Annotated in this window: 50 protein-coding genes and 1 riboswitch (1 of these 51 running past the window's edge); of the genes, 31 read left to right on the plus strand and 19 right to left on the minus strand. The window is 31.6% G+C overall.

The window, feature by feature from the left end; genetic code table 11:
* Positions 1-123: dodecin family protein (locus tag ACVC5O_RS05205; RefSeq protein WP_452220531.1), on the plus strand; the 123-nt coding region annotated here is incomplete at its 5' end.
* A gap of 147 nt (positions 124-270) precedes the next feature.
* Positions 271-1,554 carry a hypothetical protein gene (locus ACVC5O_RS05210; RefSeq protein ID WP_452220412.1) on the plus strand — a complete coding sequence of 428 codons (1,284 nt, stop codon included), beginning with the start codon at positions 271-273 and terminating at the stop codon, positions 1,552-1,554.
* A gap of 181 nt (positions 1,555-1,735) precedes the next feature.
* Here the strand turns inward: ACVC5O_RS05210 and ACVC5O_RS05215 are convergent, their stop codons facing one another.
* Positions 1,736-2,263 (minus strand): hypothetical protein, encoded by a 528-nt coding sequence (locus ACVC5O_RS05215; protein WP_452220413.1) that lies wholly within the window; start codon positions 2,261-2,263, stop codon positions 1,736-1,738.
* A 226-nt stretch (positions 2,264-2,489) separates the two neighbouring features.
* Between ACVC5O_RS05215 and uvrA the strand changes: the two genes are divergently transcribed.
* The 13 genes from uvrA (at position 2,490) to ACVC5O_RS05280 (ending at position 22,498) form a co-directional block, all read left to right on the plus strand.
* On the plus strand, positions 2,490-5,321 hold the full coding sequence (gene uvrA / locus ACVC5O_RS05220) for an excinuclease ABC subunit UvrA (protein WP_452220414.1): 2,832 nt from the start codon (positions 2,490-2,492) through the stop codon (positions 5,319-5,321).
* Between the two features lie 90 nt (positions 5,322-5,411).
* Complete coding sequence (locus tag ACVC5O_RS05225; RefSeq protein ID WP_452220415.1) at positions 5,412-6,101, plus strand: LOG family protein; 690 nt, start codon at positions 5,412-5,414, stop codon at positions 6,099-6,101.
* Between the two features lie 13 nt (positions 6,102-6,114).
* Positions 6,115-7,395, plus strand: coding sequence for a T9SS type A sorting domain-containing protein (locus ACVC5O_RS05230; RefSeq protein ID WP_452220416.1), 1,281 nt, complete (start codon positions 6,115-6,117; stop codon positions 7,393-7,395).
* The gene (locus ACVC5O_RS05235; protein WP_452220417.1) at positions 7,392-10,223 is read left to right on the plus strand and encodes a metalloprotease; all 2,832 of its coding nucleotides are present in this window, start codon (positions 7,392-7,394) and stop codon (positions 10,221-10,223) included. Before ACVC5O_RS05230 ends, ACVC5O_RS05235 begins: the two co-directional genes overlap by 4 nt.
* 172 nt (positions 10,224-10,395) lie before the next feature.
* Positions 10,396-12,807, plus strand: coding sequence for an alpha-ketoacid dehydrogenase subunit alpha/beta (locus ACVC5O_RS05240; RefSeq protein ID WP_452220418.1), 2,412 nt, complete (start codon positions 10,396-10,398; stop codon positions 12,805-12,807).
* A 114-nt stretch (positions 12,808-12,921) separates the two neighbouring features.
* Positions 12,922-15,624, plus strand: coding sequence for a T9SS type B sorting domain-containing protein (locus tag ACVC5O_RS05245; protein WP_452220419.1), 2,703 nt, complete (start codon positions 12,922-12,924; stop codon positions 15,622-15,624).
* Positions 15,625-15,627: 3 nt separating this feature from the next.
* A complete protein-coding gene (locus ACVC5O_RS05250; RefSeq protein ID WP_452220420.1) occupies positions 15,628-17,226 on the plus strand; it encodes a class I SAM-dependent methyltransferase in 1,599 nt (532 codons plus the stop codon).
* Between the two features lie 8 nt (positions 17,227-17,234).
* Positions 17,235-17,501, plus strand: coding sequence for a DUF202 domain-containing protein (locus tag ACVC5O_RS05255; protein ID WP_452220421.1), 267 nt, complete (start codon positions 17,235-17,237; stop codon positions 17,499-17,501).
* Between the two features lie 9 nt (positions 17,502-17,510).
* Positions 17,511-17,987 (plus strand): hypothetical protein, encoded by a 477-nt coding sequence (locus ACVC5O_RS05260; RefSeq protein WP_452220422.1) that lies wholly within the window; start codon positions 17,511-17,513, stop codon positions 17,985-17,987.
* Between the two features lie 207 nt (positions 17,988-18,194).
* Positions 18,195-20,024, plus strand: a complete 1,830-nt coding sequence (locus ACVC5O_RS05265) for a DEAD/DEAH box helicase (RefSeq protein ID WP_452220423.1) — start codon at positions 18,195-18,197, stop codon at positions 20,022-20,024.
* A gap of 783 nt (positions 20,025-20,807) precedes the next feature.
* A complete protein-coding gene (locus ACVC5O_RS05270; protein WP_452220424.1) occupies positions 20,808-21,344 on the plus strand; it encodes a DUF6252 family protein in 537 nt (178 codons plus the stop codon).
* Positions 21,345-21,431: 87 nt separating this feature from the next.
* Positions 21,432-21,725 carry a hypothetical protein gene (locus ACVC5O_RS05275; RefSeq protein ID WP_452220425.1) on the plus strand — a complete coding sequence of 98 codons (294 nt, stop codon included), beginning with the start codon at positions 21,432-21,434 and terminating at the stop codon, positions 21,723-21,725.
* A gap of 188 nt (positions 21,726-21,913) precedes the next feature.
* A complete protein-coding gene (locus tag ACVC5O_RS05280) occupies positions 21,914-22,498 on the plus strand; it encodes a T9SS type A sorting domain-containing protein (RefSeq protein WP_452220426.1) in 585 nt (194 codons plus the stop codon).
* Positions 22,499-22,596: 98 nt separating this feature from the next.
* On the opposite strand, the gene ACVC5O_RS05285 is transcribed toward ACVC5O_RS05280, so the two are convergent.
* Positions 22,597-25,533: a T9SS type B sorting domain-containing protein gene (locus ACVC5O_RS05285; RefSeq protein WP_452220427.1), complete on the minus strand. Its 2,937-nt coding sequence runs from the start codon at positions 25,531-25,533 to the stop codon at positions 22,597-22,599.
* A 161-nt stretch (positions 25,534-25,694) separates the two neighbouring features.
* Between ACVC5O_RS05285 and ACVC5O_RS05290 the strand changes: the two genes are divergently transcribed.
* Positions 25,695-26,465 (plus strand): carboxypeptidase-like regulatory domain-containing protein, encoded by a 771-nt coding sequence (locus ACVC5O_RS05290; protein WP_452220428.1) that lies wholly within the window; start codon positions 25,695-25,697, stop codon positions 26,463-26,465.
* Here ACVC5O_RS05290 and ACVC5O_RS05295 read toward each other — a convergent pair whose 3' ends face one another.
* Together ACVC5O_RS05295 and ACVC5O_RS05300 are read right to left on the minus strand one after the other, a co-directional pair.
* Entirely contained in the window at positions 26,466-26,825 is a 360-nt protein-coding gene (locus ACVC5O_RS05295; protein WP_452220429.1) for a VOC family protein, read from the minus strand. It abuts the gene before it with no gap.
* Between the two features lie 38 nt (positions 26,826-26,863).
* Positions 26,864-27,520, minus strand: coding sequence for a TrmH family RNA methyltransferase (locus ACVC5O_RS05300; RefSeq protein ID WP_452220430.1), 657 nt, complete (start codon positions 27,518-27,520; stop codon positions 26,864-26,866).
* Positions 27,521-27,560: 40 nt separating this feature from the next.
* Here ACVC5O_RS05300 and ACVC5O_RS05305 point away from each other — a divergent pair, with 40 nt between their 5' ends.
* Together ACVC5O_RS05305 and ACVC5O_RS05310 are read left to right on the plus strand one after the other, a co-directional pair.
* Complete coding sequence (locus ACVC5O_RS05305) at positions 27,561-28,823, plus strand: hypothetical protein (protein ID WP_452220431.1); 1,263 nt, start codon at positions 27,561-27,563, stop codon at positions 28,821-28,823.
* Positions 28,808-29,509: an SIR2 family NAD-dependent protein deacylase gene (locus ACVC5O_RS05310; protein WP_452220432.1), complete on the plus strand. Its 702-nt coding sequence runs from the start codon at positions 28,808-28,810 to the stop codon at positions 29,507-29,509. Before ACVC5O_RS05305 ends, ACVC5O_RS05310 begins: the two co-directional genes overlap by 16 nt.
* A gap of 44 nt (positions 29,510-29,553) precedes the next feature.
* Here ACVC5O_RS05310 and ACVC5O_RS05315 read toward each other — a convergent pair whose 3' ends face one another.
* Together ACVC5O_RS05315 and ACVC5O_RS05320 are read right to left on the minus strand one after the other, a co-directional pair.
* A complete protein-coding gene (locus ACVC5O_RS05315; protein ID WP_452220433.1) occupies positions 29,554-30,789 on the minus strand; it encodes a glycosyltransferase in 1,236 nt (411 codons plus the stop codon).
* A gap of 3 nt (positions 30,790-30,792) precedes the next feature.
* The gene (locus tag ACVC5O_RS05320) at positions 30,793-31,266 is read right to left on the minus strand and encodes a heme-binding domain-containing protein (protein WP_452220434.1); all 474 of its coding nucleotides are present in this window, start codon (positions 31,264-31,266) and stop codon (positions 30,793-30,795) included.
* A 36-nt stretch (positions 31,267-31,302) separates the two neighbouring features.
* Here ACVC5O_RS05320 and ACVC5O_RS05325 point away from each other — a divergent pair, with 36 nt between their 5' ends.
* The gene (locus ACVC5O_RS05325) at positions 31,303-31,872 is read left to right on the plus strand and encodes an adenylosuccinate lyase (RefSeq protein WP_452220435.1); all 570 of its coding nucleotides are present in this window, start codon (positions 31,303-31,305) and stop codon (positions 31,870-31,872) included.
* Here ACVC5O_RS05325 and ACVC5O_RS05330 read toward each other — a convergent pair.
* A complete protein-coding gene (locus tag ACVC5O_RS05330) occupies positions 31,867-32,847 on the minus strand; it encodes a DUF1028 domain-containing protein (protein WP_452220436.1) in 981 nt (326 codons plus the stop codon). The two genes, ACVC5O_RS05325 and ACVC5O_RS05330, sit on opposite strands and share 6 nt — an antisense overlap.
* Positions 32,848-32,942: 95 nt before the next feature.
* Between ACVC5O_RS05330 and purB the strand changes: the two genes are divergently transcribed.
* Entirely contained in the window at positions 32,943-34,286 is a 1,344-nt protein-coding gene (purB, locus tag ACVC5O_RS05335) for an adenylosuccinate lyase (RefSeq protein WP_452220437.1), read from the plus strand.
* On the plus strand, positions 34,287-34,493 hold the full coding sequence (locus ACVC5O_RS05340) for a hypothetical protein (protein ID WP_452220438.1): 207 nt from the start codon (positions 34,287-34,289) through the stop codon (positions 34,491-34,493). It abuts the gene before it with no gap.
* Positions 34,494-34,542: 49 nt separating this feature from the next.
* Here the strand turns inward: ACVC5O_RS05340 and ACVC5O_RS05345 are convergent, their stop codons facing one another.
* The 4 genes from ACVC5O_RS05345 to ACVC5O_RS05360 are packed head-to-tail and all read right to left on the minus strand — an operon-like array spanning position 34,543 to position 36,676.
* Positions 34,543-35,085 (minus strand): DUF4252 domain-containing protein, encoded by a 543-nt coding sequence (locus ACVC5O_RS05345; protein ID WP_452220439.1) that lies wholly within the window; start codon positions 35,083-35,085, stop codon positions 34,543-34,545.
* Position 35,086: 1 nt separating this feature from the next.
* Complete coding sequence (locus tag ACVC5O_RS05350) at positions 35,087-35,677, minus strand: DUF4252 domain-containing protein (protein ID WP_452220440.1); 591 nt, start codon at positions 35,675-35,677, stop codon at positions 35,087-35,089.
* Between the two features lie 26 nt (positions 35,678-35,703).
* A complete protein-coding gene (locus ACVC5O_RS05355) occupies positions 35,704-36,180 on the minus strand; it encodes a hypothetical protein (RefSeq protein WP_452220441.1) in 477 nt (158 codons plus the stop codon).
* Positions 36,167-36,676, minus strand: a complete 510-nt coding sequence (locus tag ACVC5O_RS05360) for an RNA polymerase sigma factor (protein ID WP_452220442.1) — start codon at positions 36,674-36,676, stop codon at positions 36,167-36,169. Before ACVC5O_RS05360 ends, ACVC5O_RS05355 begins: the two co-directional genes overlap by 14 nt.
* Positions 36,677-36,811: 135 nt before the next feature.
* On the opposite strand from ACVC5O_RS05360, the gene ACVC5O_RS05365 reads away from it, so the two are divergent.
* Positions 36,812-38,248: a S41 family peptidase gene (locus ACVC5O_RS05365; RefSeq protein WP_452220443.1), complete on the plus strand. Its 1,437-nt coding sequence runs from the start codon at positions 36,812-36,814 to the stop codon at positions 38,246-38,248.
* Between the two features lie 73 nt (positions 38,249-38,321).
* Here the strand turns inward: ACVC5O_RS05365 and ACVC5O_RS05370 are convergent, their stop codons facing one another.
* Positions 38,322-40,268 (minus strand): TonB-dependent receptor plug domain-containing protein, encoded by a 1,947-nt coding sequence (locus ACVC5O_RS05370; protein ID WP_452220444.1) that lies wholly within the window; start codon positions 40,266-40,268, stop codon positions 38,322-38,324.
* Between the two features lie 69 nt (positions 40,269-40,337).
* A riboswitch (cobalamin riboswitch) is annotated at positions 40,338-40,520 on the minus strand.
* 229 nt (positions 40,521-40,749) lie between these two features.
* Here ACVC5O_RS05370 and ACVC5O_RS05375 point away from each other — a divergent pair.
* From ACVC5O_RS05375 to ACVC5O_RS05385, 3 genes are all read left to right on the plus strand, one after another.
* Positions 40,750-41,889: an ABC transporter substrate-binding protein gene (locus ACVC5O_RS05375; RefSeq protein ID WP_452220445.1), complete on the plus strand. Its 1,140-nt coding sequence runs from the start codon at positions 40,750-40,752 to the stop codon at positions 41,887-41,889.
* 100 nt (positions 41,890-41,989) lie between these two features.
* On the plus strand, positions 41,990-43,000 hold the full coding sequence (locus tag ACVC5O_RS05380) for a FecCD family ABC transporter permease (RefSeq protein WP_452220446.1): 1,011 nt from the start codon (positions 41,990-41,992) through the stop codon (positions 42,998-43,000).
* Positions 43,000-43,794: an ABC transporter ATP-binding protein gene (locus ACVC5O_RS05385; protein WP_452220447.1), complete on the plus strand. Its 795-nt coding sequence runs from the start codon at positions 43,000-43,002 to the stop codon at positions 43,792-43,794. The genes ACVC5O_RS05380 and ACVC5O_RS05385 overlap by 1 nt, the downstream gene beginning before the upstream one ends.
* A gap of 46 nt (positions 43,795-43,840) precedes the next feature.
* Here ACVC5O_RS05385 and ACVC5O_RS05390 read toward each other — a convergent pair whose 3' ends face one another.
* Positions 43,841-44,593 carry a hypothetical protein gene (locus ACVC5O_RS05390; RefSeq protein WP_452220448.1) on the minus strand — a complete coding sequence of 251 codons (753 nt, stop codon included), beginning with the start codon at positions 44,591-44,593 and terminating at the stop codon, positions 43,841-43,843.
* Positions 44,594-45,060: 467 nt separating this feature from the next.
* On the opposite strand from ACVC5O_RS05390, the gene ACVC5O_RS05395 reads away from it, so the two are divergent.
* Genes ACVC5O_RS05395 through ACVC5O_RS05410 form a run of 4 tightly spaced genes read left to right on the plus strand, consistent with a single transcriptional unit; the run spans position 45,061 to position 48,955 of the window.
* The gene (locus ACVC5O_RS05395; RefSeq protein ID WP_452220449.1) at positions 45,061-46,572 is read left to right on the plus strand and encodes a reverse transcriptase domain-containing protein; all 1,512 of its coding nucleotides are present in this window, start codon (positions 45,061-45,063) and stop codon (positions 46,570-46,572) included.
* Between the two features lie 57 nt (positions 46,573-46,629).
* Entirely contained in the window at positions 46,630-48,015 is a 1,386-nt protein-coding gene (gene rmuC / locus ACVC5O_RS05400) for a DNA recombination protein RmuC (protein WP_452220450.1), read from the plus strand.
* Positions 48,016-48,029: 14 nt separating this feature from the next.
* Positions 48,030-48,395 carry a 6-phosphogluconate dehydrogenase gene (locus tag ACVC5O_RS05405; protein WP_452220451.1) on the plus strand — a complete coding sequence of 122 codons (366 nt, stop codon included), beginning with the start codon at positions 48,030-48,032 and terminating at the stop codon, positions 48,393-48,395.
* 2 nt (positions 48,396-48,397) lie between these two features.
* Positions 48,398-48,955 (plus strand): acyl-CoA thioesterase, encoded by a 558-nt coding sequence (locus tag ACVC5O_RS05410; RefSeq protein WP_452220452.1) that lies wholly within the window; start codon positions 48,398-48,400, stop codon positions 48,953-48,955.
* A gap of 55 nt (positions 48,956-49,010) precedes the next feature.
* Here the strand turns inward: ACVC5O_RS05410 and ACVC5O_RS05415 are convergent, their stop codons facing one another.
* From ACVC5O_RS05415 to rpmH, 4 genes are all read right to left on the minus strand, one after another.
* Positions 49,011-49,643, minus strand: a complete 633-nt coding sequence (locus ACVC5O_RS05415; protein ID WP_452220453.1) for a T9SS type A sorting domain-containing protein — start codon at positions 49,641-49,643, stop codon at positions 49,011-49,013.
* Positions 49,644-49,757: 114 nt separating this feature from the next.
* Complete coding sequence (locus tag ACVC5O_RS05420; RefSeq protein WP_452220454.1) at positions 49,758-50,624, minus strand: T9SS type A sorting domain-containing protein; 867 nt, start codon at positions 50,622-50,624, stop codon at positions 49,758-49,760.
* 52 nt (positions 50,625-50,676) lie between these two features.
* Positions 50,677-53,529, minus strand: coding sequence for a carbamoyl-phosphate synthase large subunit (gene carB, locus ACVC5O_RS05425; RefSeq protein ID WP_452220455.1), 2,853 nt, complete (start codon positions 53,527-53,529; stop codon positions 50,677-50,679).
* 94 nt (positions 53,530-53,623) lie between these two features.
* A complete protein-coding gene (gene rpmH, locus ACVC5O_RS05430) occupies positions 53,624-53,785 on the minus strand; it encodes a 50S ribosomal protein L34 (protein ID WP_028281753.1) in 162 nt (53 codons plus the stop codon).
* Positions 53,786-54,041: 256 nt separating this feature from the next.
* On the opposite strand from rpmH, the gene ACVC5O_RS05435 reads away from it, so the two are divergent.
* Both ACVC5O_RS05435 and ACVC5O_RS05440 read left to right on the plus strand, forming a co-directional pair.
* On the plus strand, positions 54,042-54,941 hold the full coding sequence (locus tag ACVC5O_RS05435) for a DUF6263 family protein (RefSeq protein ID WP_452220456.1): 900 nt from the start codon (positions 54,042-54,044) through the stop codon (positions 54,939-54,941).
* Entirely contained in the window at positions 54,931-55,509 is a 579-nt protein-coding gene (locus tag ACVC5O_RS05440) for a DUF2892 domain-containing protein (protein WP_452220457.1), read from the plus strand. The genes ACVC5O_RS05435 and ACVC5O_RS05440 overlap by 11 nt, the downstream gene beginning before the upstream one ends.
* Positions 55,510-55,519: 10 nt before the next feature.
* Here the strand turns inward: ACVC5O_RS05440 and cls are convergent, their stop codons facing one another.
* Both cls and ACVC5O_RS05450 read right to left on the minus strand, forming a co-directional pair.
* Positions 55,520-56,974 (minus strand): cardiolipin synthase, encoded by a 1,455-nt coding sequence (gene cls / locus ACVC5O_RS05445; protein ID WP_452220458.1) that lies wholly within the window; start codon positions 56,972-56,974, stop codon positions 55,520-55,522.
* Positions 56,974-57,671, minus strand: partial view of a lytic transglycosylase domain-containing protein gene (locus ACVC5O_RS05450; RefSeq protein ID WP_452220459.1) — the 3' portion only. It continues 232 nt past the right edge of the window; the window shows 698 of its 930 coding nt (coding positions 233-930); the start codon falls outside the window, past its right edge — the gene reads right to left on this strand; its stop codon occupies positions 56,974-56,976. Before ACVC5O_RS05450 ends, cls begins: the two co-directional genes overlap by 1 nt.

Genomic DNA, 57,671 nt, shown 5'->3' on the forward strand with positions numbered 1-57,671 from the left:
CACGCCTCTAAAAGCGTTAAGAACATTCGTTCTGTATATGTAAAAGATCAGAGTGCTAGTGTTAAAGATGGTGAAGTTTCTGATTTTAGAGTGAACTTAAAAATCACTTTTGAAGTAGAGTAATTTCCTGCTTATATCTAATAAAACAGCCTGAACAAAATGTTCAGGCTGTTTTATTTACTTTTAGTTGAAACATAAGCTAAAAAGACAGATTATATATTTAATTTAGTAGTCCAAAATAATAGAAGTTATATTATTCTAAAATTAATAATGAGAAAGAAAAAGAAACTAACACTTAAGAGAATCCTGAAAATAGGGTTTGGAATTGTAATATTTTTTACACTTCCTACTCTATTGCTTTTTGGATTTTTATATTTAAAATACAATGAGCCGTTACCAACAGGAATGCAAGGCGAACAAGCAGATGCTTTAGCTACAAAAATGTTAACTGCTTTAGATTATAATAAGTACAAAGCAACAGACTATATAGAGTTTACATTTAAAAAACGACATCATTTTAAATGGTATAAAACCGAGAATACCTGCGAAGTTTATTGGAAAAACTACAAAGTACATTTAGATTTTAATGATCCTACAAAAAATGAAGCCTTTGTAAACAACACTAAAATTAAAGACAAACAAGCGAAAGAAGCTATAGAAAAGGCAATAGACCTTTTTAACAACGATACCTTTTGGCTAGTTGCACCTTACAAAGTATTTGATCCAGGAACTGAACGTAGAATTGTAAAAACTGAAGATAATAATGAGGCATTACTAGTCACTTACACCAATGGAGGCTCTACTCCTGGAGATTCGTATTTATGGCATTTGGACGAGAATGGTAAACCAAAAAGCTTTCAAATGTGGGTTTCTATATTGCCAATACAAGGTTTAGAAGCCACTTGGAATGCTTGGACAACTACAGACACAGGAGCGCAATTACCAACATTCCATAAATTAATGATTTTAGGTATTGAGATTGAAGGGATAAAAACAACTCCAGAAGAAGGAGTGACATACTATTATCCTAATAGAGAACTTTACAACACAGGGAATCGAGAAAGTGTAGAGTTAGATTCTTTAAAAAATTTTAAAGACCTACTTAAACACTTAAACGCACTTTGTCTTGGTGGTAAAAGCTCAATAGTTTCTGTTAAAAATGATTCTATTAATTTTAAACTAAAACCATATTTTGACTGCTCAAACACTTTAAAATGCTATTTCACAAACAATATCATTCAAATTAAAAATAGTACAATAAAACATCCTTCAATTTATGACACATCTATTGATAGCCTTCCAAAATACTTAGATGAAATTGGTGTTTATAGAGGAAAAAACTACAGACCAAATCGAAATAAAATAAGTATTTTTATAAGTCAAGATTCTCTAAATGAAATTTCTTCATTAAAACACATACTTTTAAAGGTAACAACCGATTTTAACGAGCTCAATAAAAAACATGAAGATAGCCTTTCTTTACATATTGAATTTCAGGAGTTTCTTCCTAGCGATGTTCCACCTCCACCTCCACCTCCACCTCCAAAGGTTTAGAATAATTAAAGCAGTTATAAATAGCTGTGAGATTCCTCCTCATTCTTCGTTCTGGATGACATCATAATTAAAAATAACACTTAGTTTTAAACTTTCATTATTAGATGATAACTTTTCATTATTCACTTTTAACTTCTCACCACTCACCACTCACCACTCACCACTCACTATTAACAACTCACTACCTACTACTCTTCTGTCCAACAAATTGCTGTTCTTTAGACTTAAACAACACATTAAAAGTGGTTAAACTACCATAAATACGTGTGATGTATTGCTGTAAATCAATCTTTTCTTGTTCTTGTAAATTACTAGAATTTACTTTTTGTTCCATAACACGCAAGCGATCACGAACCATTGTTATTTTATGAAAAAAGTCTTCAATTTTAATTTCTTTCGATTTTAAATTGGTGTCTTCTGGTTCTAAAATTAATTTTCCGCCTTTCCATTTATCACCAATTGGCACAACTTCAGAAACATCGCTATATTTTTTTAAAATTTTTACTAAGCTACGTTCCACTTCAAAAAAGCTTACGGTATCTACATCATCTTCAGCAGCTTCAATAATTTCAAATTCGGTATCCAAATCAATGGTTTCTAATCCGTTGTCTATAAAAGTGACCCAATAGTGTTGGGAAGTTACATTTGTAATTACGCCTTTTCCAAATTCGTTGTGGTTAATTCTAGAGCCTATTCCTAGTAGTTTCATTTAATATTTGTTTTTATGCTTCCGCTTAAACGGAAATCTTATTTACTATTCAATTCGTATTAAAACAGAAGTTTTCAAAATAAAAAAACATTCTAAACCGAAATTAAAAATTTAATATGAAATCTTCAATACATTTTAATAAAATCCTAACTAATTCGGCTAAAAAAAGAATGCTAAAAACCGTATCTTTGCAACTTTGCTAAAAGAAAAAGGAAGATTCCTATTTATGACGAATTACGAAGAAAACATTGAAGTTCAAGGCGCTCGCGTTCACAATTTAAAAAACATAGACGTTACAATTCCCAGAGAAAAGCTAGTAGTAATAACTGGTTTATCTGGAAGTGGAAAATCGTCTTTGGCTTTTGATACTATTTATGCTGAAGGACAACGTCGTTATATCGAAACGTTTTCGGCATATGCACGTCAGTTTTTAGGAGGTTTAGAACGACCAGATGTCGATAAAATCGATGGTTTGTCTCCTGTTATTGCAATTGAGCAAAAAACAACTAGCAAATCGCCACGTTCAACTGTTGGTACAATTACAGAAATTTACGATTTTTTACGGTTGTTATATGCTCGTGGTAGTGATGCTTATAGCTATAATACTGGCGAAAAAATGGTGAGTTATAGTGACGAGCAAATAAAACAATTAATTACCGAAAGTTATAATGGTAAACGCATTAATGTTTTAGCTCCTGTTGTTCGCTCTCGTAAAGGTCATTACCGCGAATTATTTGAGCAAATTGCCAAGCAAGGCTTTGTAAAAGTGCGCACAGATGGCGAAATAAAAGACCTTGTAAAAGGCATGAAGCTAGACCGTTATAAAACTCATGATATAGAAATTGTAATCGATAGACTAAAGATTGATGATGACGTAGATAACGATAAACGACTAACCGAAAGCATAAATACAGCCATGTATCATGGCGACGATGTGCTTATGGTTATTGACCAAGATACGCAAGAGGCTCGCTATTTTAGTCGTAGTTTAATGTGTCCAAGTTCAGGGATTTCTTATCCAAATCCTGAGCCTAATAACTTTTCGTTTAACTCGCCAAAAGGTGCTTGTCCTAATTGTAATGGGATTGGAACTTTGTATAAAGTCAATGAGAAAAAGATTGTTCCGGACGAGTCGCTTTCTATAAAAAATGGTGCTTTAGCTCCTCATGGAGCAGAAAAAAAGAGCTGGATTTTTAAGCAGTTTGAAACTATTGCGCAACGTTATAATTTTAAATTAACAGACGCTTACAAAGATATCCCGAAAGACGCCAAGCAAATGATTATGTATGGTGGAAACGATAAGTTTTCAGTAGAAAGTAAAACGTTAGGTGTAACACGCGATTATAAAATAGACTTTGAAGGTGTTGCCAATTTTATCGAAAATCAATACAACTCTGCAGATACAACCTCATTAAAACGTTGGGCTAAAGAGTATATGGATAAAATTGAATGTGCTGAATGCCATGGCTCTCGCTTAAGACAAGAATCGCTTAATTTTAAAATTAATGAGAAGAATATTGCCGAATTAGCAACTATGGATATTGTTAATTTAGCAGAATGGTTTAAAGATTTAGACAAAAGACTAACAGGAAATCAGCTTAAAATTGCTGAAGAAATTATAAAAGAAATAAAAACCAGACTTCAATTTTTATTAGATGTTGGTTTAACCTATTTATCACTAAACCGAAGCTCAAAATCGCTCTCTGGTGGAGAGGCGCAACGTATTAGATTAGCAACACAAATTGGCTCGCAATTGGTTGGTGTACTCTATATTTTAGATGAGCCAAGCATTGGATTACACCAACGCGATAACGAAAAACTCATTAATTCTCTAGTATCATTAAGAGATATTGGCAATTCTGTTATTGTTGTAGAGCATGATAAAGATATGATTGAACGTGCAGACCACGTGATTGATATTGGGCCACGAGCAGGAAAATATGGAGGCGAAATTATTAGCCAAGGCACACCAGAAGAATTATTAAAACAAAATACATTAACTGCGGAATACCTTAATGGTAAACGCGAAATTGAAGTGCCTAAAAAACGTAGAGAAGGCAACGGAAACTTTTTAGTCCTAAAAGGATGTACTGGAAATAACTTAAAAAATGTTTCGGTAAAATTCCCATTAGGAAAAATGATAGGTGTAACAGGTGTTTCTGGTAGCGGAAAATCCACATTAATTAATGAAACCCTCTACCCTATTTTAAATGCAAATTATTTTAATGGTGTTAAAAAACCAATGCCTTATAAGAGCATTAAAGGTTTAGAGCATATAGACAAAGTTATAGATATTAACCAATCTCCAATTGGTAGAACACCACGTAGTAATCCTGCAACGTACACAGGTACATTTAGCGAAATACGAAGTCTTTTTGCTAAAATACCAGAGGCTATGATACGTGGTTATAAACCTGGTCGATTTAGTTTTAATGTTACTGGAGGACGTTGCGAGACCTGTAAAGGAGGAGGATTGCGTGTTATAGAGATGAATTTCCTTCCAGATGTTTACGTAGAGTGTGAAACCTGCCAAGGTAAACGTTTTAATCGCGAAACTTTAGAAATAAGATATAAAGGAAAAAACATTAGTGATGTGTTAAACATGACTATTAATGAAGCTGTTGACTTTTTTGAACACATCCCTAAAATTAACCGAAAACTAAAAACTATAAAGGATGTTGGTTTAGGATATATCACATTAGGACAGCAAAGCACAACACTTTCTGGTGGCGAAGCGCAACGTATAAAATTAGCCACAGAATTAAGTAAACGCGATACAGGTAACACGTTTTACATACTCGATGAGCCTACAACTGGCTTGCATTTTGAAGACATTAGAGTATTAATGATTGTGCTAAATAAACTGGCTAACAAAGGCAATACAGTTTTAATTATTGAACACAATTTAGATGTTATTAAAACTGTAGATCATATTATTGATATTGGTTACGAAGGTGGACAAGGTGGAGGAGAAATTATAGTTGAAGGCACTCCAGAACACGTAGCAAAACATAAAAAAAGTTACACGGCTAAATTCTTAAAAAAAGAACTAATTTAGCAAGCTGAATACTGAATACTGAATACTGAATACTGAATACTGAATACTGAATACTGAATACTGAATACTGAATACTGAATACTGAAAAATATGAGAAAAGAACAACATCCAAAAGGTTGGAATGAAAATAAAACAAACGATTCTTGGGCGATTTTTAAAATCATGGGAGAATTTGTTAGTGGATTTGAAAAAATGAGTCAAATTGGACCTTGTGTATCTATTTTTGGATCTGCAAGAACAAAACCAGAAGACAAATACTATAAATTAGCCGAAAACGTAGCCACTAAAATCTGTGAAGCTGGCTATGGAGTTATTACTGGAGGAGGACCTGGTATAATGGAAGCTGGTAATAAAGGTGCACATTTAGCTGGTGGAACTTCGGTAGGATTAAATATTGATTTGCCATTTGAGCAGCACGATAATCCATATATTGATAACGATAAAAGCTTAGATTTTGATTACTTTTTTGTTAGAAAAGTAATGTTTGTTAAATACTCTCAAGGTTTTGTAGTGATGCCTGGAGGTTTTGGAACTTTAGACGAGTTGTTTGAAGCTATTACACTTATACAAACTAATAAAATTGAAAAATTTCCAATAATTTTAGTAGGTGTAGAATTCTGGGAAGGTTTAATGGATTGGGTAAAATCAACACTTTTAGATCGGTTTGCGAATATTAGCGCTAAAGATTTAGATTTAATTCATTTAGTAGATACAGAAGAAGAGGTGGTGACTATTCTAGATAATTTCTATAAGGAATATGGTTTAAGTCCAAATTTCTAAAATGCAAATTATAATGCGTAAACAATTTATAGTATCTCTTTTACTATGTTTAAATGTGGCTACTTGTTTCTCTCAAGAAACATTTAAAGCCATGTTTTATAATTTACTTAACTATCCTTTGCAAGAACCTGCTGCAACACGTTTAGGGTATTTGGAGTATGTTTTAGGCACCTATCAGCCAGATTTATTTATGGTATGCGAACTTAACAATAGCTCTGGAGCAAACGATATATTAGGATCGCTTCAAACTATAAATAGTAACTTTGCTATGGCTAGTTTTGAGCTTAACACTTCAGACGATAACATAAGTGACCAAAACGATTTACAAAATCTATTATATTATGATAGCTCTAAGTTTATTTTAGAAAGTCAAGCTATTGTAACATCAATTTTTAGAGATTTTAATCATTATACCTTAAAATTAAATAGTGTTAATCAAAGTAGTAATCCTGTAATTTTTCATATAATTGTTTGTCACCTAAAAGCGTCTAGTGGCACTAACAACCAACAATTACGTTTACAAATGGTTAACGATTTACAAACCTATTTAGATACCTTTAATGGAGATGAATTGGTAATATTGGCTGGCGATTTAAATGTATATACGTTTTCAGAACCTGCTTTCCAGGAACTTACGGACAACTCTAATACAATTCATTTTATAGATCCAGCAAATAGAGTTGGTAGTTGGCATAACAACGCTAATTATGTGGATGTTTTTACGCAATCTACAAGAACAGCAACGGGTTTAGGAGGCTCAACTGGTGGATTTGACGACAGGTTCGATTTTATTATGACCACTCCAAATCTTTCAAACAATTTAGAATTACAATTTAAAGCCAATTCGTACCAAGTATATGGCAACAACTCTAATAATAATTGTTACAATAAAGAAATAAACTCATTGGATTGTGCAGAAGACAGCGATGCTACTATTGCAGATTTTGGATTTGAAATACGAAATGCTTTATATAATTTTAGCGACCATTTACCTGTAACTATTGAATTGGAAACCAATGAAGCTTTACTTAATATTGAAGAATTTACAATAAATCAACCTCTATTAGCGTTTAAAACTACCAATATAGCTAATGCTTCAATTACTCTTAAAGCAAATCCAATACTAACAACCAAAACTATAACCATTTATAATACACTTGGACAACTTGTGCTTAGTAGTAGTGTTAAAAATGAAGAGGTAATAGTAAATACATCTTCTTTATCTAACGGAATATACTATATTACAATCCCAAGTATGAATGTAGAACCTCTAAAGTTTGTGAAACTAAATTGATAGTACGTTATCTAAGTTTTGTGTGTTGTTTACTCATTAGTTTTTCGGCCTTAAGCCAGAATACTATTGATGTAAATGCTGTTTTTGATATTGAGAACAAAAGCATTTCAATAACACAAACTATTCAATATAAAAACACTTCCAATACTACATTAAATTCTATTTATTTAAACGATTGGAGTAATAGTTACTCCGAAAAAGACACACCTCTTGCAGAACGTTTTGCAGACGAATTTAAAAACACATTTCACTTTGCCAAAGATGAAGATCGTGGTTTTACAACAATCCAATCTATAACACAAAACAGCACTGCTTTAAACTATAAAAGATTAGAGAAGCAAATAGATGTTATTAAAGTAGAATTAGATCAACCACTTGCTCCCAATTCTTCCTACATCTTACAATTAAAATATACAGTACAAATCCCAAACGATAAATTTACACGCTATGGCATAACAAGCGATAACGATGTCAACCTACGCTATTGGTATATTACTCCAGCAATTTATACTACAGATTGGCAACATTTTAGTAATAAAAATTTAGACGATGCTTTTATTCCGCTAGCCAATTTAAATTGGAGGATTACAATTCCAAAGACACACACACTTATTTCGGAATTAAACACTATAAGTAATCAAGATAATGGAAATACAAAAACCATTACACTCTCTGGTAAACAACGAAAAAACACTAAGTTACTCCTTAAAACAGAGTCAAAATACAAAACAATTGAAACCGATTTTTTTGAGGTGCTTTCCGATATAGATGATGAAGGCTTAGACAGAACCGAAAAAGCAATAGCAACAGATAAAGTTGCACAGTTTATAACTAATGAGCTTGGTGATTATCCGCATAAAACCTTATTAATTACTGAAATTGATTATAAAAAAGACCCAATTTATGGTATTAATCAACTGCCAGATTTTATTCGTCCGTTTCCTAGCACATTTCAATACGAATTAAAAATACTTAAAACAGGATTATTAAATTATTTAGAAAATACGCTTCTTATTAATCCAAGAAAAGAACACTGGTTGTTAGATGGTATCCAAGTGTATTATTTAATGAAATATGTAGATACGTATTATCCAAACATGAAACTTTTAGGAAACCTCTCTAATGTATTTGGAATTAGATCCTTTCATGCTGCAGATTTGGATTTTAACGATCAATATGGCTTTATGTTTATGCACATGGCAAGAACAAATCTGGACCAACCATTAACAATGGCTAAAGATTCGTTATTAAAATTTAATAAAAATATAGCAAATAAATACAAAGCAGGAGTGGGTTTAAAATATTTAGAATCCTACATAAACTCTAATGTTATAGAAGAAACAATTTCTGAATATTTAGCGCAATATAAGTTAAAGGAAACCACACCTAAAGACTTTAAAACACTTTTAGAATCTAAAACCAATAAAGATTTAGAATGGTTTTTTTCTGAATATCTTCAAACAAACAAACGTATAGATTACAAGATTAAAAAAATCAAAAAAACCGAAGATTCACTAACAGTAACACTTAAAAATCTTCATAATAACACAATGCCAATATCTTTGTTTTCGGTTAAGGATGATAGCATATATTCAAAACGTTGGGTTACAGGATTTACTAACGAAAAAACCATTACAATTCCTAGGGACGAAGGCAATAAACTAGTTTTAAATTACGATAATACCATACCAGAATTTAATAATAGAAACAACTGGAAATCTCTAAGAGGCTTTTTATTTAATAATAAACCACTACAATTTAGGCTGTTTAAAGATATTGAAGACCCTAATTACAATCAGGTCTTTTTTATGCCAGAATTTGATTATAATTTTTACGATGGATTTTCGCCAGGATTAAAATTGTATAACAAAACAGTGTTAAGTAAACGCTTTCTGTATAATTTTAGTCCTAAATACGCTATTAAGAGTAAGCAACTTATTGGATCAGGATCTGTACAATACAATTTTAGACCTCAAAACCAAGATTTGTACAGAACTCGTATTGGTGTTGCAGGACAATACGCTAATTATGCGCCAGATTTATCATTTACAAAATTTACGCCTTTTATAAATTTCAGTTTTAGAAATCCAGACGATTTAAGAGATAACAAAAAGCGCTTTTTAAACGCTAGATTTACCAGAATTGCTAGAGACGAAGATATTACTGGTGAGTTTAATACAGAAGATGAGCCAAATTATAGCGTGTTTAATGTAAGTTATGGCGAACAAAACCCAAATTTAAAAAATTATTTTGGCTGGAATACAGATTTACAGTTAGCCAAAAATTTTGGAAAAGCAGCCTTTACTTTTGAATTTAGAAAACTCACTGAAAATAACAGACAATATAATGTAAGACTATTTGCAGGTACCTTTTTATATAACAGTACGTACCAAAATTCAGACTATTTTAGCTTTGCACTAGACAGACCAACAGATTACTTATTTGATTATAACTATTTAGGTCGCTCAGAAGACACAGGAGTTCTTAGCCAGCAATACATAGTTGCAGAAGGTGGTTTTAAATCTAAACTCAGTACGCCATTTGCTAATCAATGGATAACTACAATAAACACAAGTACAACCATTTGGCGCTACATAATGGCTTATGGAGATGTAGGATTTGTTAATAACCATGGCTCTACTCCAAACTTTGTTTACGATTCTGGAATAAGACTTAATTTAGTAGAAGATTATTTTGAGTTGTATTTACCAGTATATTCAAATTTAGGTTGGGAAATAGGACAACCAAATTATGATCAAAAAATTAGATTTGTGATTACTTTATCTCCAAAAACACTTCTAAAATTATTTACTAGACGTTGGTATTAATATGACTTTTTTAGATTATTAAATCTATAACGAAATCGCTCTGTTTTATAAAATCTTAATTTATTCTAACAAAAAATAGCTTTTTACTGATTATTCAATAATTTTTTAAGACTTTTTTAAATTGCTAAAATCGTAATTTATAGCTAAATTTGTATTTAATATTTTCCACGCTATGCAGACTAAAACAGACACTCAAAAAAAAGTTTCTTTTGAAGATTTTAAAACAGAAGTTTTAAACGATTATAAAATTGCAGTAACTAGTAGAGAGTGTAGTTTATTAGGTCGTAGAGAAGTACTAACTGGTAAAGCCAAGTTTGGTATTTTTGGTGATGGAAAAGAAGTCCCACAGCTTGCTTGGGCAAAAGCGTTTAAAAATGGAGATTTTAGATCTGGTTACTATAGAGACCAAACCTTTATGATGGCCATTGGAGAGCTTTCTATCCAACAGTTTTTTGCTGGTCTTTATGGTCACTCAGACATAAACCACGATCCAATGTCTGCTGGAAGACAAATGGGAGGCCATTTTTCTACACATAGCTTAGATGAAGATGGAAACTGGAAAAACCTAACCAAACAAAAAAATTCAAGTTCAGATATTTCGCCTACTGCAGGACAAATGCCAAGACTTTTAGGTTTGGCACAGGCTTCTAAAATTTATAGAAATGTAAAAGGAATTGATACTACTAAATTTTCTGATAAAGGAAACGAAGTGGCTTGGGGAACTATTGGTAATGCAAGTACTAGCGAAGGCTTATTTTTTGAAACTATAAATGCTGCAGGTGTTTTAAAAGTACCAATGGTAATGAGTGTTTGGGACGATGAGTATGGTATTTCGGTACATGCAAAACACCAAACTACAAAAGAAAACATTTCGGAAATACTAAAAGGCTTTCAAAGAGAAAAAGATACAAATGGCTTCGAAATTCTACGCGTAAACGGTTGGGATTACGCAGCGTTGGTGGATACTTACCAAAAAGCGTCGCAAATTGCTAGAAAAGAACATGTTCCTGTTTTAATACATGTAAACGAGTTAACGCAACCACAAGGTCACTCTACTTCTGGCTCGCATGAGCGTTATAAAAATGAAGAACGCTTAGCTTGGGAAGCGCAATACGATTGCAACGTTAAAATGCGAGAATGGATGGTTTCCAACAGCATTGCTACAGACGACGCACTTTCTGCAATAGAAAAAGACATAAAAAAACAAGTTAGAGATGGCAAAAAAGCGGCTTGGTCTGCATATATAAACCCAATTTTAGAAGAAAGAAATACTTTGGTTTCCCTTTTAGAAACCCTTTCTGTTTCTAGTGCTAATGCTGTATTTATTACGAAGCTTAAAGCAGATTTAGAACAAATTAGCGAACCTATTAGAAAAGATATTATATCTGCTGCAAGAAAAGCATTACGCTATGTTATAAGTGAAAATTCTTCAGAAAAAAACCAACTCGTAGAATGGATTAATAACTATATAGCAACAGTTCAACCAAAATACAGCTCACATTTATATAGCGAGTCTAAAAATTCTGCATTACATGTAAAAGAGATTACACCTACTTACGATGCAAATGCAGAAGATGTAGATGGTCGTATAATAATTCGCGATAATTTTGATGCTATATTTAACAACTATCCTGAAGCCTTAATATTTGGAGAAGATGCAGGCCACATTGGTGATGTTAATCAAGGCTTGGAAGGCATGCAAGCAAAATATGGAGAATTGCGTGTGGCAGACGTTGGGATTAGAGAAGCCAGTATTTTAGGACAAGGTATTGGGATGGCAATGAGAGGATTACGACCAATTGCCGAAATACAATATTTAGACTATATTCTATACGCGTTACAAATAATGAGTGACGACTTGGCAACATTGCATTACAGAACTCATGGACGACAAAAAGCACCTTTAATTGTAAGAACTAGAGGTCATAGATTAGAAGGTATTTGGCATTCTGGCTCACAAATGGGAGGCGTTATTAATCTTGTGCGTGGCATCCATGTTTTAGTCCCTCGAAACATGACTAAAGCTGCTGGTTTTTATAATACCTTATTAGAAAGCGACGATCCTGCACTTATTGTAGAGTGTTTAAATGGCTACCGATTAAAAGAAAAAATGCCTAATAATATTGGTGAATTTAAAACACCAATTGGTGTTGTAGAAACAATAAGAGAAGGAAGCGATATTACTTTAGTGTCTTATGGTTCTACATTGCGTATTGTGGAGCAAGCTGCAAAAGAACTTGTAGAAGTTGGTATTAATGCTGAAATAATTGATATCCAATCCTTACTCCCTTTTGATATTAATCATGATATTGTAAAAAGTATAGCAAAAACTAATCGTTTAATGGTTATTGATGAAGACGTTCCTGGAGGCGCTTCTGCTTTTATTTTAAACGAAATTGTAAACACTCAAAACGCTTATAAACATTTAGATAGTAAACCAACTACTTTGGCTGCAAAAAACCACAGACCAGCTTATGGAACAGATGGTGACTATTTCTCAAAACCATCTGTAGAAGATGTTTTTGAAGCTGTTTACGAAGTGATGCATGAAGTCAATCCAGAAGACTTTCCTAAATTGAGGTAAATTAACACCAGAAAACCCAAAGTGCTTTAGTTTTTTACTAATTTTATAATAACTTAAAAAACTAAAGCTATTAAAACTTTAAGATTATTCCTTTTTACCATTGCAATTCTTTTTATGCATTTGTCTTATGCTCAAAAAGAGTCTGCAAATTGGTATTTTGGTGATTTTGCTGGTTTAGATTTTAATAGTGGTTTTCCTGTCCCTAAACTAGATGGAGCGCTTTCAACAAAAGAAGGCTGTGCCACAATCTCTGATTCTAATGGAAATTTATTGTTTTATACCGATGGAACAACCGTTTGGGATAGAACTCACAATGTAATGCCTAATGGCACAGGCTTATTAGGTGATAGCTCAAGTACAGAATCTGCGATAATAATTCCAAAACCAGGTAACTCTTCTTCTTATTACATATTTACTACAGATAAACCAAACTATTATCTATCTCCAGACGATCCTATTGAAGGCACAAACTACTCTGAAGTTAATATGAGCCTTAATAATGGTTTAGGTGATGTTGTAGAATCCAATAAAAACAATCACTTAATCACATATAATCCAAGTGATCCTATTGAAAATGAATACAAATCTTCAGAAAAACTAACAGCTGTAACTCATAGCAATGGTTTTGATGTTTGGGTTATTACTCATTTTATAAATAAATTTTATGCCTTTAAAGTAACTGCTAATGGTGTAGAAGAAACTCCTTACGTGTCCACAACATCGTTAACAATAACACCAAGAATTAATGAAGCTGGATCCAATATTACAGCAATTGGCTACTTAAAGGTTTCTCCAGATGGAGAAAAAATTGCAATTGCACATAGCTCTACATCTTTAGGAAGTCCTAATACAGGTAGAAGACGTTCTGGAAGAGTGTTATTATACGATTTTAATAATACTACAGGAGCAGTAACTAACCAAAAAAATATTATACAAAACACCTATCCTTATGGCATAGAATTTTCTCCTAACTCTAACTTACTATACGTTACAGCATCAGAGTTTACAATAGAAGACACGTTTTTAAATAGTAAACTTCTTCAATATAATGTAGAGAGTAGTAATGTAGCAAACTCACAACAAGTAATAAGTACTTCTCAAAATGTTGCAGGTGGTTTACAGTTGGCTATAGATGGAAAAATATATAGAGCTGGTTATGTCGTTTTTGGGCAAGGTAGCCATCTTTCTGTAATTAACAACCCAAACGAAATTGGTTCAGCTTGCAACTATTCGCATAACTCGATTTATTTAGAAGGACGAAATGCTCAAATTGGCTTACCTCCATTTATTCAATCAATCTTTAAGTTTTCTTTCGATTTTGAAAATAGTTGTTTAAACGATTCTACACATTTTTTTATCACCTCAGAGGACCCTTATGATAGTGTTTTATGGGATTTTGGAGACGGAAACACTTCTACCGTAATTGAACCATACCATACTTACACACAACCAGGAACCTATACTGTGAGCTTAATACTTTCCATAAATGGTATAGATTACGACCCTTTAATAAAGCAAGTTACCATTTCTGAAATTCCGGAAGTTATTACAACAACTTATGATTTAATAGCCTGTGATAGCTTTGATGATGATTCAACTGATGGTATAACGACTTTCGATTTAACTGTTGCGAATAGCGCATTAGTTTTAAATGCTGGAGCCAGCGAAATTGATGTGTTTTACTACCATACTCTACAAGAAGCTATTGATGATGAGCATAATTACAATGCGATAAATAATTCTTATACAAATCAATTTGAAAACGAAATTTTGGTTGCCAAAGTAACTAAAGCAAACACTATATGTTATGATATTGCTTATGTGCGCTTACAAACAAAAGACTCTATTGACCTTAGCACTTATTTTTTAGAAACTTGCGATAGTGAAAATAGTGGTACTGCAAATTTTAACTTAAATACAGTAAGAACTCAAATTTTAGCAGACTTAAATCTACCTGGAACAGTAACTATAAATTTTTACGAAACAGTTTCTCAAGCATCAAATACAGCAAATAGTCTTCCAGATAATTATACGTCAACATCCAAAACAATAGTATTTACAGTAGATAATGAAAATGTGTGTTATGGACTAGGAGCATTAGAGTTAACAGTTGCTTCTTTCCCAAATGTACAAGACCAAACTATTACAATTTGCCATAACGATTTACCTATAGAAATTTCTACTAATATCGAAGCTCTTTTTATAAATGATTATGAGTATCAATGGAATACAAGTGAAACTACAGAAAGTATATCAATAGAAAATGCTGGAATATATACTGTAAGAATTTCTAATCCATTACTAAATTGTGAAAAAGAAATAATAGTACATGTTATAACAAACCAAATTCCAGAAATTACAGAAATTAATGTACAAGGCAATACAGTAATTATAGAGCTCAATCAACCTTTTGATGGTTATGAGTATGCATTAGATAGTCCATTTGGCATTTACCAAACTTCCAATGTGTTTCAAAATGTAAGTATTGGCAGTCACGAGGTTTTTGTGAGAGATATTAACCAGTGCGAAACTGTAAACAAAACGTTTAATGTTTTAGGATTTCCTAATCACTTTTCTCCAAATAACGACAACAATTTAGAGTATTGGAATGTTAAAGGATTAGATACAGAAAATAATAATGTAATTCTATATATATACGATAGATATGGTAAACTCCTCTCCATATTTAATCCTTTAAATAGCATGGGTTGGAATGGCAAATTTAATAATAAACTTTTGCCTCAAAGCGATTATTGGTATGTTTTAAAGCTCTCTAACGGAAAAACCTATTATGGCCATTTTACATTAAAATTATAAAACATGTTATCAAAACAAGATAAAGTACAATTACGTAGTACCATTTTTAAACATTTAGATGGTATTGCAACAGCAACTACAGCTTTTGCGCTCTATAAAAAAGGTGTTTTAGAAACACTATTAAAAGACAAGCGTGTAAGTTTATCTACTTTAAACGAAAAATTTTCAGCTAATAAAGGCTATTTAAACGTTGCTTTAAGAGTATTATGCTCTCAAGGTTGGCTTAACCAAGAGATTGACAATACTACAAATACTATACAGTATTCTACAAACTCCAATAGTGCTAAGGCTTTTATTTTAGCACATTTATATGAAGATGCTGTAAAACTTCTCTCCTATTCTGTAAACTTTCCTGAAGAGCGTATTGGTGCAGACGCGTTTATTGCTTTAGAACGAATTTTTAAAAATTACGAGAATCACTTCGGTTTAAAACAAAACGATGCTATAGAGCAACAAGTTTTAAAACATATAGAAGGTTGCATTGTCGCTCCAATAATTGTGTTACTTGGTGTTAATGGCTTGTTTCATAAGTATTTTATGGAAGCCTCTTTTACTGCAGAAGAATACCATAAAGACCCTGAAAGTTTTAAAAAAATACTAGATTTCTTTGCACATTTAGGTTGGTTTACTAAAAAGAAAAACACCTATCAATTTACAGATCAAGGGTTGTTTTTCGCAAAAAGAGCATCTGCTTATGGAGTAACCGTTTCGTATTTACCAACGTTTTTACAGTTAGACGAGTTGCTTTTTGGAAACCCATTAGTGTTAAAAACAGAATCTACAAACGATACCGAAAAGCATGTACATCGAGAAATGAATGTTTGGGGAAGTGGTGGCGCACACGCAACGTATTTTAAAATCATAGACCAAGTTATTATTAACCTATTTAACAAGCCAATTGACGAGCAGCCAAAAGGTATTTTAGATATGGGTTGTGGCAATGGAGCCTTTATACAACATATTTTTGATGTTATAGAGCACCAAACTTTAAGAGGTAAGCTGTTAGAAGAGCATCCACTACTTTTAGTTGGTGCAGATTTTAACCAAGCCGCTTTAAAAGTAACACGAGCTAATTTAATTAAAGCCGATATTTGGGCAAAAGTAATTTGGGGAGATATTGGCAGACCAGATATATTGGCTAAAGATTTAAAAGAAGATTATAATATTGAACTCAAAGATTTACTAAACGTACGTACATTTTTAGACCATAATCGCATTTGGGAAGCGCCAAAACAACCCACTAATAGAATAAGCAAATCCTCAGGAGCTTACGCTAATAAAGGCAAACATTTAAATACTAATTTAGTAGAAGATTCCCTTTTAGAACACTTTACCAAATGGAAACCTTATGTAGAGCGTTTTGGATTATTAATTATAGAACTTCATACTGTAAACCCTAAAATAGTTTCAGAAAATTTAGGAAAAACAGCAGCTACTGCTTACGATGCCACACATGGTTACAGCGACCAATATATTTTAGAGGTAGATATATTTAATACCATTGCTACAGAAGCTGGTTTATTGCCAGATCCAAATTATTTTACAACATTTCCAAATAGCGAATTAGCAACTGTAAGCATCAATTTATTAAAAGGAAAATAAAACAATACATGAATAAAGAGAATCCATTAATTACAAGAGATTGGCTAGCTATAGAACGTACAAAACTAGCCAACGAACGCACATTTTTAGCTTATTTTAGAACGTTTCTGGTTTTGTTAGGCACAGGAATTACAATTCTTAAAATAGAAATTCTTTCGGATTTAAAATACTTTGGGATAGCACTAATTATAACCTCTGGCATATTGTTAATTATTGGCTTAGTTAGACTTTTTAAAGTAAAAAAAACAATTAGAAACCTTTATAATCAAAAATAACAGTAATATATGAAAGCAGTTTCTGTTGTCACTATTAGAAAAGAATTAAAACACAAGTCGTCGGAAGAATTAGCAGAACTCTGTTTACGATTATCTCGGTTTAAAAAAGAAAATAAGGAACTCCTCACCTACTTACTTTTTGAGTCGCATAGCGAATCTGGTTATATAGAAACAGTAAAACAAGAGATCGACGAGCAGTTTGAGGCTATAAACACCAATAGTTATTTCTATATAAAAAAAAGTGTTCGTAAAATACTTAGAAACATAAAAAAGTATGCTCGCTACTCGTTAAAAAAAGAGACTGAAGCAGAACTTCTCCTCTACTTCTGTAAAAAATTAAAAACCTTTACACCTTCAATTAAACGAAATACCACACTTATTAATATTTACGAACGTCAACTATTCACTATAAAAAAACTAGTTTCTAATTTTCATGAAGACTTACAATACGACTTTAATTTAGAGTTAGAAGAACTTGAGGGTTAGTCACTATATCTTCAGTTAAAAAAAAGCAAAAAACACTAAGCGTTGCAAATCTTAAATAAAATCGTACCTTTGCACCTTGAAAAACGCAAACGCGTTAATTGACTCCTCAGAGTGAGGATGTGTTACTAGAAGTTTTAGGTTAAGTATGTTCAATGCACTTCTATTCGTAACACCACATAGATTTGACATTGAAATACATAACAAAGAATGAGCACATTCCAAGAATTAGGTCTTAACGAAGACCTTTTAAAAGGTATAACAGATTTAGGTTTTGAAACACCATCTGAAGTACAAGAAAAAGCAATCCCAATTTTATTAAACGAAGAGACAGATTTGGTAGCTTTAGCGCAAACCGGAACTGGAAAAACGGCTGCATTTGGTTTTCCAATGCTACAAAAAATTGACATAGACAGTCGTACTACACAAGGTCTAATACTCTCTCCTACTCGTGAGTTGTGTTTGCAAATTGCAAACGAAATGAAAGCCTATGGTAAACACTGCAAAGGGTTAAACGTAGTTGCTATTTATGGAGGATCTAGTATTACAGATCAAGCACGCGAAGTAAAACGTGGCGCACAAATAATTGTAGCAACTCCTGGTAGAATGAAAGATATGATTAACCGTAGGTTAGTTGATATTACTAAAATCGAATATGCGGTTTTAGATGAAGCCGACGAGATGCTAAATATGGGTTTTAAAGAAGATATTACAGATATACTTTCTGGAACTCCTGAAGATAAAAACACCTGGTTATTCTCTGCAACCATGCCAAGAGAAGTGGCAACAATTGCAAAGAAATTTATGCATAATCCACAGGAAATTACTGTTGGACATAAAAACCAAAGTACAGATACAGTTTCTCACGAGTATTACTTAGTCAATGCACGCGATCGTTACCAAGCCTTAAAACGTTTGGCAGATGCGAATCCAGATATATTTTCGGTAATATTTTGTCGTACAAAACGCGATACACAAAAAGTTGCAGAGCAATTAATAGAAGATGGTTATAGTGCTGGAGCGTTACATGGCGATTTATCTCAAAACCAACGAGATATTGTGATGAAACAATTTAGAACACGCCAAATACAAATGCTTGTGGCAACAGATGTTGCTGCACGTGGTATTGATGTAGATGATATTACACACGTAATTAACTACCAATTAAGTGACGAAATAGAAACCTATACACATAGATCTGGTCGTACAGGTCGTGCTGGTAAAACAGGGATTTCTATGGTTATTGTCTCTAAAAGTGAAGTGCGCAGACTAAAGAGTATCGAACGTATTATCAATCAGAAATTTGAATTAAAAGAAATTCCTAACGGAATGGAAATTTGCGAGGTCCAATTAATGTCTTTAGCAAATAAAATACATAACACTGAGATAAATCGCGAAATTGATAAGTACTTGGAAGATATCAACGCTTTATTCGAAGATACATCTAAAGACGAATTGATTAAAAAATTCTTCTCTGTAGAATTTACACGATTCTTTAACTATTATCAAAAAGCGAAGAACTTAAATGTTGCTGCAGGAGACCCAAATCGTGGTGAATCTCGACCATCTAGCGGAAATGCTGCACGTTACTTTATAAATGTTGGTGAAAAAGATGGCTTTGATTGGATGAAGTTGAAGGATTTTTTAAAGGAACAATTAGGATTAGGAAGAGACGATGTATTTAAAGTAGATGTAAAAGAAACGTTTTCGTTTTTTAATACTGAAAAAGAAAACCAAGAAAAAGTATTGGCATTCTTTAACGATTTTAAGCATAATGGACGTTTTGTAAATGTTGAAATTACTGAAGATAAACCAAGTCGTGGCGGAAGAGGTCGTGGTGGTGGAGGCGGAAGACGTCGTGATGGAGGTTCTGGAGGAGGACGCAGAAGACGTGATGATAGCCCAAGACGCTCACGTAGTTCGGATTCTGGAAACAGAAGCGACAGACGTAGTAACGACGATAGAAAACCGAGAAAAAGCGATAGAGATAAATCGGAATTTAAAACTACACACTCTAGACCAAGACGCTCTAGACGATAAGTAAATAAAATATAATTTTTAAAACCTAAGTTAACGCTTAGGTTTTTTTTTGTAATGTCATTAAGAGCAAAGCGAAGAATCTACATGTTTATACAAAAAAGAAGCTTCATCTAAACAATAATAAATTAAACAAAGTAGTAATGCTATCACTTGTCATTCAGAGCAAAGCGAAGAATCTCTTAATGACTGCAAAAACAGAAATCTCAATTTAATAAAATAATAAAACGCACTCAAAGTGCAGTTTATGTGTCATTCAGAGCAAAGCGAAGAATCTCTTAATGAATACAAAAACAGAACCATCAATTTAATAAAATAATAAAACGCACTCAAAGCGCAGTTTATGTGTCATTCAGAGCGCAGCGAAGAATCTCTTAATAACTGCAAAAACAGAAATCTCAATTTAATAAAATAATAATACGCACTCAAACCGCAGTTTATGTGTCATTCAGAGCAAACCGAAGAATCTCTTAATGCCTGAAAAAACAGAAATCTAAATTTAATATAATAATAATACGCACTCAAAGTGCAGTTTATGTGTCATTCAGAGCGCAGCAAAGAATCTCCTAATACCTAAAAAAAAATCACATTTTACCACCTACAAAATCATCAAATTTCTGTAAGAAAACTTCTCCTTTGCGGGAAATCCGCAACAGTATTTTACGAATTTCGATAAAATGCCGAAAAAACATAAAAAAAGCTTGTTTAGTTTCGCATTTTTTTTAGGTTACAAAGTAGGAAAATACATTAATACTGTTTGAACAATGAAAACAAAAAATTAATACTATGAAAAAACTACTATTATTATTTGCAATTATTACAACATTAAGTTGTTGCAAAAAAGACGACGACGACAATAATACTAATCAAAACTTACCACAAGCAACTCAAACAGGAGCAGGAATTTTTGCTTGTAAAGTAAATGAGCAAAACTTTATAGATACAAGCGGTGGCTACTTTAACTGTTTTTATCAATTTACTGGTGGAGAGTATTATTTTGGAATTCAAGGAAGTGATGAAGTAGAAACATTAATTAGTGTTGATATTGGGACTTATAATAAAGAGATTCTAGAAAATGAAACATACCAATTAATTGAAAATATAAATGGTAATGCTTGGGCTGGAAGTAGTTTTAATCCTAATAATACTACTCAAGAATTTTCAACAACAAATTCACAATTCACAGGTGAACTAACTATTACCAAATTAGATTTTACAAATAATATAGTATCAGGAACTTTTTGGTTTGATATAGAAAACCCATATACAGGAGAAACCGTGGAAATTCGAGAAGGTCGGTTTGACACCTTATTTACACAATAACAAAAAAACCGTTTTGCTGGAACAAAACGGCTCATTATAAAGCTAAACACAAAAAATTATGTCTAACAAAAAATCAATTACAAAATTATGAAAAAAATTACGCTTTTTATTTGCTTTGCATTTATATCTCTACTATTAAATGCACAAACCGAAGTTAACAACAATTGGAAAAACCAAATCAACCCCATTTTTCAAGGTTTAAACAAAAACCGAGTGCCACACAAAGTTTTATTAGATTATGCAATGGAATTTACCAATGTTCCTGCTTATAATGGCACATTAACGGACAGCACTTATGTAGATGCCAATATTATAGGAAACATTTTCAAAACCTTATTTATGGGTAAAGTAACCACAAGCAGAGAATTCTGGTTATTTTAATGATGAAGAATTACAATGATGAGCTCAAGCTGCAAATGTTCATTTTTGCCATGGTAATAGTTGGGAAGAAATAATTGAAGCAAGCTGGTTATAACTAATAAAATGTCTGTCTAAATTTATTAAATTTAGACAGATATAATTTTGAATATATGTACAATTATAAAATTTTTTATTGTGTTTTTTTTATTTTGATAAACTTTTATTTAAATAAAAATAATACTGGAGTGGTAATTTATGGTGTTCAAGCCAATTCTATTAGTAAAGAAGAAAAAAAAGGGAAAGAAAAGTTTTTTAATATTTATGATAAGTTAAATAGCACATCATCTAATTTAGAATACATTTTAAAATTTAATAAACATGAATCCAGCTTTAATTTAATTAAAACTTTAGAATCTGACCTAAGCAAAATGGCTACATCCTATGCAAAAAATATAATTTCTAGTGACTACTATTTCAATAAAAAGACAAATTCTATGTATAGAGTAGCTAATATGTATGATAAATATACTTTAATTAAAACTAAGGCCAATACATACAAATGGGAAATTACTAGAGCTCCTAGTCCCTGTAGGACTAGTTCTAATACTTCTTCAGATAAAATAAAAACTAAAGAGTCCTATTTAATTAATATATTTGATATTTACGGAACTTTACTTTATAAAACCAGTAATAATTCATTCAACCTAGAGAAATTTAAATCTGGCATTTATATTATAAAGGCAAATATAAATGAAAGTAAATATACTTTTAAAATAATACATCAATCAAGCTAAATCATAGTAGTTGCTTTATAAATGCAATATAAATAATATATTGCATTTATAAATTGACTAAAAAACATAAGCTTTATTTGACTATCTGTAATATAATTCTACCGCTTCAAACTAAAATGACCTCTATAAATTTGTTCGTTATTTGGTCGTTTAACTACAAACCAGTAATCGGAAGCTGGCATATTCTTACCATTATAAGTACCATCCCAACCTGGACTTAAAGGGTTTAATTTAGTTATAAACTTTCCATATCTATCGTAAATTAATATGGTTAAATTAGGCTCAGACTGCGACGCATAAATTTGCCAATAAGGATGATAATTGTCGCCATTTGGCGTAAAATATTTTGGATAATACAGCAAATAGGTAGTGTCTGCAACTACGCCACAATTATTTTTATCTCTAACAAATACTACATATTCTCCAACGCCTAAATTCGTAAACACGTTGCTATCTTGGTAATTAACGCTATCTATAGAATATTCGTAATCTCCAATACCACTTGCAAACACTGTAATGCTGTTGTTATTTGCAGTCCAATCTTCAATTTCTATTGTATCAATAATGGCTTCATTAGAGGCTACTACTGTAAAGTTTTTAGTCGCACTGCAACTGGTTATTGGGTTTGTAGCAAAAGTATTGGTTACTGTTAGACTGTAGTTTCCTGCTTCAGTTAGCACTATACTTTCTGAAGTTTCGCCACTACTCCACTCGTAACTATCAAATCCTGAGATTGCTGTAATAGTAATACTTTCATCTAAACAGAGATAATAGATAGCTTCTAAGTCTATTTCTGGTGTGTCTAAAATCCCTATTTCGAAACTCGTTGTATCGTAACAAAAGCTATTATTTTCACGCTCTATTCTGGCGTAAATAGTTTCAATAGGACTTTGGTTTACATAAGGTAATACTAAAGGGTTTGTGTTTAAATCTGCATCAGTTTCAGTTAAATGATAAGTAATGGTGTAATTTCCTGTTTGAGTATTTATAATTGAAGCGTTTAAAGTAGAGAAATCAAAATTTTCAATCCCATCATTCATCGCATCACATAAATAATAATTGTTGGGTTGGTTGGCTACTAATTGTCCATCAATAGTAATTGTAAAGTCTGTTATAGCATAGCAACTTTCATTTATAGTATTTTCAACTCTAACAAATACAGGTTGTGGATTAGTTTGTGTTGCAAAACTATTTGGTAAAGGGTTTGCTCCTGTTTCTGCATCTGTAGTGTTTAAGTGATAAGTAATGGAGAATAAAGAAGCGTCTTGCTCCAAAAGCACCACTGTATTAAACGTATTTAGTTGAATAGTTTCCGTATCGTCGTTAATTTCTCCATCACATAAAACCACATCGGAAATTGGATGTGCAATAGGTTGTGTATTTACTATTAGGTTAAAAGTTACCAAATCGTAACAATTACTATTTTGAGTATTATAAATTTTTGCTACAATCTGCTGTGGATTCTGCGTGTTTTCATAATTTTCTGGTAATGTATTAATACCATCCATAGCATCTTGTGTAGATAAATAATAGGCAACATCAAAGATTACTTGCGATTGGGCTCCAAAAACTTCATTAGTTTTTGTAGCTAAATCAAATGTTCCAATACCATTATTAGAGTCATCGTCACAAAGCATATAATGAGTTACAGTGTTTGCTATTGGCACATCGTAAATTGTAACGGTTTCTAGTAAACTACGAGAGGTATTACCAGAATTTACAATTGCCGAAACTGTATATGTGCCTGTTGCTAAATAAATATGTGTTGGACTCTCTTCTGTAGATGTTGTTCCATCGCCAAAATCCCAAAGCACAGAATCTACAGTATCTGTTGCGTCTAAAATAAATTCGGTTGGACTACCAAAACACGTGTTGTTGACCTGAAAACTGGCATTAAAAAACGATTGTATAAATGGAGGAAGCCCAAGATAACAAGTAAAACCATTTAAGTCTAGACCTTTGTTTAAATAATTTGCATCTGGTCCTAAAACATTTGGACTATTAATAACATCTAAAAATGTTGTACTCTCGTTAGCCAAATAAATTTTACCATCTACAGCCAACTGTATTGCTCCAATAAAATCTGATCCTTGATATAAAGTGTGCTGAGAAGCTACAATACTAGTTAAATTAAAATCACTTAAATCAAATTGATATACCGAAGAAGAGTTAATATTATATAGTAATTCTGAAACGTATAGAATACTACTATCTGGAGAAAATTCAATACCATAAGCTCCACCTCCAGAATTTGCAAATACAGGGTTTTCAAGTCTTATTGGATTAGATACGACACCAGTACTATTATCAAAGTCAAAAATTTCGACCTTACTCCCATTACCATAAATTGCCAATGCTAATTTTGAAGCATCTGGAGAGATTTTTAAATATCCAATAGTTTGAGCAACCACACCATTGCCATGAAAAAAACCAACAGAGGATATTACAGGTGTTGTTGTAACACCAGTTGGAGAAACTAAGTAAGCAATAAAATTTTGACTTTGCCAGGAGTGACTTACTACCCAAAAATCTGTGCCGTTTGCATGCTGTACAGCAGATATTTTTTCGGTAGTTGGTGTAGATAAAAGTACGTTTTTAGTTGCGGTAACAGCTCCATCTCCATTATTTAAAGTCATATCAACTTCAGAAAACCGAAGTCCTGACTGACCAGCTTCATTATCTACAGTAAACACATAATAACGGTTAATATCATTAGGTTTTGGAACTATTAAAGCAGATTGTGTGCTCGAAGGATCGCCTAAAAGTCCATTACCATTTGGCATAATCTGGTGATTTTTATCCCAAATTGTTATTCCATCTGTGTAAAACAGTAAATCACCATCTGGTGTAGCAATTGTGGAGCAACCTTCGAAAGTAGATAATTGTCCATCGGTTAATACTTCAGGATTTCCGCTAGTGAAATCTAATCCTACATTATTTCCAAAATACCAAATAGCAGCTTCATTTTGACCAAAACTATATTGGAAACAAAAAGCTATAAAAACCAAAAACAAATACTTTGAACTAATAGGCATAAAATGTAGAATCTACTTAACAGTACAAATTAAAGAAAATAAGTGATTTATAGTACTAAAATCTTTAAAACGGTCTAATATTTGTTAATTTTAAATCAAATAAAAGTGATAAGTAAAGATTTAACATAATGTTTATTACTTTTACAGCGTAGCATAAGCTTATGAAAACAGTATTAACGTTTTGTCTTATTTTTTTTACTGCACTAGTCTTTTCGCAAGAATTCACTAAAGTAGAAGGTGTTGTTGTAAATGTTACTAATAATGAGATTTTAGAAAGCGTAAATATTGTAAACTTAAATCAGGTTATTGGGACTACCACTAATAAGTCTGGCGAGTTTGAGTTGAGAGCAAAACCTAACGACACATTAATCTTTTCATATATTGGTTTTAAATCTATAAAAGTTAGAGTGACTAATGATTGGATTAAATATGGGAAAACAGAAATTGGTTTAACAGAATTAGCGTTAGCGCTCGAAGAGGTTGCTTTAACCGAATTTAAACTTACTGGCTATTTAGAAATAGATATAAAACAAGTACCTGTTAACGATAATTATAGGTATAGTATTTCTGGATTATCCAATGGCTACGAGGCTGGAAATAGGCAGCCAAACGCTATTTCTAAAGTATTAGGCTCCATTCTTAATCCATTAGATTTTCTCTATAATACCTTTAGTAAAAAAGGAAGAGAAATGAAGAAATTAAAGAAAATGAAGCAAGATGATGATATCCGAAATCTATTAGCCTCTCGTTTTGATAGAGAAATGCTAACCGTTTTACTCGAAGTAAATAAGGTAGATTTAGAAGAAATTATTAGTCAATGTAACTACTCTAAAGAGTTTATTGCTACTGCAAACGATTTGCAAGTATTAGATGCCATAAGCGAATGCTACGAAGAATATAAAATTTTAAGTAAATCCAGAACTAAAATATAATTACTTGTTAGAGTGCAGAGCTATTCTATTCCCTTCTGAGTCTATAAATAAAGCCATGTATCCATGCTCTGGAGAAATTTGAGTTTTCTCTTGTAATATTTTTCCTTTTAGTGCTGCAATTCTATTTAATTCAATTTGTACATCCTCACTACCAAAATAAACAAGTGTTCCTTCTTGGCTAGGAATATAACTTTCTTGCTTTACTAAAGAACCTGACGCTCCACTAGGATTTTCGAATGGGAACCAACCCATTAACGTAGTATCAAAATCTTGAACATTAATTTTAACCTCAAAAACTGTTTCGTAGAATACTTTTGCACGCTCCATGTCTTGAACAGGAATTTCAAACCAACTTACCATACTATTTATATTTTAAACCTATTAAAAGTAATACATTTTTAGTTTTTTTCATAAAAACGTTCAATAATTTCCTCATAACTTTTAATTGTTTTTTTACACCAATCTAAACGTTTTTCTAGTTTTTCTGTTTCAGTTAATTGCCAATCAACATCTGTTTTCTTTAATTTAGAGGTTACGTGTTGCAAAATAATTGCTGCAGACACAGAGATGTTTAAACTTTCTGTAAACCCAACCATTGGAATTTTTAAATAACAATCGGCAGCATCTAAAACGGCTTGAGATAAGCCTTCGGTTTCTCTTCCAAAAAAGAAACACGATTTTTTAGTAACATCAAAATCATACAATTCGCAATCGTTAGTGTGAGGTGTTGTTGCTACAATTTGGTAGCCTTCATTTTTTAGATTTTTAATACAATCCTTTACTGTATGATACCTATTTAAATCCACCCATTTTTGAGCTCCCATTGCTATTTCTCTATCAATAAGCTTGCTGTTTACCTCTTCTACAATATTCACATCTTGTATGCCAAAAACATCACAACTTCGTATTACAGCACTTGTATTATGAAGCTGGTAAACATCTTCTGTAGCTACTGTAAAATGTCGAGTTCGTTCATTAATTACACGTTTAAATTTTTCTATTCGGTTAGTGGTTAAATAGCTTTCGAGGTGATTTAGAAGTGCTGTATCTATCATTTAAAAAGTTTATATTTACCCAAAATATTAAAAAATTATTATGCCTCAAGTAAAATCCTCTTTTTTTATTGGTTTACTTTTTATTTTATCGGTATCAATTCACGCGCAAAAACAAGAAAAGAAAACAAATACAATTAACAATTTAATTTCTAAAGTATTTACAATTAGTGATACTGTTGAGTTAAACATTGTTGAAAACGACTCTATAGAAGACCACGTTAAAGCATTAGGAGTAACAATACAAAGTAGCATTATTGAAAATAATCCTGACTTATTTTTAGAGAACTTACATAAAGAATCATTATCCCAAAGTATAGAAAAACATACTTTAGATTCCATTAATACTATAAATACAATAGATAAGGAAACATATAAAAAAGGATTTTTAAACGGATTAATATTAGGCATAGAAAGCTATCCAAAACAAATTGCAAATGCAGTGGAACAAGGCGCTTATTATGATTTTATAAATTATAGATACGACAATAAAGAGCAAACCTATTATTTGTTATTTAGGCTATTTACTAGCGAAGGAGGCGTTAACTATCATGATTATAAATTATGTATTGTTAATAACCAATTGGCTTTTAACGATATATACATCTATCTCGCTGGCGAAAAAATTAGCGAAACATTAGGTAGAATGTATAGATATTCCATAATTAAAAATAATAAAGACAACTCTGATGATAGTAAAAATTTTAGCAAAGTCATTAATGCTATTAACATCTATAAACTAGGTGGTTACAAAAAGGCTTATACTATGCTAGAAACTGTTGAAGGTCCTATTTCTAAAGATAAATTTATGCTAGTTTTAAAAACTCAAATTGCTAGTCAATTAAGTTCTGAGTACTACAGCGAAGCATTAAACGATTTGATTACCCAATTTCCTGAAGATCCAACAATTTATCTTATGCAGATAGATTATTATATTTTAAACCAGAATTATTATGAAGCTTTTGATTTGCTAGATAAACTACAACGCGAAACTAACGACGATTTTTTAAATTACTTAAAAGCAAATGTGGCTTTTGAAGATAAAAATTATGATGTTGCACTAAATAATTACAAATACATGATGGATAATTATCCTAATTTTGTTGAAGGCGCTATTGGAACATTGAGTACACACGTTGTAAATAATGATTTAGAAAATGCAATTAAAATTTTAGATCGCCTAGTTATTGAGGGCTACGATAAAAAAGAATTAATATTTTTTGTTGAAGATAATGATGTATTTGAAGACAATTTATTACAGCCTTTAGCAAAATCTAAGCTATTTAAAAAATGGAAAAGACAGTAGTAAAAAAACATATAGTTGTATTAACAGGAGCAGGAATTAGTGCCGAAAGTGGCTTAAAAACGTTTAGAGATGCTAATGGCCTTTGGGAAGGTCACAATGTTATGGAAGTCGCTTCGCCAGAAGGATTTAAAGCAAATCCTGAATTAGTATTAGAGTTTTATAACCAACGCAGAAAACAATTATTAGAGGTAGCACCAAACCAAGCGCATTTAGATTTAGCAACTTTAGAAAACGATTTTAATGTTACTATAATTACACAAAATGTTGATGATTTACATGAGCGAGCTGGTAGTACAAATGTTATTCATTTACATGGCGAATTACTAAAAGCAAGAAATATTGTTAGTGATAATGAAGTGTTTGAGTGGAAATCCAATATTAATGTAGGCGATGTAGATAATAATGGCCACCAGTTAAGACCGCATATTGTATGGTTTGGAGAAGCTGTACCAATGATGGATAAAGCGGTTGAAATTTGCGAAACAGCAGATTTTTTAATTATTATTGGTACATCTATGCAAGTCTATCCTGCGGCAAGTTTAATGCACTACACACCAGAACGTACTCCTACTTATTTTATAGACCCAAAACCCACTATAGATTCGAACACCTTGCTAACTGTAATTGCAAAACCAGCCACACAAGGCGTTAAAGAGGCTATAAATTTGATAAAAATGAGTCTCTAAAAAGGTTAAGAAATTAAACCGTTTTAAAACTAAAATTAAATAGCCTAATCTTTATTTTTAGCTTCAATCCACTTGCTCATGTATTTTGTACTTTGTAAGGTATGATGCATTAGTAGTTGCCCTGTAAAGTTAGAGTTTCTATGGTGTTGAATGTTTTTTAAGACTTCTTCAAGTTTTAATTTAAATTCTTCTTTAAAATCGGAAGCATTGAAGCGTTTCTCCAAAACCTCAAACCCCTTTTTTTGTTTTGTTTGCCAAAGTGCTTTATCATTATATAATGCCATAGCATTACTTACAATATCGTTAGGATTATCGGTTACAAATCCGTTAGGTTCCATAGTGCCAAATATACCCTCTGCTCCAATTGTAGTTGTAATACAAGGTGTTCCGTTTTGCATCGCATCAAAAAACTTTCCTTTTAATCCTGCTCCAAATTGCAATGGAGCCAAACAAATCTTGGCATTTTGCATTACTGTATTAACATTTTCAGCAAAGCCTTTTATAAAAAAACCTTCTTTAGGATTGTGTAATTGTTCTATTTTTTGAGAACTGTATGAGCCATAAATATGGAGTTCGGCTTTAGGCAGTTGATTTTGCAGCAATGGCCAAATTGTTGATTTTAAATATAAAACTGAATCATAATTTGGTGCATGTAAAAAATTACCTATAGTTACAAAATGTGATCTGTTTTCAAAATTTGGTAGTAGTCTCTTTGTTTCTGCTGAAACTGATGGCATTAAAAATGGAATATATAAAAGAAGTGTTTGTGGTACTTTAAATTGAGTAATTAGTAGGTTCTGCTCTTCTTCAGAAATAATTAAACTCAAATCACATCTATAAATACTAGCTATTTCGCGTTTGGCTAAATCACTAAATAAATAAGAAGGATTGAAAGTAGTATTTTCTTTATAAGCTTGGTGTCTGCCTTTGCGTAAACATTGCAAATCTTCGGTGTCTAAAATGCGTAAAGCGTTTGGACAATGCTCTGCAACGCGCCAACCAAACTGCTCTTCCATCATAAAACGATCGAACAGAACCACAGTTGGCTGGAGTGTTTTTATAAAAGTATCAAAGCTTGGATGGTTTAACTCTATTGTTTTTTGTGTAACTCCAATAGTTTCAAGATTAAAAGCATTATCGCTTTTTGAACAAGGCGACGCAAAAGTAATACTGTAATTTTGGGATTGAAAAAACCTAATAAGTTGCATCATCCTGCTTCCTGCTGCAGAACTTTTAGGTTCTGGCCAAACAAAGCCAATAATGAGCAACTTGTTTTCCATAATTTATTCTGGTTTATTGGTTAATGCATAACCCATTCTTACGCTTTTAGCCCATTTAATAATAGATTCGCGTTGAGTCGCTGTTAATTTTGCTTCTTTATGAGTCCATGTGTAGGAGTCTAAAGGCATTTCTTTGTTTTCGACCATTTCAATAAGTTCATCAAATTTATGGTCTTTTCGTTTTGTAGAATTGGCTTCCCAATTAGAGACATTAAAATGCTTTTTTCCGTCGTTAACATGGTTTGCCATCCAATAATTAATAGGAGTAATAGTGTTATACCATGGATATCGTGTAACATCGCTGTGGCAATCGTAACAACTCTCTTTTAATAGTAAAGCTACTTCTGCTGGTGGTTGAGTTTCGGCAATAAAAGCATCTATAGAGCTAAGTTCTCCTATATTTTTATCTGGACTAAAAAATTGCGCTATTATAAATACTACTATTAGTAATAGTATAATTTTTTTAAGTAGTTTCATTTTTAGTAAATTTAGTGTCTAAAAGTAATAAAAACGTTGACAACACAACAACTCTTCACCGAATTAAATTACGTTAATCACTCGCGCGAAAAACGACTGTATTATGCCAATTTAGTTATTGATAATCCTGATTTAATTCCTAAATTATTAGATATAATTTTTATGGTAAACGACAAGCAATCTCCTCGTGCTGCTTGGGTTTTTGAGTTTATGTGTAAAGAAAATTTAGAAGAAATAACGCCATATTTAGATCAATTTACTACTGCAATACGAAAAGTACATTTAGACTCTGCAGTACGACCAGTAGCTAAAGTTTGCGAATATTTAGCTACTGCCTATTATAGTAAAGAACCTAATAAAATTAAAACTACACTAAATAATACGCACAAAGAACGTATTATTGAAACTTGTTTTGATTGGATGATAAGGGACGAGAAAGTGGCTGTTAAAGCCTATTCCATGACTACATTATTTTTATTTGGTCGTGATTACGATTGGGTTTATCCAGAATTATCGACTATTATTGAGCGCGATTATACCACTCAAAGTGCAGCGTTTAAAGCACGCGGAAGACAAATTTTAAAAAAGTTAAAGAGGCATTTATAAATGCATAACTTTTTTAAGTTCTTTGTCCGAAATAACTAAAAGCTTACTTTTTACTAGTCGTTTTGTTAATTCTCTCCAATTATCGTCTGCATTAAAAATAGATTTTAAAATAGGATGCGCTTTATCAAACTCCTTATTATTTAATAAATTAATAGCGTACCAGTATTTCATCTCTAAATTATCTGGGAACAATTTTTGAGCGTTTAAATACAGGGCTTCTGCTTCCTTAGAGTTGCCTTTTTCCATGGCCAAATCGCCTTTATTCATAAAATCGTAAGCGTTATGTATGGTTACTAATCGCTCTAATTCTGCTATTGGATTATCGTTATCTTCCACTCGCAAATCCATTACAGTATCTTCCCAACTATTACCAGTAGCTTTGGCTTTAACAATTAAAATGGCAGCACTTTGCTTCCCTCTAATATCGCCTTTCTCTGCTTCGGCAGCTTTTAATGCTGCAATAATACGCTTACTTAAAGTGCCTTTAGTAGTTTCAAAAGCATTAGCCATAGCGTCCCAAACCGTATTTTTAAGCATCATATTGGCTTGGACAGAAAAGTTTTTGCCTTGTCTATGTCCTGCCATATCAATGCACGAACTTCCTGTATGAGTAGCCACATTGCCTTCGGTATCTAAAAAAGCAACTTGCCTATACATTTCACCTTCATCTTCCATTATTAAATAGTTTAAGGCTTCTTGTGGTGTTAATCCTTCTTTCATTAAAGCCAATCCTTTTGGTCCATAGCTTGGATTTACTAAAGATTGTGTGGCAACTACTCCAACTCCAGCTTCGCCATAGGTTACTACACTGCCAACACTAAACCAATGGCTTTGCACAGCAACTCCCATTTCTCCTGTAATAGAGTCTCTAGCAACAATAGAATATGTATGTGTAAAAGGCTCGGATTTTTTATAAGTTTGAGCAAACATAGTTTCAGAAATTATAAGTACTGTAATAAGTAAAAACGTCTTCATTTTATTAACAATTTTGCACTAAGATAACTAATTTTGGATGCAATATAAAGCGCAAATTAACTATCTTTGAGACTTGTTAAAAAACAACACCAACTATGTCATTATCTGTATTAAATGCTATTTCGCCAATTGATGGTCGTTATAGAAATAAAATTGATGTTTTAGGACACTATTTTTCTGAAGAAGCGCTTATAAAATATCGTGTTTTAGTAGAAATAGAATACTTTATCTCACTTTGCGAACAGCCTTTGCCACAACTTAAAGCTGTTAATTCTGAAGTTTTTGAAGACTTAAGAGCCATTTATAAATCGTTTTCTACTGAAGATGCTATAGAAATTAAAAATATTGAGAGTGTTACCAACCACGATGTTAAAGCGGTTGAATATTTTATAAAGAAAAAATTTGATGGTTTAGGATTATCCGATTTTAAAGAATTTATTCACTTTGGGTTAACCTCACAAGACATAAATAACACTGCTATCCCGTTAAGTATAAAGGAAGCAATGAATGATGTGTATGTGCCAGAATATTATAATGTTTTAAACCGCTTAAAAGAATTAAGTAAAGATTGGGCAACAATCTCTATGCTAGCAAGAACGCATGGTCAACCTGCTTCTCCAACACGTTTAGGTAAAGAAATCGAAGTGTTTGTTGTACGTTTAGAAGAGCAATTTAATTTATTAAATGATATCCCAAGTGCTGCTAAATTTGGTGGAGCAACTGGTAATTTTAATGCTCACAAAGTAGCCTATCCAAATATAGACTGGAAAGCTTTTGGAAGCCAATTTGTACAAGAAAAACTAGGTTTACAACACTCTTTCCCAACCACACAAATTGAGCATTACGATCACATGGCTGCTTTATTTGATTGTTTAAAGCGTATAAACACTATACTTATAGATTTAGACCGAGACATTTGGACGTACGTGTCTATGGACTATTTTAAGCAGAAAATTAAAGTTGGCGAAGTAGGAAGTTCTGCAATGCCACACAAAGTAAATCCTATTGATTTTGAAAATTCTGAAGGAAATTTAGGGATTGCCAACGCTATTTTTGAACATTTATCGGCAAAACTACCAATATCTAGATTACAACGTGATTTAACCGATAGTACTGTTTTACGCAATGTTGGTGTACCTTTTGGACATACCTTAATAGGTTTTAAAAGTACTTTAAAAGGGTTAAATAAATTATTGCTTAATGAAGAAAAGTTTAAAGCCGATTTAGAAAACAATTGGGCTGTTGTGGCAGAAGCAATACAAACTATTTTACGTCGTGAAGCCTATCCAAATCCTTATGAAGCCTTAAAAGGATTAACACGTACAAACGAAGCAATTACTCAAACTTCTATCTCAAATTTTATTGATACCTTAGCGGTTAGTGATGCAATTAAAACCGAATTAAAAGCAATTACACCTAGTAATTATACAGGAATTTAAATGGTTACAGACAAACACAATCTATATCTAGCTACTGCAATGCTACTCCTCTTTTTTTTTAGTGGTGTGTTTGATATGTTAGATAATTTTATGATTATTGTTTTGTTGTTACTTTTATTTATTGCTGTTTTTGCGAATGTTATTATGGCTTACAAACCCTCGAATGAAGACGAGATAGTAGAGGATAAATCTAAAAATAAACAATAAAAAAAAGGGTTGCGCCAACAACCCTTTTTACATTTAAACTATACATTTTTTATTTCAAAAAATCCATAATTCCTTTTAATTGACTATCGTCAATATCTCCTTTACGCATTACATCCATTAAAGTCATTAATTGCTCTGGGTTCATATTATCACCTAATACTCTTACTACTCCAAAACCTAATTCAGAGTTTCGGCCAAAAACTATAAACTCATCAATATTGTCGTCTTCTCCTATATATTTTACAGAAAACTTACCTGCTGCATCACTAAAGTCCATTAATTCCTGAAATTTTTTAGCTTTTAGGATGCCTTTCATTTTATTAACTTCTTCATCATATTGAGTGCTATTCTCTTTATCTTTTTTATAGATTAAAAAGTTTAACCCTTCAATAGCTTCGTAAGCTTTTTGTTGTTCTTCTGTTAATTGAGCTTCGCCTATGCTTAATAATGATTTTGGTAAATCTCCTGTTATAAAGTTCTTATTTTCAGAATTTTCAACAAAATATGTTTGCAAAGTTGGCTCTGTATTACAGCTTACAATTAGAGTAAATAATACAACTAACAGACCTGTTTTTTTAATGAATGCGTACATATTATTTTTTGTTTTTCTTTTCTAATTCGTCGCCTCCAGGAAGATTCATTTTCTTCGTTAATTTAGAGATTTGATTTAAATCTATGTCTCCAGTTAAGGAAACTACAACTGTTTCAAATTTTCTATCACTACCATTAATACTAACATTAGCATCTTTTGTCACTGCATCTAAACCGTTAACAAACATTAATAACTCTTTTACGTGATCAGAATCTTTTCCTTCTTTTACATAAAACTTCATAATAACACCATTGTCTCTGACTTCCATTAATTCTTCTAGAGACGATGTGCGTTTTTTTACATAATTCATAATATCCAAAGCAATGGCTTTATCTCCTGTTGCTAAGGTTTTAAAACTAGTAATGCTATTTACCATATCTAAATACTCTTGTGCTTCTGGATCGTCTGTATTAATATCCATTTTTGCAAGTAGCTGAAACATTTTTGGTTTTGCAGAAAAATAAGTTACATTATTATTTTCACTATATTTTTCAAAAACATCTTGTGCCATTGCTGTTAAAGGCATTAGCATAATTGCCATTACCATTAAAATAATTTGCTTTTTCATCGATTTAATATGTATTGTTTTCATAATTTCTATTTTTTAATTGTTAATTTCTACTTTTTAGTTTTAAAAATAATACTGGTTGTGTTTTCAATTTCTTCAAGGTATCCAACTTGTGTGCCAGCTTTTTCAATTTCGCCTAAATACGACACTTTTGCTGTTCCTTTATTGAAATTTTTTGATACCATTTCCATAGAGGTTTTAAACTGATTAAAAGCCATATATTGCTCCTTCTCAGAATACGTGTCTCCACCAAATGATGTGTTTAAATAAAACCCAAACATTAAAACTGTTACTGCTGCAACACTTAACCACTTATAATTAAATTTGTTTTTAGTTTGTAATGGTAGGTTTTTAGTAAACTGTTCTTGTTGGTTTACCAAAAAATACGTAAACATAGGTTTATAAACTTCTAAATGTGGTGCAACAGTCTCTTGCGAAAAATAGTTTTTTAACTGTTGTTCTTCATGCAAAGTGGTCTCTCCATTCTCGTATTTTTCTAGTAATTTTTCTATATTATTTAATGCCATAACTATGTGTATTAGTTAGTTTTTCTCTTATCGTTTTTCTTGCTCTAGACAAGGCAACGCGTACAGCTGTTGGTTGCATATCTAGCATTTTTGATATCTCGTCATAATCATACTGTTCGATATCGCGTAATTGAATTACCATTTTTTGTTGTTCTGGCAATGCTTCTATAATTTTAGCTACCCAATTTACACTGTCGTTTAATTCTAGCTGCTTTTGTAGTGATACCGATTTATCTTGATAATTATTATGTACAATTTTTAAATTTTGAGCTTGTTTAGACTTTAACTTATCCAGACAAAAATTCTTTGTCATGGTCATAGAAAAGGCTTCAACATTTTTATACTCTTGTATTTTCTTTTTATTCTTCCACAATTTTAAAATAATCTCTTGCGTTGCATCTTCCGCTTCTTCTCTAGACACTAATAATCGCTTCGCAAGGCGAAACACTTTATCTTTAAAAGGCATTACTATATTTAAAAACTCCTTTTGTGTCATGTTTTGGTTGTGGTTACAAATAGCTGTATTAAGGCTACTTATTATTACGACGAACAACTAACTGTTTTGTTACAATTTATTTTTAAAGTTAAAAACTTTACTTACTTTTAAGCTGAAAAAGAAAGAATTATAATTATGATTAGACTTAAAAAATACGCGATTTTATTAGTAACCTTCTTAGTACTAACAAGTTGTTTTGAAGATAGAGATGATAACGCCATTACAACTACAGAAATTAACGACTTTGTGTGGAAGGGTTTAAATACCTGGTATTTTTGGCAAGCCGAAGAAGTACAAGGTGAAGTTAACGATTTAGCAGACGATCGTTTTAGTAGTGATGCAGAATACACCGCATTTTTAAACAGTTTTAATAGTCCTGAAGCTTTATTTGATAATTTACTATTTTCTGAAGACCGTTTTAGTTGGATAGTTGACGATTATTTTGCACTCAATAACTCCTTAAATGGTATATTTAAAACCAATGGTGTGGAATATGGACTAGTTAGGATTAATGGAGGACCAGAACTTGTAGGTTACGTTCAATATATTTTACCAAATACAGATGCCTCTACAAAAAATATAACACGAGGTGATTTATTTTTAACTGTAGATGGCACACAACTTACAGAAACTAATTTTAGTGGTTTATTGCGTACTGGTAGTGATTCGTACACTTTAGGAATGGCAAACTTAAATAATGGCACATTAGAAACCAATGGCGAAACCATTGCACTCACCAAACAAGATTATACAGAAAACCCAGTTTATATTACTAAAACTTTTGAAGTTGATGGTATAAAAGTAGGCTACTTAATGTACAACCGTTTTACTGCCGATTTTGATACGCAATTAAATAATGCTTTTGCAGAGTTTCAAGGATTTGGTGTACAAGAATTAGTTTTGGATTTACGCTATAATTTAGGAGGAAGCGTCAACTCTGCTATAAATCTTTCTAGTATGATTACAGGTCAATTTACAGATCAGTTATTAGTTACACCAACAACTAACCCAAAAGTAGAAAATGTTTTTGGTGCCAGAAATTTTCCTGCCACTTTAAGCAACCAAACTTCTATAAATAGTTTAAATTTAAATAAAGTTTATGTTTTAGCTCAAGGGTCTTCTGCTTCTGCTAGTGAATTAGTTATCAATAGCTTAGCGCCTTATATTGATGTGATTCATATAGGAGAAACTACTCGTGGTAAAAATGAATTTTCAATAACGCTTTACGATATTCCATCTTGTGGTTATGTTACCTTTTTTGAAGATTGTAACGATGTGCCAAATCCAAGCCATAATTATGCGATGCAGCCTTTAGTTGGACGTTATGAAAATGCAGCAGGCTTCTCAGATTTTACAGATGGTTTAATGCCAGACATTGAATTTCCAGAAGATATAGAAAACCTTGGTGTTTTAGGCGAGCAAACCGAGCCACTTTTAGCTAGAGCAATACAGCATTTAACCGGCAACGGAAGGATGGCTCCTCCAAAAACAATTTCTCCAATGGATGTATTAGCTACCTCTAGCGATTTTAAGCCTTTACGAGATAATATGTATGTGGAACCTAGTTTTTAAAACTATATTAATATAAAAAAAGCGACCAATTGGTCGCTTTTTTTATAAATATGCATATTATTTTTGTAAACAATTACAGTGTTAGATTAAATCCTATTCTATAGTTTCTTCCTTTGGTAGAAAAACGATACAACTCCTCATAATCTTCATTAAACACATTGCTAACACCTGCAAAAAGCTTTATTTTATTATTTAAAACACTATGGCTAATATTAAAATTCACTAAGCTAAAAGACTCTAAAGTTCTATTTGCTGTAAAATCATCATTTAAAAAAGGAGATGTGCGCTCACTACTAAACTGGTAACTTAAAGAAGCAAAAGTACGCTCACAAAATTGGTAGTCAATACTTGCATTTATTTTGTGTTTTGGCACTCTAAAAATAACACCATCCTTTCGTTCTGTAAAGGTGTAATTAGCATTAAAATCTAACTTAGTCAATGGTGAATAGCCTAATTCTACTTCTACACCTTGTACTGTAAAATCATCCTCTAGGTTTTGATATTCGCCTTCAAAAGTCACAAAATCTGTGGTAACATAATCTATAAATTGTTTTTGTTTTCTGTTGAAGTATATCGAACTTACTCTAAAGTTTTCAGCTAAATTAAACTCAAAACCACCTTCAATAGTACTATCCTCCTGTGCTTGCAAATTAGCATTCCCAAACCCTGGAGCAAATAATTGATATAACGAAGGTGTAATGTATGCAGTACTATAAGATGCCAATACTTTAAGTGAGTTATTGTTCATTTTAAATACATAAGAAGGATTTATGTTATACACAAAATTGCTTCCGTATTCACTATGATTATTTAAACGTGCTCCAACATTTGCATTAAAACCAAAGTCCGAAATGTAAGTTAAATTTACATAAGGATCTAAAATATTATCGTTTGCTGTCTCTGGATTAATACTTGTTGTAAAAGCTGAACTACCAAACGGAATAGTTTCGTTTGTCATTTCTGTTTTTACATAATTCACACCAACAACACTAAGCAATTTATCAGAAAGTCTATACTTGTTAAACGCATCTATAACTATAGAATTTGCTTCAAATTTACCAGGAAAATCGCTTCTAAACTCTCTATCTATAGTATTATAAGCAGCATTTGCAGTAACGCTTCCTTTGTTATAATTAAACTTAGGCGCAACTCCTACTCTATACTGCTTGTTTAAAGACAAATTGTTTTCATCTATAAAACCAAATCCACCATCATACTCTGTATTATACTTATCAAAATTCCCAAAAGCAGTCAGCTCAAAAGCATTACTAAATTTATAATTAAGCTTTAAATACCCATTAATTTTAGAGTATTCGTCGCTATTATATTTAGTATTTCCTTCAGCAGCTTTTATGGCAGATAATCCATCTGTAAACGTATTGCTAAAATTTGCTAGATATGAAAACTTTTCAATTGTTCCATTAACACCAACACTATTAGTAAAGTCGTTAATCGCTAAATCACTATCGTTTTGCGAATTATTTGTACCTAAAAACGAAGAAAAATTAGCATTTATAGCTTGCTTAGATGCCGATTTTAAAGTTATGTTTATAACAGCTGTAGAGGCTCTGTTTCCATACAATGCACTAGAAGCTCCTTTTAAAATTTCAATAGATTCAATTTGATTTAAATCTAATAATTGCAAATCAAAATTATTTTCAATTTGCGAAGGATCACTCAAAGCTATACCATCGATAAGCACTAAAACTTGCCTGTTTTGGCCTCCTCTAACATAGGTTCCTAAATTTTGACCAGCTTGGCTGTTACTTCCATTAATTGAAATTCCAGATTTAGTATTAATTAGCTGACTAAGCGTTTCGCCAGCATGTTGCTCAATTTCTTTGGCAGTAATTTTTACTACTGTTTTCCCTGAGTTTTCGCGTTTAAGCGTAAATCTAGAGTCTGTAATTACTACTTCTTCTAATTGTTCAACCTGTGTTGAATCTGTTTGTTGTTGAGAAAACCCAACACCAGTTACTAAGGCACATAATGCCAATAGAACATGTTTTTTGTTGTTCATTTTAATTTAATAATTGCTCGAGAATCGCATGGACTATCACACGAAAAACTTTTATCCCGAAAGTTTGACTTATATGTTTTGAATTTGGCAGGTCTCCTGACTTGCGTCTTGTTATTGGTCTTCCCATCTTTATTAGACAGTGACATGAAGTTTAATAACAAGCGTTATAGCTTACAGTTGCGGGAACAGCTCTAGATTTTAACTAGATTCCCTTTTAATCGACGCAGTCGTCCCAAACTTGTTTTGGGATCTCATACTAAATGCATCAAACCAAAATTCTATGCAAAAGTATATTCTTTTTTAAATGCAGACTAATTAAACTTACTTTTTCTTATTCATTTTATAAATAAGATAAATAAAGCCAATTAAAAAATGTAGTAATATAATTCCTCCTACTATATATATTGTTAAATTTGAACCGTCTCTCATGACTAAAATTTTATATAAATTTAAAGGAAACTATTTCGTTAAAGTGCTACTAATGTTACAAAAAAAACTTTTTTTATACGTTCTTATTTCAATTTTAATAAGTTTTACTTCTTGTAAAAAGGAAACAAAAACAACTATTGAAACTACTAATACCATAGGAAAACAAATAGATTTAAAATATGCCGAAGGATTTGCAATAAAAGATATTGGCACTTATAAAGTGTTGGAGATTAAAAACCCATGGCCAAAAGCTGAAAACAGCTTTAAATATACTTTAGCTAATTATGAAGACGATAGGCAAGCCGATAATACAATTTCGCTCCCAATACAAACCATTGTAGTCACCTCTACTACGCATATTCCTGCTTTAGAGCTTTTAGGCGTTGAGCAAACTTTGGTTGGTTTTCCTGGAACAGATTATATTTCTTCTGAAAAAACAAGAGCAAGAATTAATAATGGTAAGATTAGAGAATTAGGTAAAAACGAAGGCTTAAACACGGAAGTTTTACTAGATTTAAAACCCGATTTGGTAATAGGTTTTGGAATAGATGGTAACAACAAAACCTTTGAAACCATACAAAAAGCAGGAATTCCTGTAATTTATAATGGCGATTGGGTAGAAAAATCACCTTTAGCAAAAGCAGAATGGATTAAATTTTTTGGTGTATTATATAACAAACAAAAAGAAGCTGATTCTATATTTAATACTATTGAAAAAAACTATTTAGAAGCAAAAGCAATTGCTGCAAAAGTGAACAAACAACCAACCATTTTAAGTGGAGCAATGCATAAAGACATTTGGTACTTGCCAAATGGAACAAGTCCTGAAGCTCAAATTTTAAAAGATGCCAACGTTAATTATTTATGGAGCGACACTTCAGGAAGTGGTAGCTTAGCTCTAAATTTTGAAACCGTTTTTGACAAAGCAAAAAATGCCGATTTATGGTTAAGTCCTTCCTACTACTCAAGCATGGAAGCGCTAGAAAAAGCAAATAAACATTACACCAAATTCGATGCGTTTAAAAACAAAAACATTTACTCTTTTGCAGAAACTAAAGGAGAAACAGGTGGTGTTTTATACTATGAATTAGGTACTGCACGACCAGATTTAGTTTTAAAAGATGTGATTAAAATCTGTCATCCAGAATTATTAGAAAATTATACACCCTATTTTTTTAAAAAATTAAAATAGCATTAATGTCACTAATAGCAAAGCGATGAACGTTATATTTTCTGCTTTGTATATTTACATAATATTGTTCGCTTCGCCAAAATGACAAAACAGTAAACTATTGAAAAACAACTATAAATATCCATTTATAATTCTCACTATAACGTTGTTGTTGTGCTTTTTTGCAAATATTAGTTTAGGCTCTGTATCTATTCCTTTTAAAACCATTTTTGAGAGTGTAATTGGTGTAACAGATAATTATATTATTCAAAATTACAGGCTCCCAAAAGCATTTACAGCAATTTTAGTTGGTTCTGGTTTAGGCATTTCAGGACTGTTAATGCAAACCTTATTTAGGAATCCGTTAGCTGGACCTTTTGTGCTTGGTATAACTTCTGGAGCAAGCTTAGGTGTTGCCTTAGTGATTTTAGGAGCAGGCCTCTTTGGAGGTGTTTTTGCTACTTTATTAATCTCTAAATGGACTATAGTTATTGCTGCGAGTTTAGGGAGTTTTTTAGTTTTATTGGCTGTATTAATCGTGTCTTCTAGAGTTAGAGACACAATGGCAATTTTAATTATAGGCCTTATGTTTGGTAGCATTACTGCTGCAGTAGTAAGTGTCCTCTCCTACTTTGCTTCTGCAGAACAATTGCAACAGTATATTTTTTGGGGATTTGGTAGTTTAGGTAATCTCTCTTGGAGTGAACTTGGGATTTTCTTTATTATTTACTGCTTAGGGATTCTTTTAAGCATCCTCTCAATAAAAGGATTAAACACCTTATTACTTGGCGAAAATTATGCTAAAAGCTTAGGCTTAAATATTAAGCAAAGTCGTTTTATTATTATCATCGCAACGAGTTTATTGGCAGGAACTATAACCGCATTTGCTGGTCCTATTGCATTTATAGGATTAGCAATACCACATTTAACACGGCAAATTTTTAACACCTCTAATCATAAAATATTATTACCAGCTGTATTTTTATTTGGCGCAATTGTAATGTTAATTTGCGATAGTATTGCACAATTACCAACTAGCGATTATACCTTACCTATTAACGCAATAACCTCATTAATTGGTGCTCCAGTGGTTATTTGGTTATTGGTTAGAAAACGAAAGATGGTGTTTTAATGGAGAACAAAAACCAACATATCATCCTTAAAACCGAAAATCTAAACATAGGTTACACTTCTAAGAAAGCGGAAACTAGTATAGCTTCAAACATAAATATTAGTTTAAAAAAAGGTGAACTTATTGGATTAGTTGGTGGAAATGGTATTGGTAAATCTACTTTATTACGAACGTTAACTCAAGTACAACCACAATTATCTGGTGCTATTTTTTTAAATAATAAACCTTTAGAAACTTATGCTAATATTGACTTAGCAAAAGCAATGAGTTTGGTTTTGACTGAACCTATTGTCTCTAAAAATCTTTCGGTTTTTGAATTAATAGCCTTAGGAAGACAGCCTTACACCAATTGGGTTGGTAATCTATCGGAAATGGATATTAGTATTGTAAACAAAGCCATTTTACAAACTAATATCGAAGTTTTAAAACATAAAAAATGCTTTGAACTAAGTGATGGACAGCTTCAAAAAGTAATGATTGCGCGTGCTTTAGCTCAAGATACAGATTTAATAATATTAGACGAGCCAACTACGCATTTAGATATGTACCATAAAGCCTACATTTTAAAATTGCTTCAAAAAATCACAAAAGACACTGGTAAAACCATCTTATTTTCTTCTCACGAAATAGATTTAGCCATTCAATTATGTGATAGTATGATAGTAATGACTGAAAACGAAGTGATCTCAAACACGCCTTGTAATCTCATTACTAAAGGTACTTTTGAAACTTTATTCCCTAAAGACTTAATTATTTTTGACGATAAAACGGGAAGTTTTAGGGTAAAAAAATAATCTTAACATGCTGAACTTGTTTAAGCATTTCAAATAAATTATTTAATTAAGATTCTATTTCTTTATCATCAGTCTTAGGATTGTGAAGAACTAAAGTTTTAAATGGTTGCTCATCAATAAAGCATTTCTTTGGTAAATATTCCTCACTAAATTTCATTTGATTGGAATTAAACCATTTTACTTTATATAATACTTTTGAAATTATTTTTTTCCTACCTCCATTTGGATAATATAAATCTTCTCCTACTTCTTTTTTATAACCACAAAGAACAAATTCTGGTGTAGCATAATTAACTACATATTGAACAGTTACTTTTTTTTCTTCGGTAGTATTTCCTTTTATTATTTCCTTTTTTACTGAACTTCTCTTTTTAAGAATTTCAAGTTTTTTAGTTTTAAAATATACAATATTACCATAAACATAATCTGCATTCTTATAATCTGAAACTTCATCAATAAGACTTTGATACTTTGAATCGTCTGATTCGTACTTTTCTCCATCCATTTTAGAAATATAAAAGTTTTTAAAATCCATTAACATAGATTCATAAACAACTACACTTTTAAACTCGCTTTTATTATCATCAAAAAACAAACAAGTATATTTTATTCTTTCTCCAATAGTTTTACCATTACTAGTATCTACAACTTTCTTTTTTTTATCTTCAAAAAACACTTCTTTAACAATCATAAAAGGTGGCACCAACTTTCCATCTCCTTTTATATATCGATCATAAAGTAATGGATGTGTTTTAAATGTTACTATTTCTCCAACTTTATATTTATTAACTAAACTCATTCTATTATTTTTTTATTTAAGATAAGAAAAATACTATATTTACTTTAAAGTAAGGAGGTTCTTTAGTTAAAAGGAATAAAACATTTGTTGAACTACTGTATTGATTATCAATCAATCACTTAATCCAACTTTTTTAGAAAAAAAGGATAATAAATATGGTGATTAAGAAAAAAGTATATTTCTTCAGATAAACAAACATTTATCGATAAATATTGGTTTATCTTCAGAAATAATAGTATTAGTTCAGTTAATTTATAAAACTTTAGGGACTTTCCCTTAAGGCATTTGATTATTTGAATCATATATATTATTATCTGCATTAAAGCTAACACCTGTCCATACATTTGGTAAGGTACGTAAAACTGCAACGTGAGTCGAGAATTCGGCTAATGGTTCAATCCTTATTTAGGGTGTAAGTTTTATTCTGTTATAAACACGTGCGAGAACTTCCCTTACTTTTATTTTATATGAGAAAACAAAAAGATTGGTTTAAAGACAGAGGTTATCCGCATTTTACTAATAAGACACCAATGTCTATTAGAAAAAATATTGAACGCTATGTTACCAGTCAAAAAAAAGTAGCTCAACATTCCTTCTCTCCTCTTATTTTTAAAGAAATAAAACAAAGACGTTATAAGTTATCAGATTTTAATGGTGAATTAAAACGCTCTCACAAAAAATTTAAAAAAGGGAAAGTAGTTTCTAATACAAAAATTAGAGAAATATTATACGCAACACATATTGATGCTCATATATATTCTTATTACACACAACAAATTATTACTCCAAAATACGAGGCATACTTAAAACAAAAAGTATTACTATCAGATTTAGTAACTGCTTACAGACAAATTGAAACATCTGATAAACTAAAGTTTAAAAATAATGTGCACTTTGCTAAAGATGTATTTGATGAAATAAAAAAAAGAGAAAACTGTGTTGCTCTTGTTATAGATATAGAAAATTTTTTTCCTAGTTTAAATCATAAAAGACTTAAATTAGCTTGGGCAAAAATATTAGGTTACAAAACATTACCTAAAGATCACTTTAATCTCTTTAAAGCAATTACCAGATTTTCTTATGTAAAACTAAAAGATTTAAAGACTAAAAATGGTCATTTTGATGAGAAGGAGTTAGCGAAACTTAAAAAAGAAGGTAAACACACGCTTTTTAATAGTATTAAAGATTTAATTGATTCTGATATTATAATTCATAAGAACCAAAAACAAAATAAACAAAAAGAATTAATAGGTATTCCTCAAGGATTACCTATTAGTGCATTATTAGCTAATATTTACATGCTTACTTTTGATGAGTCTGTTTTAAAAGAGTTGACTTTAAAACACAATGTATTTTATAGACGTTATTCCGATGATATAGTAATGATTTGCAATGAAAAACAAATTGAATTTGTTAGTCAATTTGTTAAAAATGAAATGAAAAAAAACAAATTAAAAGTTTCATTAGAAAAAACAGAAAAAACACTTTTCAAAATAAATAATAGTCGTTTACAATCGTATAAAATTAGGAAAGATGGTAGTCTAAAAGAGAATATTCCTTTAAACTATTTAGGTTTTGAATTTTATGGTTATCAAACATTAATAAAATCTAAAAACTTAGCTAAGTTTTATAGAGAAATGAAAAAAACTATAAAACGCAAACATAAAAGAACTGAAACCATTAAAGAAAAATATCTTTTAGATGAAGCACCAATATTTAAAAGAAAAATTTATAGATTATTTAGTTTTAAAGGAGAAAAATCTAGATTACTACCTGCAAAAAGAACGAGCTATATTAATGGTAAAGCTGAAACCGAATATTTTGAGAGAAAATTTAGAGGAAATTATTTAAGATATGCTTACAGAGCTGCTGACGATTTGGAAGCTCCTGAAATAAAAAGGCAATTGCGTAAACATTGGAGAATACTTCAAAAAACAATGAAAAAGTATGACTTTTCAAATGTTAAAAAAGACTCTTAAGTAATAAATTTTAAACCTTTATAATTTATTACTTTTACAATATTATAATTATAAATCATGAACGACAACCTCATTCTCATACTTGCCATATTAATTTCTGCTATAATTGGCGCTTATTTAGGCATTCTTTTTAATAAGCTGAAAAGTAAAAGCGAAAAAAGCACTTTAGAAGAACGTAATGCAAATCTACAACAACAGTTTAATGACTTTAAGCAATTTTCTGAAACCGAAAACCAAAAGCAAAATCAGAATTTTGAACATAAATTATCTGAATTAAAAGAAACCTTATCCAAAATTGAAACGGAACGTGAAGCTATAAGGCGTGAAAAGGACTTTTTAAATCAAGAATTAGCTCGAAAAAATACCGAGTACGAAAACCTTCAGCAATTAAATATTAAACGAGACGAAGAGTTAGAACTGCGACAAGAACAACTTCGAAAAGATTTCGAATTATTAGCTACAAAAATTCTAGATGAAAAATCAGAAAAATTTACACTTCAGAATAAAGAAAATATCAAACAAATATTAAATCCGTTACAAGAAAAAATTCAAATTTTTGAAAAGAAAGTCGATGACACGCAAAAGGAAAGCATAAGTATGCATTCTGCCTTAAAAGAGCAATTATTAGGCTTAAAAGATTTAAACCAACAAATGACAAAAGAAGCCACCAACCTTACCAAAGCTTTAAAAGGCGATAGTAAAATGCAAGGAAATTGGGGCGAATTAGTGTTAGAGCGTGTACTTGAAAAATCTGGTTTAGAAAAAGATAGAGAGTATTTTGTGCAACAAAGTTTTACAGATGCTACAGGAAAAAGAGTGTTACCAGATGTGGTTTTACACTTGCCTGATAATAAACGAATGATTATAGATAGTAAGGTGTCATTAACGGATTATGAGCGTTTGGTAAATGCCGATGACGATGAACGCGCAGTATTTTTAAAAGCACACGTTAATTCTATTAGAAGACATGTGGATCAACTTTCAGAAAAAAATTATCAGGATTTATACGATATAGAATCACCAGATTTTGTACTCATGTTTGTCCCTATTGAGCCTGCTTTTGCTGTGGCTATTAACGAGGACAATTCGTTATATAATAAAGCTTTCGAAAAAAATATTGTTATTGTAACTCCTGCAACACTATTAGCCACTTTGCGTACTGTAGATAGTATGTGGAATAACGAAAAGCAACAACAAAATGCTATTGAAATTGCAAGACAAGCAGGTGCTTTGTATGATAAGTTTGAAGGCTTAGTAAAGGATTTAACAGGTGTTGGTAAAAAGATTGATGATGCTAAAAAAGATTACTCTTCTGCAATGAATAAGTTAGTTGAAGGACGCGGAAACTTAATTACTAGTGTCGAAAAGCTAAAGAAAATGGGAGCTAAAGCTAAAAAAGCATTGCCAGAGAAAATTTTAAAACGCGCAGAAGAAGATGAATAACATAAAAAAGAATAATGATGAAGTTTTTAATTAAAATAGGAATTGGGTTACTATTAGTTATTGCAGCTTATTTTGCATTTATTTATTTTGTAACTTATAGTGAAGGTGTTCGTGCAGGACAACTCGTAAAATTTAGTAGCAAAGGTGTAATTTTTAAAACATGGGAAGGCGAAATTAGTCAAGGAGTTTCAGATGCGCAATTGTTTGAATTCTCTGTAGAAGATAGCCAAAAACAAGTGATAGAAGATTTAAATACACATCAAGGACGGTTTGTAAAACTGCACTATTTTGAGCGCTACAGCACATTGTTTTGGCTAGGAGACACCAAGTATTTTATTACTAAAGTAGAAAAAGATAATACCAGACAAAATACTAATTAACTATGAGTATAACCTTTAAAAAAGTAGATGCGTCGCGCATTAGTATGTCTCAACTCATGCAACCATCACACTCCAATTTTGGTGGTAAAATTCATGGTGGTTATATACTAAACATAATGGATCAAATTGCTTTTGCTTGTGCTTCCAAACACTCCAAAGCGTATTGTGTAACTGCAAGTGTAGATACTGTAGATTTTTTAAGACCTATTGAGGTTGGTGAGTTGGTAACCATGAAAGCCTCTATTAATTTTGTTGGCAATACCTCTATGGTTGTAGGAATGCGTGTGGAAGCAGAGAATATTCAAACAGGAGAAACACACCATTGCAACTCGTCTTACTTTACAATGGTTGCAAAAAATGAAAGTGGGAAATCTATACAAGTTCCTGGTTTAATTTTAAACGATAAAACTGAAGTGAAACGCTTTTTAAAAGCTTTAAAACGTATAGAAACAAAACAACAACGTCAACAAGAATTTGATCGCGAAGATTTTTCGCATTTTGACTATTTACCGCTTTTAGAAAAGTATAAGGTAAAAATAGATTTACCAGATAATTATTAATAAAAAAGTCTTCAATTTAAACTGAAGACTTTTTTATATTATTAGTTGTGGTTAATTATTGCTTTATAAATCGCTTTACAATAGAGCCATCATTGTTAGACAACTTTATAAGATATATACCAGAATTCCATGAGCTTACGTTTATAGAAGTAGTTTGAGTATTAGTGGACACAGTATTATAAATTTGTTTCCCTAAAATATCAAACACCTTTATAGATGTTTCTGTAGTTGTGTTTGGGATTACAACATTAAGTTGCGACGTCACAGGATTAGGAGATATTGAAAAATCTAGCTGCTCCTCAAAGCTTGGAGTACTTAGTGTCCCTTCTTCGACTACAGTAATAGTACCAAACATATTACCACTATGTGGTGTACAAACGTAAGGATTTGTTCCAATAACCGTAAATGTTCTGCTGTACGTAACTCCTTCTCCAGAGCTAATAAATCCACTATCCCAAGTCTCTGCACTTCCTGCTCCACTTGTTACAGTATGTGTGCCACCAGAATAGTAATTCCAAATAACAGTGTCACCTTCTTCTATAGTTCTATCTGCATTATTTGCTGCAGTTGCTGGTGTAACGTTAGAATTAGAACCAAAAGACCAATCTATAGTAACGGTTTCAGTAGTTTGAGCAGACACACTTAATACTGAAACTGTAAATAAAATAAAGAGTAATTTTCTAATCATAGCTTTAAAATTTATTTACAAGTTAGTGATTTTATCTTAATTATTTGAAAATCAATAAAAAAATCTTCCAAAATTAATTGAAAGCTTTTCATTGTATATTTATTTTAAACTGTTTTATTGCTTCATAAAACGTTTAGTAAATGTTTCTTTATTGTTAGTGGTTACTCTTACTAAATACAAGCCTGTATTCCAATCGGAAATCGAAATAGATGTTCTTAAACTGTTTAAGTTTTGAGAATATATTTTTTTACCCAAAACATCAAAAACATCTAATTTTACAGTTTCGTTATTTGAAGGTAAATTAATATTTAATCTCGATTTTCCTGGATTTGGGTAAATTGAAAATTCTTTGAAGCTCGTAAATTGATTAACACTTAGCGTATTAGAGTTTGCAGCAACAATATTATCTAATTGTAAAGTTGAAGCAATAACATCGCCTTTCCAAGCAGGAGCAGCACTACTTAAAATACGCATTTCAAAAACAGAAGCTAATGTTGATGCAATATTACTACCACCTTCAACAGTTGTAAAGTCTGATGCTTCGATAGGTATAATTAAAGTATTCCAGCCAGAACCAGAAGTTACTGTATAACTATTTGTTGTGCTTATTTTTCCGCCATCTCCATTAAAAGCTACTCTTAAGTTTAAATCTGAACCAGCATCTACTTTAGCATCTAATTTAATAGCCAATACTTGTTGACCAGTATAATCACTAGAGTTTGCCCATTGAATGCTGTTTTTAATAATCATTCTACTTGCAACTCCATTTGTTCCAGTAGAAATATATTGTAAACAATTATCTCCTGCTCCATTTGGACCTCCATTGGCAACATTTGTTGGACCAGCAGATCCACCTGCTCCTCCAATCGCCCAGTTATTAGTTCCAGAGTCAAAAGTATCTACTTGCTCTGCAACTACTTGTGCAGATATAAAGCTAAATAAAGCTGTTGATAATATAAATGTAAGTAATCTTGTTTTCATATAGTTTTCATTTTATACAAATGTAATTATTTAGATTGAAAATTTGTGTTAACTATTTACTTAAATACATCTTTCGTCTAGAATATAAGTTGTAAAACTCATCGTCCTTTAAATCGTCAATAAATAAAATACTTTCTCCAGTACTCTTCATTTCTGGACCTAATTTTTTATTCACATTATGAAACTTATTAAAAGAAAACACAGGTTGTTTTATAGCATACCCTTTTAATTGTGGATTGAAATCAAAATCAGTTACTTTTTTCTCTCCCAACATCACTTTAGTGGCATAATTAACATAAGGTTGTCCATACGCTTTTGCTATAAATGGTACTGTACGCGATGCTCTTGGATTGGCTTCAATAATATAAACCATATCATCTTTTATCGCAAACTGAATATTAATTAAACCTACAGTATTTAAGGCTAATGCAATTTTTTTAGTATGATCTTTTATTTGTTGCATCACTAAATCTCCTAAATTAAAAGGTGGAAGCAATGCATTACTATCTCCAGAGTGTATGCCGCAAGGTTCTATATGCTCCATTATTCCTATAATTTGCACATTTTCTCCATCGCAAATCGCATCTGCTTCTGCTTCAATTGCGCCATCTAAATAATGGTCTAAAAGTAATTGGTTTCCTGGCATGCGTCTTAATAAATCCACAACATGCTTTTCTAACTCTTCTTTATTAATCACAATTTTCATGCCTTGACCTCCTAAAACGTAAGATGGTCTCACTAAAATTGGAAAATCTAGCACATCTGCAATCGCAGAAGCTTCATCTGCAGTGGTTGCAATATCAAATTGTGGATAAGGGATTTCAAGTTCTTTTAATAACGAAGAAAAATTCCCTCTATCTTCAGCTAAATCTAAAGCCTGGTAACTTGTTCCTAATATTTTAATGCCATAGCGCTCAAGTTTTTCAGCTAACTTTAAAGCGGTTTGTCCACCAAGTTGTACGATTACACCTTCTGGTTTTTCGTGCTTAATAATATCGTAAATGTGTTCCCAGAATACAGGCTCAAAATATAATTTATCTGCTGTATCAAAATCGGTCGAAACGGTTTCTGGATTACAGTTAATCATAATGGTTTCGTAACCACACTCTGCAGCTGCTAAAATACCATGTACACAACAATAATCGAACTCAATACCTTGTCCTATTCTATTAGGTCCAGATCCTAAAACAATTACTTTTTTCTTGTCTGTAACTATACTCTCGTTATCTGCATAGCGTTTTCCATCTGCTGTTTCTACATCATTTTCGAAAGTAGAATAGTAATATGGTGTTTTTGCTTCAAACTCTGCAGCACAAGTATCTACCAGTTTGTACACTCGGTTAATACCTAATTCTTCTCTTTTATTATAAACCTGACTTTCTAAGCATTTTAACATGTGTGCTATTTGTCGGTCTCCATAGCCTTTTTGTTTTGCTTCTAACAGCAAATCTTTCTCTATAGTATCTATTGTAAAGGTTGAAATTTCCTTTTCAATAAAATACAATTCTTCATATTGCTTTAAAAACCACATATCTATTTTTGTGATTTCATGGATACGACTTAATGGGATTCCCATTTGTATAGCATCGTAGATAGCAAATACGCGATCCCAACTTGCGTGAGTAAGTTTATGGATAATTTGATCGTAATCTTTATAGCCTTTTCCATCTGCACCTAATCCGTTACGTTTAATTTCTAACGATTGGGTTGCTTTATGTAGTGCTTCTTGGAAGCTTCTACCAATTCCCATGACTTCTCCTACAGATTTCATTTGAAGGCCTAAAGTTCTATCGGAACCTTCAAATTTATCGAAATTCCAACGTGGTATTTTTACAATTACATAATCTAATGTTGGCTCAAACAACGCTGAAGTTGATTTTGTAATTTGGTTTTGTAATTCGTCTAAGTGATATCCTAAAGCCAATTTCGCAGCAATTTTTGCAATAGGATAACCTGTTGCTTTACTTGCTAATGCTGATGAACGGGAAACACGAGGATTAATTTCGATAGCAATAATATCTTCGTTTTCATCTGGACTCACAGCAAACTGTACGTTACATCCACCAGCAAAATCGCCAATACTACGCATCATGTGAATAGCCATATCACGCATTTTCTGGTACGTTTTATCGCTTAATGTCATGGCTGGAGCCACTGTAATGGAATCTCCAGTGTGGATTCCAATAGGATCCATATTTTCTATAGAGCAAATAATAACTACATTATCGTTGGAGTCTCTAAGTAACTCTAACTCATACTCTTTCCAACCAATTAAGGCTTTATCAATCATCACTTCATGGATAGGAGAAATTTCTAATCCACGTGTTAATAACTCATCAAAATCTTCTTCTTTATGTACAAATGAGGCTCCTGCTCCACCTAAAGTAAACGAGGCTCTAATAATTAATGGGAAACCAAACTCCTGAGCAATTTCTTTACCTTTTAAATATGAAGTCGCTGTTGCTTGAGGTGCCATTGGCACTCCAATTTTAAGCATTAGTTCTCTAAATTGTTCTCTATCTTCTGTAATATTAATAGCATCAATATTTACACCAATAATCTCTACACCAAAGTCTTTCCAAATTCCTTTTTCATCGGCTTCAATACACAAATTTAAAGCAGTTTGTCCTCCCATTGTAGGTAAAACAGCATCTATTTGTGGATGCTCCTTTAAAATTTTTATAATGGATTTAGTGTTAAGAGGTAGCAAGTAAACATGATCTGCCATGGAAGGGTCTGTCATTATAGTTGCAGGATTAGAGTTTATTAAAATAGTTTCTATTCCGTCTTCTCTTAAAGACCTTAATGCTTGAGTACCAGAGTAATCAAATTCGCAAGCTTGTCCGATTATAATTGGTCCAGAACCAATTATTAGTATTGATTTTAAGTTTTTATTCTTAGGCATTATTAAAAAAGTTTTTCAAAAATAGTTATTATTAGATACAAAAAAAGGCGTTACACCTAAGTAACGCCTTTAAAATATTAACAATTGTTAATCATTATTTTTTATGTCTAGTTTCAGATGAAACAGAAATCTTCTTTCTTCCTTTAGCTCTTCTACGTGCTAATACCTTTCTACCATTAGCAGAAGCCATTCTTTCTCTAAAACCATGTTTATTTCTTCTCTTTCTTTTCGATGGCTGAAACGTTCTTTTTGGCATTGTCTTATTTTTTTAAAATCTGAATTGTAAATCTATCTAAACCGCTTTGCATATTCTCCAAAACTGAGCGCAAATATACAACGACTTTTTTATTTCGCAAACCTTATTTAAAATATTTTTATATATTTTTTTTAAACCTCTAAAGTAATGTCAAATCCTCTAAACCACACTAAAATATAAGGAATTTGAGCGTTTATAACTGTAAAATTCAATAAAAATTTAGTTTCTTTGCACTCGGATTTTTAATAGAATGAAAATGTTGAATAAATTTTATACCACAATAGTATTATTTTTTGTGCTTTTAAGTGCTTCTTTTGCGCAAAATAAGTTAGAATATAAACTACATAAAGACGATGCTTTTACTGTTACGCAAAAAGCAAATCAGGATATTGTACAAAATATTAATGGCTCTAAACACGAAATGAATAACCTTTTAAGTGGAGTATTTACCTTTAGAGTGACTAATATTACAGATAGTACTTATATTATGGATTTTAAATTTGATGCTTTTAAAATGGCAACCACATCTAACATTTATGGCACCTTATTAAACGTGGATACAGATAAAGAAGTGTTGGACGACGATATTGAAGGTAAAATGTTTGCAGAATTAACTTCCACAACTCTTAAAATGGAAATGTTAAAAAACGGAAAAATTATCTCTGTAACTGGCACAGAAGCTTTGGTTGACAATATGATAAATGCTACAGGTGTTGAAGATGAATTTACTAAAGAGTTAATGAAAGAAGCTATGAAAAAAGAGTTTGGAAACGAAAGCTTATCTGAAAGCTTTGGACAAATGACTTATATTTATCCATCTAAAACTACTAAAGTAAACGACCAATGGCAGACCCAGTTTGAAGGTGATTTAAAAGCCGATAACACTTGGACTTTACAAGCCTTAGATAAAGATAAAATAACAATTAAAGGCGATAGCACTATTAAAATGTTAATGGAAGAAGATTCGCATACTATGTCATTAAATGGTACTCAAAACACGTCTCTTTCTGCCTTTAAAGAGAGTGGCTTTATACATACTATGACTGTAACCTCTAATGCAGAAGGAAATACAGAAATGAAAAATTTAAGCGCTGTTAAAATACCAACAACAATAACATCTACAACAACTTATAACGTCGTAAAAAATGTACAATAAAACAATTAAACTAGTTATAGCAGCATTACTATTAGCAACAGCTGTTTGGCAATTTACAGAAGGAGGAATTGGCAATGGAATTATGCTCATTTTTTTAGCCTTAATTTTTGTGTTTTTATATTTTAAAAATGAATTTATTTTACTTGCATTTTTAAGATTACGCAAACAAGATTTTCCTGGTGCTAAAAAGTGGTTAAATAAAATTAAAAATCCTGAAACTGCACTAGTCACTAAGCAACAAGGATATTATAATTTTTTACATGGAATTATGGTGTCTCAAGATAATATGAATGAAGCTGAGCGCTATTTTAAAAAAGCAGTTAATTTAGGGTTGTCTATGGACCACGATTTAGCAATGGCAAAATTAAATTTAGCAGGTATTGCTTTTTCTAAACGTAGAAAGCAAGAAGCCACTCTCTTATTAAACGAAGCTCAGAAATTAGATAAAAATGGAATGTTAAATGAGCAAATTAAGATGATGAAAGATAATATGAAACGTGCTCAAGCTCCAAAACAACATTATGGTCAAGGTGGCTCTATGCGTTCTCAAAAAAGAAGAAGCAGATAAGCTAATGCACTTACAATAAAGGCGCCCAAAGACGACAATAACTTTCTTTAAACTTTTCGGCTTTGGAGCGTTGTGTCCATTGCTCAAGATTCATTTTTTTGCTATGTTTTACATCTTCCAGAAAATGTGATTTAAGCTCTAAAGACGCTGCTTTATCATAGATTAGCGCATTAATTTCAAAATTAATATTAAAGCTTCTATAGTCCATGTTTGAGGTACCTACTGTACAAAACACATCGTCAACCACCATAGTTTTTGCATGTATAAACCCTTTTGTATATCTATAAATTTCAATATTTGCTTCTAACAATTCTTCTAAATAAGAATTTGTTGCATACTTAGCAGTCCAGGAGTCTGAAATATCTGGAATTAAAATTTTTACCTCTATCCCACTTTTTGAAGCTACTTGTAAGGCTTTTATAATCTCATCGTTTGGAATAAGGTAAGGTGTTGTGATGTAAATATACTCGTCTGCTGTTAGTATTGCAGAAAAAATAGCTTCCATAATATTTGCCCAATCTGTATCTGGACCACTACCAGCAATCTGTATTGGCAGTTTATCTTTACAATCATTTTTAGGAAAAAAATGTTCTGAAAATTCTGTTTTTCCATCTGAGACAAAATCCCAATTGGTAAGAAAATAAATTTGCAATGGTGCAACAGCTTCGCCAACAATACGCATGTGTGTATCTCTCCAGTACTTTTCACGCTCTGGTTTATTTACGTATTCATCTGAAACATTTATGCCTCCTATATACCCTATTTTACCATCTATAATAACTATTTTTCTATGGTTTCTATAATTCATTGTGCCAGTAAATTTTGTAAATAGTACTGGCATAAAAGGAAATAACATAACGCCTGCTTCCTTTAGTTTGGACTTAGATTTGGAAGATATGCTACTACCAACATCATCTACATTTAATCGCACCTCTACGCCTTCTTTGGCCTTTTCGCATAAAATAGTTATGATTTGCGTTCCAATATCATCATCTTTAAAAATATAATATTCTAAATGTATATGGTGTTTTGCTGCTTTTAAATCTTTTAGTAAAGCTTCAAATTTAACTTCTCCGTTTTTAAGAAATGTAATGTTGTTACAAACGGTTAGTGGTGTGTTTTCACTATGATGAAGTAATTTTACTAGCTTCATCTTACTTTCTAATTCATTATCAAAAGATTCTAATTCGCTTTTGCTAAGCTCTAATTCTTTTTTAGCTTTTTGTATTATAGATTGGTTAAGTACATTTTTTCTGCTAAAAATTTTATTCTTTCGGTATTCTTGTCCAAATAGATAATATACCAAAAGTCCTATAAAAGGAAAAAACACTAATACTATTATATAGCTTAGTGTTTTTGTTGGATTTATTCGTTTAAAAAATATAGTGATTACTGCAGAAATTGCAAGTATATAGTTTAAGACTATAAGGAGTAACCAAATATTATTCTTTATAAAATCAATCATTAAGGATTTGAGTTATAATAGCCTTCTTTTGGAATGTCTATATAATATTTTTTTCTGGATTTATTGTTTAAGTGTGGCTCGCGCAACCAAGGGTTGTGAAGCTTTAAAATTTTATAATTAATATTAAATTTTTCAGAAAAATCTGCAAAGTTAGTGACTGCTGTATCTACTTCTACTTTGTAGGTTGGTATGTTGTTATATAAATCTTTTGGTCTAAAATTAAATCCATACTTTTTAGGGTTTTTCAATATTTCTTTTAAAGCCACAATTCTAAACACGTATCGTCCAGTTTCTTCACCTAACAATAAATCGTAATAACTGTTTACTTGTTGTGCTTTTAATCGTCTAGAAATACCTGCGTTGCCTGCATTATATGCTGCAGCAGCTAAGGTCCAAGACCCTAAACGTTCTTTAGATTTTTTAAGATAATCGCAAGCCACTTCTGTTGCCATTTCTAAGTTGTAACGCTCATCTACATTGTCATTAACTTCCAAGCCATATTCTCTTCCTGTGCCTTTCATTATTTGCCAAAAACCACTTGCTCCTGCAGGAGATCTTGCATTTGTTAATCCGCTTTCTATTACAGCTAAATACTTAAAATCGTCTGGAATACCATGCTTTTGCAAAATAGGCTCTATTACAGGAAAGTATTTTTGAGCTCGTTTAAACATTAATAACCCGTTAGATTGCCAATAGG

Source organism: Lacinutrix salivirga (assembly GCF_053604675.1).

Bases quoted from the DNA above. Each gene is read 5' to 3' on its own strand.
- purB (WP_452220437.1), top strand. From the start codon at position 32,943: ATGTCATTATCTGTATTAAATGCTATTTCGCCAATTGATGGTCGTTAT.
- ACVC5O_RS05410 (WP_452220452.1), top strand. From the start codon at position 48,398: ATGAGTATAACCTTTAAAAAAGTAGATGCGTCGCGCATTAGTATGTCT.
- ACVC5O_RS05250 (WP_452220420.1), top strand. From the start codon at position 15,628: ATGTTATCAAAACAAGATAAAGTACAATTACGTAGTACCATTTTTAAA.
- ACVC5O_RS05345 (WP_452220439.1), bottom strand. From the start codon at position 35,085: ATGTACGCATTCATTAAAAAAACAGGTCTGTTAGTTGTATTATTTACT.
- ACVC5O_RS05265 (WP_452220423.1), top strand. From the start codon at position 18,195: ATGAGCACATTCCAAGAATTAGGTCTTAACGAAGACCTTTTAAAAGGT.
- ACVC5O_RS05340 (WP_452220438.1), top strand. From the start codon at position 34,287: ATGGTTACAGACAAACACAATCTATATCTAGCTACTGCAATGCTACTC.
- ACVC5O_RS05310 (WP_452220432.1), top strand. From the start codon at position 28,808: ATGGAAAAGACAGTAGTAAAAAAACATATAGTTGTATTAACAGGAGCA.
- ACVC5O_RS05210 (WP_452220412.1), top strand. From the start codon at position 271: ATGAGAAAGAAAAAGAAACTAACACTTAAGAGAATCCTGAAAATAGGG.
- ACVC5O_RS05390 (WP_452220448.1), bottom strand. From the start codon at position 44,593: ATGAGTTTAGTTAATAAATATAAAGTTGGAGAAATAGTAACATTTAAA.
- ACVC5O_RS05285 (WP_452220427.1), bottom strand. From the start codon at position 25,533: ATGCCTATTAGTTCAAAGTATTTGTTTTTGGTTTTTATAGCTTTTTGT.
- ACVC5O_RS05290 (WP_452220428.1), top strand. From the start codon at position 25,695: ATGAAAACAGTATTAACGTTTTGTCTTATTTTTTTTACTGCACTAGTC.
- ACVC5O_RS05360 (WP_452220442.1), bottom strand. From the start codon at position 36,676: ATGACACAAAAGGAGTTTTTAAATATAGTAATGCCTTTTAAAGATAAA.
- ACVC5O_RS05370 (WP_452220444.1), bottom strand. From the start codon at position 40,268: ATGAACAACAAAAAACATGTTCTATTGGCATTATGTGCCTTAGTAACT.
- ACVC5O_RS05405 (WP_452220451.1), top strand. From the start codon at position 48,030: ATGATGAAGTTTTTAATTAAAATAGGAATTGGGTTACTATTAGTTATT.
- ACVC5O_RS05415 (WP_452220453.1), bottom strand. From the start codon at position 49,643: ATGATTAGAAAATTACTCTTTATTTTATTTACAGTTTCAGTATTAAGT.
- ACVC5O_RS05440 (WP_452220457.1), top strand. From the start codon at position 54,931: ATGTACAATAAAACAATTAAACTAGTTATAGCAGCATTACTATTAGCA.
- ACVC5O_RS05275 (WP_452220425.1), top strand. From the start codon at position 21,432: ATGAAAAAAATTACGCTTTTTATTTGCTTTGCATTTATATCTCTACTA.
- ACVC5O_RS05305 (WP_452220431.1), top strand. From the start codon at position 27,561: ATGCCTCAAGTAAAATCCTCTTTTTTTATTGGTTTACTTTTTATTTTA.
- ACVC5O_RS05225 (WP_452220415.1), top strand. From the start codon at position 5,412: ATGAGAAAAGAACAACATCCAAAAGGTTGGAATGAAAATAAAACAAAC.
- carB (WP_452220455.1), bottom strand. From the start codon at position 53,529: ATGCCTAAGAATAAAAACTTAAAATCAATACTAATAATTGGTTCTGGA.
- ACVC5O_RS05295 (WP_452220429.1), bottom strand. From the start codon at position 26,825: ATGGTAAGTTGGTTTGAAATTCCTGTTCAAGACATGGAGCGTGCAAAA.
- ACVC5O_RS05330 (WP_452220436.1), bottom strand. From the start codon at position 32,847: ATGAAGACGTTTTTACTTATTACAGTACTTATAATTTCTGAAACTATG.
- ACVC5O_RS05240 (WP_452220418.1), top strand. From the start codon at position 10,396: ATGCAGACTAAAACAGACACTCAAAAAAAAGTTTCTTTTGAAGATTTT.
- ACVC5O_RS05355 (WP_452220441.1), bottom strand. From the start codon at position 36,180: ATGGCATTAAATAATATAGAAAAATTACTAGAAAAATACGAGAATGGA.
- ACVC5O_RS05255 (WP_452220421.1), top strand. From the start codon at position 17,235: ATGAATAAAGAGAATCCATTAATTACAAGAGATTGGCTAGCTATAGAA.
- ACVC5O_RS05435 (WP_452220456.1), top strand. From the start codon at position 54,042: ATGTTGAATAAATTTTATACCACAATAGTATTATTTTTTGTGCTTTTA.
- ACVC5O_RS05230 (WP_452220416.1), top strand. From the start codon at position 6,115: ATGCGTAAACAATTTATAGTATCTCTTTTACTATGTTTAAATGTGGCT.
- ACVC5O_RS05350 (WP_452220440.1), bottom strand. From the start codon at position 35,677: ATGAAAACAATACATATTAAATCGATGAAAAAGCAAATTATTTTAATG.
- ACVC5O_RS05245 (WP_452220419.1), top strand. From the start codon at position 12,922: ATGCATTTGTCTTATGCTCAAAAAGAGTCTGCAAATTGGTATTTTGGT.
- ACVC5O_RS05420 (WP_452220454.1), bottom strand. From the start codon at position 50,624: ATGAAAACAAGATTACTTACATTTATATTATCAACAGCTTTATTTAGC.
- ACVC5O_RS05270 (WP_452220424.1), top strand. From the start codon at position 20,808: ATGAAAAAACTACTATTATTATTTGCAATTATTACAACATTAAGTTGT.
- ACVC5O_RS05320 (WP_452220434.1), bottom strand. From the start codon at position 31,266: ATGAAACTACTTAAAAAAATTATACTATTACTAATAGTAGTATTTATA.
- ACVC5O_RS05215 (WP_452220413.1), bottom strand. From the start codon at position 2,263: ATGAAACTACTAGGAATAGGCTCTAGAATTAACCACAACGAATTTGGA.
- ACVC5O_RS05260 (WP_452220422.1), top strand. From the start codon at position 17,511: ATGAAAGCAGTTTCTGTTGTCACTATTAGAAAAGAATTAAAACACAAG.
- uvrA (WP_452220414.1), top strand. From the start codon at position 2,490: ATGACGAATTACGAAGAAAACATTGAAGTTCAAGGCGCTCGCGTTCAC.
- ACVC5O_RS05300 (WP_452220430.1), bottom strand. From the start codon at position 27,520: ATGATAGATACAGCACTTCTAAATCACCTCGAAAGCTATTTAACCACT.
- ACVC5O_RS05385 (WP_452220447.1), top strand. From the start codon at position 43,000: ATGGAGAACAAAAACCAACATATCATCCTTAAAACCGAAAATCTAAAC.
- ACVC5O_RS05375 (WP_452220445.1), top strand. From the start codon at position 40,750: ATGTTACAAAAAAAACTTTTTTTATACGTTCTTATTTCAATTTTAATA.
- rmuC (WP_452220450.1), top strand. From the start codon at position 46,630: ATGAACGACAACCTCATTCTCATACTTGCCATATTAATTTCTGCTATA.
- ACVC5O_RS05365 (WP_452220443.1), top strand. From the start codon at position 36,812: ATGATTAGACTTAAAAAATACGCGATTTTATTAGTAACCTTCTTAGTA.
- ACVC5O_RS05315 (WP_452220433.1), bottom strand. From the start codon at position 30,789: ATGGAAAACAAGTTGCTCATTATTGGCTTTGTTTGGCCAGAACCTAAA.
- rpmH (WP_028281753.1), bottom strand. From the start codon at position 53,785: ATGCCAAAAAGAACGTTTCAGCCATCGAAAAGAAAGAGAAGAAATAAA.
- cls (WP_452220458.1), bottom strand. From the start codon at position 56,974: ATGATTGATTTTATAAAGAATAATATTTGGTTACTCCTTATAGTCTTA.
- ACVC5O_RS05395 (WP_452220449.1), top strand. From the start codon at position 45,061: ATGAGAAAACAAAAAGATTGGTTTAAAGACAGAGGTTATCCGCATTTT.